Source organism: Kitasatospora sp. NPDC048296, from assembly GCF_043201815.1.
Lineage (GTDB): Bacteria > Actinomycetota > Actinomycetes > Streptomycetales > Streptomycetaceae > Kitasatospora.
On the sequence record NZ_JBICZB010000016.1, the window covers coordinates 57,672 to 114,455 of the forward strand.

51 protein-coding genes, 1 pseudogene and 1 riboswitch (2 of these 53 running past the window's edge) are annotated in these 56,784 nt (G+C 72.2%); of the genes and pseudogenes, 34 read left to right on the forward strand and 18 right to left on the reverse strand.

Annotated features, from left to right (window positions below):
• The 11 genes from ACGF12_RS12725 to ACGF12_RS12775 all read left to right on the forward strand — a co-directional run.
• A protein-coding gene (locus tag ACGF12_RS12725; protein WP_393028309.1) for an ABC transporter permease crosses the window boundary here: on the forward strand, positions 1-488 show its 3' portion. Its footprint begins 454 nt before the window's first position; only the last 488 of its 942 coding nucleotides appear in the window; its start codon lies beyond the left edge, outside the window; its stop codon occupies positions 486-488.
• Complete coding sequence (locus tag ACGF12_RS12730; RefSeq protein ID WP_393028310.1) at positions 481-1,290, forward strand: ABC transporter ATP-binding protein; 810 nt, start codon at positions 481-483, stop codon at positions 1,288-1,290. The genes ACGF12_RS12725 and ACGF12_RS12730 overlap by 8 nt, the downstream gene beginning before the upstream one ends.
• Before the next feature lie 303 nt (positions 1,291-1,593).
• On the forward strand, positions 1,594-2,541 hold the full coding sequence (hpnC, locus tag ACGF12_RS12735; protein WP_393028311.1) for a squalene synthase HpnC: 948 nt from the start codon (positions 1,594-1,596) through the stop codon (positions 2,539-2,541).
• Positions 2,542-2,582: 41 nt separating this feature from the next.
• On the forward strand, positions 2,583-3,440 hold the full coding sequence (gene hpnD, locus ACGF12_RS12740) for a presqualene diphosphate synthase HpnD (protein WP_393028359.1): 858 nt from the start codon (positions 2,583-2,585) through the stop codon (positions 3,438-3,440).
• A gap of 154 nt (positions 3,441-3,594) precedes the next feature.
• On the forward strand, positions 3,595-5,022 hold the full coding sequence (hpnE, locus tag ACGF12_RS12745; RefSeq protein WP_393028312.1) for a hydroxysqualene dehydroxylase HpnE: 1,428 nt from the start codon (positions 3,595-3,597) through the stop codon (positions 5,020-5,022).
• 173 nt (positions 5,023-5,195) lie between these two features.
• Positions 5,196-6,284 carry a polyprenyl synthetase family protein gene (locus ACGF12_RS12750; protein ID WP_393028360.1) on the forward strand — a complete coding sequence of 363 codons (1,089 nt, stop codon included), beginning with the start codon at positions 5,196-5,198 and terminating at the stop codon, positions 6,282-6,284.
• A gap of 64 nt (positions 6,285-6,348) precedes the next feature.
• The gene (shc, locus tag ACGF12_RS12755) at positions 6,349-8,373 is read left to right on the forward strand and encodes a squalene--hopene cyclase (RefSeq protein WP_393028361.1); all 2,025 of its coding nucleotides are present in this window, start codon (positions 6,349-6,351) and stop codon (positions 8,371-8,373) included.
• Entirely contained in the window at positions 8,370-9,050 is a 681-nt protein-coding gene (locus ACGF12_RS12760) for a 1-hydroxy-2-methyl-2-butenyl 4-diphosphate reductase (RefSeq protein WP_393028313.1), read from the forward strand. Before shc ends, ACGF12_RS12760 begins: the two co-directional genes overlap by 4 nt.
• 2 nt (positions 9,051-9,052) lie before the next feature.
• Positions 9,053-10,081 carry an adenosyl-hopene transferase HpnH gene (gene hpnH / locus ACGF12_RS12765; RefSeq protein ID WP_387615344.1) on the forward strand — a complete coding sequence of 343 codons (1,029 nt, stop codon included), beginning with the start codon at positions 9,053-9,055 and terminating at the stop codon, positions 10,079-10,081.
• 101 nt (positions 10,082-10,182) lie between these two features.
• The gene (gene dxs, locus ACGF12_RS12770) at positions 10,183-12,093 is read left to right on the forward strand and encodes a 1-deoxy-D-xylulose-5-phosphate synthase (RefSeq protein ID WP_393028314.1); all 1,911 of its coding nucleotides are present in this window, start codon (positions 10,183-10,185) and stop codon (positions 12,091-12,093) included.
• Positions 12,083-13,483: an aspartate aminotransferase family protein gene (locus ACGF12_RS12775; RefSeq protein ID WP_393028315.1), complete on the forward strand. Its 1,401-nt coding sequence runs from the start codon at positions 12,083-12,085 to the stop codon at positions 13,481-13,483. The genes dxs and ACGF12_RS12775 overlap by 11 nt, the downstream gene beginning before the upstream one ends.
• A 68-nt stretch (positions 13,484-13,551) precedes the next feature.
• On the opposite strand, the gene ACGF12_RS12780 is transcribed toward ACGF12_RS12775, so the two are convergent.
• The gene (locus tag ACGF12_RS12780; RefSeq protein WP_393028316.1) at positions 13,552-13,824 is read right to left on the reverse strand and encodes a DUF6343 family protein; all 273 of its coding nucleotides are present in this window, start codon (positions 13,822-13,824) and stop codon (positions 13,552-13,554) included.
• 77 nt (positions 13,825-13,901) lie between these two features.
• Here ACGF12_RS12780 and ACGF12_RS12785 point away from each other — a divergent pair, with 77 nt between their 5' ends.
• Complete coding sequence (locus tag ACGF12_RS12785; protein ID WP_393028317.1) at positions 13,902-14,120, forward strand: I78 family peptidase inhibitor; 219 nt, start codon at positions 13,902-13,904, stop codon at positions 14,118-14,120.
• Positions 14,121-14,196: 76 nt separating this feature from the next.
• On the opposite strand, the gene ACGF12_RS12790 is transcribed toward ACGF12_RS12785, so the two are convergent.
• Together ACGF12_RS12790 and fabG are read right to left on the reverse strand one after the other, a co-directional pair.
• Positions 14,197-14,982 carry a phosphatase PAP2 family protein gene (locus tag ACGF12_RS12790; RefSeq protein WP_393028318.1) on the reverse strand — a complete coding sequence of 262 codons (786 nt, stop codon included), beginning with the start codon at positions 14,980-14,982 and terminating at the stop codon, positions 14,197-14,199.
• Positions 14,983-15,214: 232 nt separating this feature from the next.
• Positions 15,215-15,982 carry a 3-oxoacyl-ACP reductase FabG gene (gene fabG / locus ACGF12_RS12795; RefSeq protein ID WP_380612841.1) on the reverse strand — a complete coding sequence of 256 codons (768 nt, stop codon included), beginning with the start codon at positions 15,980-15,982 and terminating at the stop codon, positions 15,215-15,217.
• Positions 15,983-16,384: 402 nt separating this feature from the next.
• Between fabG and ACGF12_RS12800 the strand changes: the two genes are divergently transcribed.
• Complete coding sequence (locus ACGF12_RS12800; protein WP_393028319.1) at positions 16,385-17,251, forward strand: MarR family winged helix-turn-helix transcriptional regulator; 867 nt, start codon at positions 16,385-16,387, stop codon at positions 17,249-17,251.
• 185 nt (positions 17,252-17,436) lie between these two features.
• Here the strand turns inward: ACGF12_RS12800 and ACGF12_RS12805 are convergent, their stop codons facing one another.
• Positions 17,437-18,300: an aldo/keto reductase gene (locus tag ACGF12_RS12805; RefSeq protein WP_393028320.1), complete on the reverse strand. Its 864-nt coding sequence runs from the start codon at positions 18,298-18,300 to the stop codon at positions 17,437-17,439.
• Positions 18,301-18,799: 499 nt separating this feature from the next.
• Between ACGF12_RS12805 and ACGF12_RS12810 the strand changes: the two genes are divergently transcribed.
• From ACGF12_RS12810 to ACGF12_RS12860, 11 genes are all read left to right on the forward strand, one after another.
• Positions 18,800-20,767, forward strand: coding sequence for an ABC transporter transmembrane domain-containing protein (locus tag ACGF12_RS12810; RefSeq protein ID WP_393028321.1), 1,968 nt, complete (start codon positions 18,800-18,802; stop codon positions 20,765-20,767).
• Complete coding sequence (locus tag ACGF12_RS12815; protein ID WP_393028322.1) at positions 20,764-22,536, forward strand: ABC transporter ATP-binding protein; 1,773 nt, start codon at positions 20,764-20,766, stop codon at positions 22,534-22,536. Before ACGF12_RS12810 ends, ACGF12_RS12815 begins: the two co-directional genes overlap by 4 nt.
• Before the next feature lie 140 nt (positions 22,537-22,676).
• Positions 22,677-22,922, forward strand: coding sequence for a lipopolysaccharide assembly protein LapA domain-containing protein (locus tag ACGF12_RS12820; protein ID WP_380612846.1), 246 nt, complete (start codon positions 22,677-22,679; stop codon positions 22,920-22,922).
• 47 nt (positions 22,923-22,969) lie between these two features.
• Positions 22,970-23,698: an amino acid ABC transporter ATP-binding protein gene (locus ACGF12_RS12825; protein WP_393028362.1), complete on the forward strand. Its 729-nt coding sequence runs from the start codon at positions 22,970-22,972 to the stop codon at positions 23,696-23,698.
• A gap of 30 nt (positions 23,699-23,728) precedes the next feature.
• Positions 23,729-24,631, forward strand: coding sequence for a glutamate ABC transporter substrate-binding protein (locus tag ACGF12_RS12830; protein ID WP_393028363.1), 903 nt, complete (start codon positions 23,729-23,731; stop codon positions 24,629-24,631).
• A gap of 12 nt (positions 24,632-24,643) precedes the next feature.
• A complete protein-coding gene (locus tag ACGF12_RS12835) occupies positions 24,644-25,288 on the forward strand; it encodes an amino acid ABC transporter permease (RefSeq protein ID WP_393028323.1) in 645 nt (214 codons plus the stop codon).
• Positions 25,285-26,151 (forward strand): amino acid ABC transporter permease, encoded by an 867-nt coding sequence (locus ACGF12_RS12840; protein WP_387615306.1) that lies wholly within the window; start codon positions 25,285-25,287, stop codon positions 26,149-26,151. The genes ACGF12_RS12835 and ACGF12_RS12840 overlap by 4 nt, the downstream gene beginning before the upstream one ends.
• A gap of 159 nt (positions 26,152-26,310) precedes the next feature.
• Positions 26,311-27,216, forward strand: coding sequence for a LysR family transcriptional regulator (locus ACGF12_RS12845; RefSeq protein ID WP_380612888.1), 906 nt, complete (start codon positions 26,311-26,313; stop codon positions 27,214-27,216).
• Positions 27,217-27,292: 76 nt separating this feature from the next.
• Positions 27,293-27,874, forward strand: a complete 582-nt coding sequence (locus ACGF12_RS12850; RefSeq protein ID WP_393028324.1) for a cysteine dioxygenase — start codon at positions 27,293-27,295, stop codon at positions 27,872-27,874.
• A gap of 8 nt (positions 27,875-27,882) precedes the next feature.
• Positions 27,883-28,938, forward strand: coding sequence for a YeiH family protein (locus ACGF12_RS12855; RefSeq protein ID WP_393028325.1), 1,056 nt, complete (start codon positions 27,883-27,885; stop codon positions 28,936-28,938).
• Positions 28,939-29,114: 176 nt separating this feature from the next.
• A complete protein-coding gene (locus tag ACGF12_RS12860) occupies positions 29,115-29,834 on the forward strand; it encodes a spermidine synthase (RefSeq protein WP_393028326.1) in 720 nt (239 codons plus the stop codon).
• Positions 29,835-29,933: 99 nt separating this feature from the next.
• On the opposite strand, the gene ACGF12_RS12865 is transcribed toward ACGF12_RS12860, so the two are convergent.
• Positions 29,934-30,125: a hypothetical protein gene (locus tag ACGF12_RS12865; RefSeq protein WP_393028366.1), complete on the reverse strand. Its 192-nt coding sequence runs from the start codon at positions 30,123-30,125 to the stop codon at positions 29,934-29,936.
• Between ACGF12_RS12865 and ACGF12_RS12870 the strand changes: the two genes are divergently transcribed.
• On the forward strand, positions 30,058-31,065 hold the full coding sequence (locus tag ACGF12_RS12870; protein ID WP_393028364.1) for a TetR/AcrR family transcriptional regulator C-terminal domain-containing protein: 1,008 nt from the start codon (positions 30,058-30,060) through the stop codon (positions 31,063-31,065). The genes ACGF12_RS12865 and ACGF12_RS12870 overlap by 68 nt on opposite strands.
• Before the next feature lie 111 nt (positions 31,066-31,176).
• Here ACGF12_RS12870 and ACGF12_RS12875 read toward each other — a convergent pair whose 3' ends face one another.
• The 3 genes from ACGF12_RS12875 to ACGF12_RS12885 form a co-directional block, all read right to left on the reverse strand.
• Complete coding sequence (locus ACGF12_RS12875) at positions 31,177-33,030, reverse strand: hypothetical protein (RefSeq protein WP_393028327.1); 1,854 nt, start codon at positions 33,028-33,030, stop codon at positions 31,177-31,179.
• A gap of 140 nt (positions 33,031-33,170) precedes the next feature.
• Positions 33,171-34,121, reverse strand: coding sequence for a TetR/AcrR family transcriptional regulator (locus ACGF12_RS12880; protein WP_393028328.1), 951 nt, complete (start codon positions 34,119-34,121; stop codon positions 33,171-33,173).
• 80 nt (positions 34,122-34,201) lie between these two features.
• Entirely contained in the window at positions 34,202-34,720 is a 519-nt protein-coding gene (locus ACGF12_RS12885; protein WP_393028329.1) for an NUDIX hydrolase, read from the reverse strand.
• Positions 34,721-34,820: 100 nt separating this feature from the next.
• On the opposite strand from ACGF12_RS12885, the gene ACGF12_RS12890 reads away from it, so the two are divergent.
• Positions 34,821-36,041, forward strand: coding sequence for a serine hydrolase domain-containing protein (locus ACGF12_RS12890; RefSeq protein WP_393028330.1), 1,221 nt, complete (start codon positions 34,821-34,823; stop codon positions 36,039-36,041).
• 9 nt (positions 36,042-36,050) lie between these two features.
• Here the strand turns inward: ACGF12_RS12890 and ACGF12_RS12895 are convergent, their stop codons facing one another.
• From ACGF12_RS12895 to ACGF12_RS12905, 3 genes are all read right to left on the reverse strand, one after another.
• On the reverse strand, positions 36,051-36,374 hold the full coding sequence (locus tag ACGF12_RS12895; RefSeq protein WP_387615284.1) for a nuclear transport factor 2 family protein: 324 nt from the start codon (positions 36,372-36,374) through the stop codon (positions 36,051-36,053).
• A 223-nt stretch (positions 36,375-36,597) separates the two neighbouring features.
• On the reverse strand, positions 36,598-38,121 hold the full coding sequence (locus ACGF12_RS12900) for an aldehyde dehydrogenase family protein (protein ID WP_393028331.1): 1,524 nt from the start codon (positions 38,119-38,121) through the stop codon (positions 36,598-36,600).
• A gap of 283 nt (positions 38,122-38,404) precedes the next feature.
• On the reverse strand, positions 38,405-39,352 hold the full coding sequence (locus ACGF12_RS12905; RefSeq protein ID WP_393028332.1) for a terpene cyclase: 948 nt from the start codon (positions 39,350-39,352) through the stop codon (positions 38,405-38,407).
• Positions 39,353-39,687: 335 nt separating this feature from the next.
• Between ACGF12_RS12905 and ACGF12_RS12910 the strand changes: the two genes are divergently transcribed.
• Positions 39,688-42,678: an ATP-binding protein gene (locus ACGF12_RS12910; RefSeq protein WP_393028333.1), complete on the forward strand. Its 2,991-nt coding sequence runs from the start codon at positions 39,688-39,690 to the stop codon at positions 42,676-42,678.
• Between the two features lie 187 nt (positions 42,679-42,865).
• A complete protein-coding gene (locus ACGF12_RS12915) occupies positions 42,866-43,942 on the forward strand; it encodes an aldose epimerase family protein (RefSeq protein ID WP_393028334.1) in 1,077 nt (358 codons plus the stop codon).
• Here the strand turns inward: ACGF12_RS12915 and ACGF12_RS12920 are convergent.
• The gene (locus ACGF12_RS12920; RefSeq protein WP_393028335.1) at positions 43,939-44,460 is read right to left on the reverse strand and encodes a GNAT family N-acetyltransferase; all 522 of its coding nucleotides are present in this window, start codon (positions 44,458-44,460) and stop codon (positions 43,939-43,941) included. The genes ACGF12_RS12915 and ACGF12_RS12920 overlap by 4 nt on opposite strands.
• A 310-nt stretch (positions 44,461-44,770) precedes the next feature.
• Here ACGF12_RS12920 and ACGF12_RS12925 point away from each other — a divergent pair, with 310 nt between their 5' ends.
• The 5 genes from ACGF12_RS12925 to ACGF12_RS12945 all read left to right on the forward strand — a co-directional run bounded on the left by ACGF12_RS12925 (position 44,771) and on the right by ACGF12_RS12945 (position 50,910).
• The gene (locus tag ACGF12_RS12925) at positions 44,771-46,051 is read left to right on the forward strand and encodes an extracellular solute-binding protein (RefSeq protein ID WP_393028336.1); all 1,281 of its coding nucleotides are present in this window, start codon (positions 44,771-44,773) and stop codon (positions 46,049-46,051) included.
• Positions 46,052-46,129: 78 nt separating this feature from the next.
• Complete coding sequence (locus tag ACGF12_RS12930; RefSeq protein ID WP_393028337.1) at positions 46,130-47,131, forward strand: carbohydrate ABC transporter permease; 1,002 nt, start codon at positions 46,130-46,132, stop codon at positions 47,129-47,131.
• A 39-nt stretch (positions 47,132-47,170) separates the two neighbouring features.
• On the forward strand, positions 47,171-48,076 hold the full coding sequence (locus ACGF12_RS12935; protein ID WP_393028338.1) for a sugar ABC transporter permease: 906 nt from the start codon (positions 47,171-47,173) through the stop codon (positions 48,074-48,076).
• A 91-nt stretch (positions 48,077-48,167) separates the two neighbouring features.
• Positions 48,168-49,865, forward strand: coding sequence for a glycoside hydrolase family 13 protein (locus ACGF12_RS12940; protein ID WP_393028339.1), 1,698 nt, complete (start codon positions 48,168-48,170; stop codon positions 49,863-49,865).
• 25 nt (positions 49,866-49,890) lie between these two features.
• Positions 49,891-50,910, forward strand: a complete 1,020-nt coding sequence (locus ACGF12_RS12945; protein WP_380612866.1) for a LacI family DNA-binding transcriptional regulator — start codon at positions 49,891-49,893, stop codon at positions 50,908-50,910.
• 96 nt (positions 50,911-51,006) lie between these two features.
• Here the strand turns inward: ACGF12_RS12945 and ACGF12_RS12950 are convergent, their stop codons facing one another.
• The 5 genes and pseudogenes from ACGF12_RS12950 to ACGF12_RS12970 all read right to left on the reverse strand — a co-directional run bounded on the left by ACGF12_RS12950 (position 51,007) and on the right by ACGF12_RS12970 (position 55,517).
• Complete coding sequence (locus tag ACGF12_RS12950; RefSeq protein WP_393028340.1) at positions 51,007-51,207, reverse strand: hypothetical protein; 201 nt, start codon at positions 51,205-51,207, stop codon at positions 51,007-51,009.
• 254 nt (positions 51,208-51,461) lie between these two features.
• A complete protein-coding gene (locus ACGF12_RS12955; RefSeq protein ID WP_393028341.1) occupies positions 51,462-52,697 on the reverse strand; it encodes a transglycosylase family protein in 1,236 nt (411 codons plus the stop codon).
• A riboswitch (cyclic di-AMP (ydaO/yuaA leader) is annotated at positions 52,684-52,846 on the reverse strand. It overlaps the preceding gene by 14 nt.
• Positions 52,847-53,386: 540 nt before the next feature.
• Positions 53,387-53,896: pseudogene (locus tag ACGF12_RS12960) on the reverse strand (transposase); the annotation flags it as partial.
• The gene (locus ACGF12_RS12965; protein WP_393028342.1) at positions 53,872-54,468 is read right to left on the reverse strand and encodes a winged helix-turn-helix domain-containing protein; all 597 of its coding nucleotides are present in this window, start codon (positions 54,466-54,468) and stop codon (positions 53,872-53,874) included. The gene ACGF12_RS12965 and the pseudogene ACGF12_RS12960, both read right to left, overlap by 25 nt.
• Before the next feature lie 98 nt (positions 54,469-54,566).
• Positions 54,567-55,517: a hypothetical protein gene (locus ACGF12_RS12970; RefSeq protein ID WP_393028343.1), complete on the reverse strand. Its 951-nt coding sequence runs from the start codon at positions 55,515-55,517 to the stop codon at positions 54,567-54,569.
• A 557-nt stretch (positions 55,518-56,074) separates the two neighbouring features.
• On the opposite strand from ACGF12_RS12970, the gene ACGF12_RS12975 reads away from it, so the two are divergent.
• Positions 56,075-56,338, forward strand: coding sequence for a DUF397 domain-containing protein (locus ACGF12_RS12975; protein WP_393028344.1), 264 nt, complete (start codon positions 56,075-56,077; stop codon positions 56,336-56,338).
• Between the two features lie 281 nt (positions 56,339-56,619).
• Here the strand turns inward: ACGF12_RS12975 and ACGF12_RS12980 are convergent, their stop codons facing one another.
• A protein-coding gene (locus ACGF12_RS12980; protein ID WP_393028345.1) for an ATP-binding protein crosses the window boundary here: on the reverse strand, positions 56,620-56,784 show its end. 375 nt of this gene lie beyond the right edge of the window; only the last 165 of its 540 coding nucleotides appear in the window; its start codon lies off the right edge, out of view; its stop codon occupies positions 56,620-56,622.

The window sequence follows — 56,784 nt, forward strand, 5'->3', positions numbered from 1 at the left end:
TCACCGTGATCCAGCTCCAGCAGCTGCTGATCTCGATGATCGTGCTGGTCATCACCGTGCTGGCGGCCGGCATCACGCCGGGCAAGACCTGGCTGCTGATCATCCCGGCGCTGTTCCTGCAGACCCTGTTCAACACCGGCGTCTCGCTGATCTTCGCCCGGATCGGTTCGAAGACCAGCGACATCTCGCAGCTGATCCCGTTCGTGATGCGCGCCTGGATGTTCCTGTCCGGTGTGATGTTCAGCATCCAGGACAAGATCTCGACCTGGCCGCACTACATCCAGACGATCATGGCCCTCAACCCGGCCTCGGTCTACATGGACCTGCTCCGGCACGCCTTCGCGCCGATCATCTACAACAAGCACCAGTCCGCGCACCAGACCATCCCGCCGCACCAGTGGACGTATGGTCTGGCCTGGGGCGTCGGCATGTTCGTCATCGGATACGTCTTCTTCTGGAAGGCCGAGGAGGAGTACGGTCGTGGCTGACACCGACCTGAGCAAGCGCGACGCCGTCCCGGCCACCAGCGTGGCCCGCGAGCCCACCGTCGTCGTCGACGACGTGCACATCGTCTACCGGGTGCACGGCGCCGGTTCCGGCAAGGGCAGCGCCACCTCGGCGATGAGCCGCATCCTCAGCCGCAAGCGCGGCGCCGGCGTGCGCGAGGTGCACGCGGTGAAGGGCATCAGCTTCACCGCGTACAAGGGCGAGGCCGTCGGCCTGATCGGCTCCAACGGCTCCGGCAAGTCGACCATGCTGGCCGCCATCGCGGGCCTGCTGCCGACCGAGAAGGGCGGCATCTACACCAACGGCCAGCCCTCGCTGCTAGGCGTCAACGCGGCCCTGATGAACGAGCTCTCCGGTGAGCGCAACGTCATCCTGGGCTGCCTGGCGATGGGCATGACCCCGTCCCAGGTGAAGGCGCGCTACCAGGACATCGTCGACTTCTCCGGGATCAACGACAAGGGCGACTTCATCTCCCTGCCGATGCGCACCTACTCCTCCGGCATGGGCGCGCGCCTGCGCTTCTCGATCGCCGCCGCCAAGGCCCACGACGTGCTGCTGATCGACGAGGCGCTGGCCACCGGTGACCAGGCCTTCCAGCAGCGCAGCAAGAAGCGCATCGACGAGCTGCGCGGGTCCGCCGGTACGGTATTCCTGGTCAGCCACGACAACAACTCGATCCGCGAGGTGTGCGAGCGGACCATCTGGATCGAGGCCGGCGAGCTGGTCATGGACGGCCCGACCGACGAGGTCGTCGGCCGCTACGAGCGCGGCGAGCGCCCGTAACCAGCGGTAGGGCAGAACTCCCGGCTGTGCAGGGCCGGCTCCGGAATGCTCCGGGGCCGGCCCTTCGGCATGCGGCCACCGGTACCCCGGGTGGCCCGCCGCCGCGGGGGTGAGCGCCCCTGTGCGCGGGCGGGGCGCTCTTCTCGGGCGCGGCCCGTGGTGTCAGGCTGTAGGTGCGGGGGTGGTGTGTCGTGCGTGACGCCCGCGCTCGGACGCGTGTCCGAGTCGGACCGGTGATACCCAGCGGTGTAGAACGGGGGAGTGACTGCAGTGTCGGCTTCGGCCCAGCCCAGAGATACGCCGGTGAACCCCTCCGTGGGACAGACCCTGGAGAAGGCGGGTGCGGAGAACTTCCCGGTCGCCCCGTTCTTCGTGCCCGCGGCCTGGCGGGACGACCTGATGAGGGTCTACGGCTTCGCCCGGCTGGTCGACGACGCCGGCGACGGGGACCTGGCCGACCCGGCGGCCACCGCCACCCTGCTCGGGATCGAGCAGCGGCCCCCCGCCACCCCTTCGGACCAGTCCGGCCCGCCGAGCCCGGCGGAGGTCGCCTTCCGGCTCGCCCTGCTCGACGGACTGGAGCACGACCTCGACCGGGTCTTCGAGACCGCCCTGCGCCCCGGCGGCGCCGACCGGCCCCGCCACCCGCTGATGCAGGCGCTGGTCCCGCTGGTCGACCGGCGCGCCCTGACCCCCGAGCCGTTCCGCCATCTGATCGAGGCCAACCGGGTGGACCAGACCACCGCCCGCTACGCCACCTACGACGACCTGATCGGCTACTGCACCCTCTCCGCCGACCCGGTGGGCCGCCTGGTGCTGGCCATCGCGGGCGCCGCCACCCCCGAGCGGCTCGCGCTGTCGGACGCCATCTGCAGTGGCCTCCAGGTGGTCGAGCACCTGCAGGACGTCGCCGAGGACCTCTCCCACGGCCGGATCTACCTCCCCACCGAGGACCTGGAGCGCTTCGGCGTCACCGAGGCCGACCTCGCCGCCCCCAGTGCGAACGGAGCGGTGCGGGAGCTGATCGCCTTCGAGGCCGAACGGGCCCGCACCCTGCTCGACCGCGGCGCACCATTGGTAGGTACGGTTCGGGGGAGGCTTCGACTGCTCCTGGCGGGATTCACCGCCGGCGGCTACGCGGCCCTGGCGGCCGTCGAGGACGCCGGGTACGACGTACTCGCCCAGCAGGCGAAGCCGGACAAGCGCCGCCTCGCAGCGAAGGCGGCGGCCATCTTCGCGAAGGGAAGGTGAACGCCCGAGTGGCGGCATCACCACTGGCGTCGGCCCAGGTCATGGCGGCGTACCGGTACTGCGAGGCAGTCACCGGGATGCAGGCGCGCAACTTCAGCTACGGCATCCGGCTGTTGCCCGAGCCCAAGCGGCTGGCCATGTCGGCCCTGTACGCCCTGGCCCGCCGGGTGGACGACATCGGCGACGGCGACCTCCCGGACGACCGCAAGGCCGAGGCGCTGCTGCGCACCCGGGAACTGGTGGACGAGGTCCGCACCGGGGTGGTCGCCGAGGACGACACCGACCCGATCAAGGTGGCCCTGGCCGACGCGGCCCGGCGCTTCCCGATCCCGCTCGGCGGCTTCGACGAGCTGATCGACGGCGTCGAGATGGACCTCAAGGGCGCCGAGTACCAGACCTACGAGGAGCTGAAGGTCTACTGCCGCTGCGTGGCCGGCGCGATCGGCCGGCTCTCGCTGGGCGTGTACGGCTGCGACGACCCCGAGCTCGGGGCGCGGTACGCGGACACTCTGGGGTTGGCCCTGCAGCTCACCAACATCCTGCGCGACCTGCGCGAGGACGCCCTGAACGGCCGCACCTACCTGCCAGGCGAGGACCTGGTCCGGTTCGGCTGCGAGCAGGGCTTCGCGCTGCCCAAGCCGCCGGTCGGCGCCGACTTCACCGGCCTGGTGGCCTTTGAGGCCGCCCGCGCCCAGGCCGCCTTCGAGGAGGGCCTGCGGCTGCTGCCGATGCTCGACCGCCGCAGTCGCGCCTGCACCGCCGCGATGGCGGGGATCTACCACCGGCTGCTCGGCCGGATCGCCGCCGACCCGGAGTCGGTGCTGCGCGGCCGGGTCTCGCTGCCGGGCTGGGAGAAGGCGTACGTGGCGCTTTCCGGGCTCGCCGGGGGGCGTTCTTGATTCTCGTCACAGTTCTGTCACGCTGTGTCAGCGGGGAATCACCGGGTAGATCCGTGCTGACCACGACCGTGTGGACCACGGCGGCGCCGACCGCCGGCGTGCCTGCCACAGCGACCGCCGCCGCGCGGTCCAGCGACTTCGAGGGGGAGGTCCGATGACCGGGCGAGCCGATGCCGCGCGCCCGGCCGCCGTCGTGGTCGGCGGTGGCCTGGCCGGGATCACCTCCGCACTGAGACTGGCCGAGGCCGGCCACGAGGTCACGCTCGCGGAGGGGCGGCCCCGGCTCGGCGGCCTGGCCTTCTCCTTCCAGCGCGGCGAGCTGACCGTCGACAACGGCCAGCACGTCTACCTGCGCTGCTGCACCGCCTACCGCGGCCTGCTGGAGCGCCTCGGCGCCACCCGGATGACCCATCTGCAGGACCGCCTGGACGTCCCGGTGCTCTCCGCCACCGGCCCCGACGCGGCCCCGGTACGCACCCTGGGCCGACTGCGCCGGGCCGGCCTGCCCGTCCCGCTGCACCTGGCCGGCAGCCTCGCCCGCTACCCGCACCTGTCGCCGGCCGACCGCGCCCGGGTGGTCCGCGGCGCGCTCGCCCTCAAGGGCCTGGACCTCGACGACCCGGCGCTGGACCGGCTCTCCTTCGGCGAGTGGCTGCGCCGCAACGGGCAGAACGCCGCCACCACGGCCGCGCTGTGGGACCTGGTCGGCGTCGCCACGCTGAACGCCCGGGCCGACCAGGTGTCGCTGGCGCTCGCCGCCAAGGTGTTCAAGACCGGTCTGCTCTCCGACCCGGGCGCCGCCGACATCGGCATCGCCGCCGTCCCGCTCGGCGCGATCCACCACGACCGGGCGCTCGCCGAACTGGAACGCGCCGGCGTGAAGGTGCTGCTGCGCGCCCGGGTCGCGGAACTCAAGCCGGCCGCGCCCCAGCACGCCGTCCGGCTGGAGGGCGGGGAACTGCTCGCCGCCGACACCGTCGTGCTGGCCGGGGCCCAGGGCAGCGCGGCCGCCCTGCTGCCGCCGGGCGCCGTGACCGAGCGACTTGCCGACTTCGGCACCGCGCCGATCCTCAACGTGCACGTGGTCTACGACCGCAAGGTGCTGCGCCGGCCCTTCTTCGCCGCGCTCGGCTCCCCGGTCCAGTGGGTCTTCGACCGCACCACCCACTCCGGCCTGGCCGGCACCTCGATCGGCCGAGCCCACCCGGGCGCCCAGTACCTGGCGCTCTCGCAGTCCGCCGTCCAGGACGAGATCGACCTGCCGGTGGCCGAACTGCGCCGCCGCTACCTGCCCGAGCTGGCCCGGCTGCTGCCGGCCGCCGCCGGGGCCGAGGTGCTGGACTTCTTCGTCACCCGGGAGCGCACCGCCACCTTCGACGGCGCCCCGGGCACCGCCGCGCTGCGCCCGTCGGCCGCGACGGCCGTCCCCGGCCTGCTGCTGGCCGGCTCGTGGACCGCCACCGGCTGGCCCGCGACCATGGAGGGCGCCGTGCGCAGCGGCCACGCCGCCGCCGACGCCGCGCTCGCCGCGGCCGGCGTCCGGGTGCCGGTGGACCGGGGCGACGGGAGGTGGCCCAGGTGACGGCGGGCCCCTCGGCCGGAGAGCCCGCCAGAGCCGACGGGCGTACTGTCGGCCGCATCGGCCCGATCGGCCGCACCGACACCGTTCGCTTCGGCACCACCATCGACACCAGCCGCACCGACAGCACCCGGCCGCCCCGTGCGGTCCGGCACCACGAGGGAGAGGGAACGCACGTGGAGTCACGCACCGGCTTCGCCGTCGGAGGCACGGCGCACGCCGAACCGGTCTCGGTGCCGGAGCTGCTCGCCCGCAGCCGTACGCTCTGCACCCCGCCGCTCCGGGCTGCCGTCGCCCGTTTGGCCGCACCGATGGACACCGTCGCGGCCTATCACTTCGGCTGGATCGACCGGGACGGCACCCCGGTGGAGGGGGACAGCGGCAAGGCGGTGCGTCCGGCGCTGGCGCTGCTCTCCGCCCAGGCCACCGGTGCGGCGCCCGAGGTGGGTGTGCCCGGTGGGGTCGCCGTTGAGCTGGTGCACAACTTCTCCCTCCTTCATGATGATCTGATGGACGGTGACGAGACCCGGCGGCACCGGGCCACCGCCTGGACGGTCTTCGGGCCGGCCCAGGCGATCCTGGTCGGCGACGCCCTGGCCACGCTCGGCACGGAGGTGCTGCTCGACGCCGCGGCGACCGGCGGCACGAGCCCCGCCGACGCCGCGCGTGCCGTCCGGCTGCTCACCACCGCGACCCGCCGGCTGATCGACGGCCAGGCCATGGACGTCGCCTTCGAGCAGCGCGACAGCGTCACCGTCGCCGAGTGCCTGGAGATGGAGGGCGGCAAGACGGCGGCGCTGCTGGCCGCCGCCTCGGCGATCGGCGCGGTGCTGGCCGGGGCCGACGACAAGGTGTCCGACGCGCTCCAGCGCTACGGCCACCACCTGGGCCTGGCCTTCCAGGCGGTGGACGACCTGCTCGGCATCTGGGGCGCCACCGAGGTCACCGGCAAGCCGCACTGGGGCGACCTGCGCCAGCGCAAGAAGTCCCTGCCGGTCGCCGCCGCACTGGCCGAGGGCGGCCAGGCCTCGCGCCGGCTGGCCGAGGAGCTGGCGGACCCGAAGGGCCGGGGCCTGGAGAGCGAGCCCGAGCTCGCCGCCCGGGCCGCGCTGATCGAGGAGGCCGGCGGCCGGGCCTGGACCCAGGAGGAGGCCCGCCGCCAGCACACGACTGCCCTCGCCGCCCTGGACGAGGTGCCCATGTCCGACGTGGTGCGCGAGCACTTCGTCGCACTCGCCGAATTCGTGGTGGTACGAGAGAGGTGACGTTACGTTGACAGCAACCGCGGACGGCCGGCTCGACCCTGAGTACGATTCCGAGCCGGTCGCGGTGGGCGACCGCCCCCCGACCCTGCTGGGTGCGGGGCGGTGGCAGCCCGAGGACACCGACCAGCTCCGGCCGGCCGGTGAGGCGGAACTCCGGCCCGCCGACGCGCGCGAGGCCCTGGCGCGCGCGACCACCCACCTGCTCTCGCTGCAGTCCTCCGAGGGCTGGTGGAAGGGCGACCTGGAGACCAACGTCACCATGGACGCCGAGGACTTACTGCTCCGCCAGTTCCTGGGCATCAGGACCGAGGAGCAGACCCGGGCCACCGCGGAGTGGATCCGCTCGCAGCAGCGGGAGGACGGCACCTGGGCCACCTTCCACGGCGGGCCGCCCGAGCTGTCCACCACGGTCGAGGCGTACGTCGCCCTCAAGCTCGCCGGTGACGACCCGAACGCCCCGCACATGCTGGCCGCCGCGCGCTACGTCCGCTCCGCCGGAGGCATCGCGGCCGCCCGGGTGTTCACCCGGATCTGGCTCGCGCTCTTCGGCTGGTGGCCCTGGGAACGGCTGCCCGAGATGCCGCCGGAGATCATCTTCCTGCCCAAGTGGCTGCCGCTGAACATCTACGCCTTCGGCTGCTGGGCCCGCCAGACCATCGTCCCGCTGACCGTCGTCTCGGCCCACCGCCCGGTCCGTCCGGCCCCCTTCCAGCTCACTGAGCTGCACACCGACCCGGACCACCCGTACCCCGACCGGCCGCTCGCCCCCGCCACCAGCTGGGACGGTCTGTTCGAGCGCCTCGACAAGGCGCTGCACGCCTACCACCGTCGGGCCTTCCGGCCGCTGCGCCGGCTCGCCGTCTCCCAGGCCTGCCGCTGGATCGTCGAGCGGCAGGAGGCCGACGGCTGCTGGGGCGGCATCCAGCCCCCGGCCGTCTACTCGCTGATCGCCCTGCACCTGGAGGGCTACGAGCTGGAGCACCCGGTGATGAAGGCCGGGCTCTCCTCGTTCGACCGCTTCACCGTGCACACCGAGGACGGCATGCGCTGGATGGAGGCCTGCCAGTCCCCGGTCTGGGACACCTGCCTGGCCACCATCGCGCTGGTCGACGCCGGGGTGCCGGCCGACCACCCGGCGCTGGTCTCCGCCGTCGACTGGATGCTCGGCGAGGAGATCCGCAAGCGCGGCGACTGGTCCGTCCAGCGGCCCGGGCTGCCGGCCGGCGGCTGGGCCTTCGAGTTCGAGAACGACACCTACCCCGACATCGACGACACCGCCGAGGTGGTGCTCGCGCTGCGCCGGGTCGCCCACCCCGACCAGGCCAAGGTCGACGCGGCGGTGGACCGGGGCGTGCTCTGGAACCTCGGTATGCAGTCCAAGAACGGCGCCTGGGGCGCCTTCGACGTCGACAACACCAGCCTGCTGCCCAACAAGCTGCCGTTCTGCGACTTCGGCGAGGTGGTCGACCCGCCGTCCGCCGACGTCACCGCCCACGTGGTGGAGATGCTCGCCGAGACCGGCCGGGCCCGGGACCCGCGGACCCGGCGCGGCATCGAGTGGCTGCTGCGCAACCAGGAGGCGGACGGCTCCTGGTTCGGCCGCTGGGGCACCAACTACATCTACGGCACCGGCTCGGTGCTGCCCGCCCTGGTCGCGGCCGGTGTCCCGGACGAGCACCCGGCGATCCGCCGGGCGGTGCGCTGGTTGGAGGACCGGCAGAACGCCGACGGCGGCTGGGGCGAGGACATGCGCTCCTACGACGACCCGGAGCGCTGGGCCGGGCGGGGCGACTCCACCGCCTCGCAGACCGCATGGGCGCTGATGGCGCTGCTCGCGGCCGGTGAGGGCCCGGACGGCCGGGCCAACCCGTCGGTGGAGCGCGGCGTGGACTGGCTGGTGCGCACCCAGCTGCCCGAGGGCACCTGGGACGAACCGCAGTTCACCGGCACCGGGTTTCCGTGGGACTTCTCCATCAACTACCACCTGTACCGGTTGGTCTTCCCGGTCACCGCGCTCGGCCGCTACCTCAACGGCGCTCCCGGCATGGCGAAGCCGAGCGGTACCCCGGCGATCGGGGCGGCGCGGTGACCACCGCCCCCCTGCTGGTGCTCTGCGCACTGGGCCCCGAGGTCTGGGCCCTGCGCGGCGGTGACTGGCGGGGCGCCGCCGGCGGCGCCCCGGTGCTGGTGCGCACCGGGGTCGGCCGGCGGCGTGCTGGGCTGGCCGTCCGACGGGTGCTCAGCTCCGCCCCGGGCGGCTACGGCGCCGTCGTGGTGGCCGGATTCGGCGCCGCCGTCGGCCCGGGCGTGGCGTCGGGCGACGTGGTGGCCGCCGACGGCGTGCGCGACGCCGAGGGCCACCTGTACCCGGTCGACTCCGGGCCGGAGCTGGCCCGGACGCTCAAGGAACACGGGCTGACCGCGCACACCGGGGTGCACCACACCGCCGACCACGTGGTGCGCGGCATCGAGCGGCGCGCGCTGCACCTGCAGGGCGCGCTCGCCGTCGACATGGAGGCCGCCGCAGTCCTGTCCGCGCTGCGGGAGGTGCGCCCGGCGCTGCCCGTCGCCGTCCTGCGGGTGGTGGTGGACACCCCCGAGCACGAGCTGCTGCGGCCCGGCACCCTGCCGGCCGGGGTGCGCGCCTGGCGGACCCTGAGGGCGACGGTACCCGCCCTGGTCGACTGGTACCGACAGGAGCCCGGGACCGGCTCCGCACACCTGAACCACCCCACATCCTCGACGCTCCCCCAGGAGGCGAGCTAGCCATGGCCATGCCGTTGCGCCAGACCGTGCGGGTCGGCACCTACCTGCTGCAGCAGAAGCTGCTCAAGCGCCGGGACAAGTTCCCGCTGATCGTCGAGCTGGAACCGCTGTTCGCGTGCAACCTCGCCTGCGAGGGCTGCGGCAAGATCCAGCACCCGGCGGGCGTCCTCAAGCAGCGGATGCCCGTCGCGCAGGCGGTCGGCGCGGTCCTGGAGTCGGGTGCCCCGATGGTCTCGATCGCCGGCGGCGAGCCGCTGATGCACCCGCAGATCGACGAGATCGTCCGACAACTGGTGGAGCGCCGCAAGTACGTCTTCCTCTGCACCAACGCGCTGCTGCTGCGCAAGAAGATCGACAAGTTCAAGCCCTCGCCGTACTTCACCTTCGCCGTGCACATCGACGGCCTGCGCGAGCGGCACGACGAGTCGGTGGCCAAGGAAGGCACCTTCGACGAGGCGGTGGCCGCGATCAAGGAGGCCAAGCGGCGCGGCTTCCGGGTCACCACCAACAGCACCTTCTTCAACACCGACACGGCGCAGACGGTCATCGACGTACTCGACTACCTCAACGACGAGTTGAAGGTGGACGAGATGATGATCTCCCCGGCCTACGCCTACGAGAAGGCCCCCGACCAGGAGCACTTCCTCGGCGTCGAGCAGACCCGCGAACTGTTCCGCAAGGCCTTCGCCGGCGGCAACCGCCAGCGCTGGCGGCTCAACCACAGCCCGCTCTTCCTGGACTTCCTGGAGGGCAAGGCCGACTTCGAGTGCACCCCCTGGGGCATCCCCAACTACTCGCTGTTCGGCTGGCAGCGGCCCTGCTACCTGATGGCCGACGGCTACGTGCCGACCTACCGCGAGCTGGTCGAGAAGACCGACTGGAGCAAGTACGGCCGCGGCAAGGATCCGCGCTGCGAGAACTGCATGGCCCACTGCGGCTACGAGCCGACCGCCGTCCTCGCGACCATGGGCTCGCTCCAGCAGTCGCTGCGCGCCATCACCGAGACCGTCAGCGCCAACCGCGGGCACTGAGCCCGGTCGTGCTCAGGCCGGCCCGGGCCGCGGTGCCCGGGCCGGCCCCGCCCCCTCGGGCGCAGTCACCGCCGCACCGCATCGAGTCGTGAGGTGTACCCATGTCACTGCTCTCCCGCGTCACATCCCCGGCCGAGCTGCGCAAGCTGCCCGCGTCCGAACTCCCGCTGCTCGCCGACGAGATCCGCGACTTCCTGATCGACGCCGTCACCCGCACCGGCGGCCACCTCGGGCCCAACCTCGGCGTGGTGGAGCTGACCATCGCGCTGCACCGGGTCTTCGACTCGCCGTACGACCGGATCGTCTTCGACACTGGGCACCAGAGCTACGTCCACAAGCTGCTCACCGGCCGGCAGGACTTCTCGAAACTGCGGACGAAGGGCGGGCTGTCCGGCTACCCCTCGCGGGCCGAGTCCGAACACGACCTGGTGGAGAACTCGCACGCCTCCACCGCGCTGTCCTACGCCGACGGGCTGGCCAAGGCTGCCCAGCTGCTCGGCCAGCGCGACCGGCACACCGTCGCGGTGATCGGCGACGGCGCGCTCACCGGCGGGCTCGCCTGGGAGGCGCTCAACAACATCGCCGAGGCGCGTGACCGGCCGGTGGTCATCGTCGTCAACGACAACGAGCGCTCCTACGCCAGGACCATCGGCGGCCTGGCCCACCACCTGGCCACCCTGCGCACCACCCAGGGCTACGAGCGCTTCCTCGCCCTCGGCAAGGAGGCGCTGCAGCGCACCCCGCTGGTCGGTCAGCCGATCTTCGACGCGCTGCACGGCGCCAAGAAGGGGTTCAAGGACGCCTTCGCGCCGCAGGGCATGTTCGAGGACCTCGGGCTCAAGTACCTCGGGCCCATCGACGGTCACGACCTGGGCGCGGTCGAACAGGCGCTGCGCCAGGCCCGCAACTTCGGCGGCCCGGTCATCGTGCACTGCCTGACCGTCAAGGGGCGCGGCTACCTGCCGGCCGAGCAGGACGAGGCCGACCGCTTCCATGCCGTCAACCCGATCGACCCGTACACCTGCCTGCCGATCTCGCCCAGCGCCGGGGTCTCCTGGACCTCCGTGTTCGGCGCGGAACTGGTCGAGCTCGGCGCCGAGCGGCCCGAGCTGGTGGCGATCACCGCCGCGATGCTCCAGCCGGTCGGGCTGGGACCGTTCGCCAAGGCCTACCCGCACCGGACCTTCGACGTCGGGATCGCCGAGCAGCACGCCGTCACCAGCGCGGCGGGCCTGGCCACCGGCGGGCTGCACCCGGTGGTCGCGGTGTACGCGACCTTCCTCAACCGGGCCTTCGACCAGGTGCTGATGGACGTCGCCCTGCACCGGCTGGGCGTCACCTTCGTACTCGACCGCTCCGGGGTGACCGGGCCGGACGGTGCCTCGCACAACGGCATGTGGGACCTGTCGATCCTCCAGGTCGTCCCCGGACTGCGGCTGGCCGCGCCGCGCGACGCCGACCAGCTGCGGGCCCAGCTGCGCGAGGCCGTCGCGGTCGAGGACGCCCCCACCGTGGTGCGCTTCCCCAAGGGGAACGTCGGGCCCGCCGTCGCGGCGATCGAACGGATCGGCGGGATGGACGTGCTGCTGCGCACCGGCGCGGTGCCGGAGATCCTGCTGGTCGCCGTCGGCACCACCGCCTCGGCCTGCCTGGACGCCGCCCGGCTGCTGCTCGCCGAGGGCTTCACCGCGACCGTGGTCGACCCGCGCTGGGTCAAGCCGGTGGACCCGGAGCTGCCCGACCTCGCCGCCGCCCACCGGCTGGTGGTCACCGTCGAGGACAACGGCCGGATCGGCGGCGTCGGTTCGGCCGTCTCGCAGGCGCTGCGCGACGCCGACGTGGACGTTCCGGTGCGGGTGCTGGGCCTGCCGCAGGAGTTCCTCGGCCACGCGGCGCGCGGGGAGATCCTGGAGGAGACCGGCCTGACCGGCACCGGGGTCGCGGCCCAGACCGCCGTCTTCGCCAAGAACCTGCTACCGACCCGAGGAGCGAATCCGCGCCATGCCGGTTGACCCAGACCGCCCCGCTTTCGACCTCGCCGCCCTCGTCGCCGAACGCGGCGGTGAGCGCTACGAGCTGCACAGCCGCTACCTCAACCCGCAGCTGCCGCGGATGCTCCACACCATCGGCTTCGACAAGTACTACGAGCGCGCCGAAGGCCAGTACTTCTACGACGCCGAGGGCAACGAGTACCTCGACATGCTGGCCGGCTTCGGCATCTTCGCGCTCGGCCGGCACCACCCGGTGGTGCGCTCGGCGATCCAGCAGGTGATGGACCTGGACCTGCCGGACCTGGTCCGCTTCGACTGCTCGCCGCTGCCCGGACTGCTGGCCGAGCGGCTGTTGTCGTACGCGCCGGGACTGGACCGGGTGTTCTTCGGCAACAGCGGCACCGAGGCGGTGGAGACCGCGCTCAAGTTCGCCCGCTACGTCACCGGACGCAAGCGGATCCTCTACGCCGACCACGCCTTCCACGGGCTGACCGCCGGCTCGCTCTCGGTCAACGGGGAGAGCGGCTTCCGCAAGGGCTTCGACCCGCTGCTGCCGGACACCGCCATCCCGCTCGGCGACATCGGCGCGCTGGCCAAGGAGCTGAAGCGCGGCGACGTCGCGGCGCTGATCGTCGAGCCGATCCAGGGCAAGGGCGTCCAGGCACCGCCGCCCGGCTGGCTGCGCGCCGCCCAGGCGCTGCTGCACGACCACAGGGCGCTGCTGATCTGCGACGAGGTGCAGACCGGGATCGGCCGCACCGGCGAGTTCTTCGCCTACCAGAGCGAGGAGGGCGTGCTACCCGACCTGGTGTGCGTCGCCAAGGCGCTCTCCGGCGGGTACGTGCCGGTCGGGGCGACGCTCGGCAAGGGCTGGATCTTCGAGAAGGTGTACTCCTCGATGGACCGGGTGCTGGTGCACTCGGCCAGCTTCGGGTCCAACGCCCAGGCGATGGCGGCGGGGCTGGCGACCCTGGAGGTGATGCGCGACGAGAAGGTGGTGGAGAACGCCCGGCAGGTCGGCGACCGGTTCCGCGAGCGGCTGGCCGCGCTGACCGACAGGTACGAGCTGCTCGCCGAGGTGCGCGGCCGCGGGCTGATGATCGGCATCGAGTTCGGCCGGCCCAAGTCGCTGAAGCTGCGCACCGGGTGGACCGCCCTGCAGGCTGCGCGCAAGGGGCTGTTCGCGCAGATGGTGGTCGTCCCGCTGCTGCAGCGGCACCGGATCCTGACCCAGGTGTCCGGAGACCACCTGGAAGTGATCAAGCTGATCCCGCCGCTGATCATCACCGATCGGGACGTGGACCGGTTCGTGGACGCCTTCACCGAGATCATGGACGAGGCGCACCGGGGGAACGGCCTGATGTGGGACTTCGGGCGGACGCTGGTGAAGCAGGCGGTCGGCAACCGCTGACGCCCCGTCCCCGTGCAGGGAATGGGCAGTCGGCCGGGTCGGCTGCCCACTCCGTGGGAGACACCGCGTCAGAGTTCGGTCCGGCGGCGCCGGATGACCACCACGAGATCGACGGCGGCGAACAGGGTGAGCAGGCCGAGGGCGACGGCGAATCCGGTGAGGGTGCCCCGGCTGGGAGCGCCGTTGACGGGGGAGAGGGCCGCCCAGACGGCGAAGCCCACGGTGCTCAGCGCGAACAGCGGGGTGAAGGTGAGCGAGAGCATGTACCGGAGCTTGAGGTCGCTGCGGGCGGTGGACGGCTCGGTTCCGCTGCGCCACCGTCGCGGGGTCGTGGTGCGCATGGCCGGTCACCTCCGGGCCGCGCGGGTGCGGGCTACGATTCCAGCGTACGTCCGAGGGGCGAGCCGGGGGAGGCGCGATGACGGGGTCGGACAACGCGGGGGCGGGCGCGATGGGGGAGGACGCCGAGGGGTACGCGGGGCTGCGGATCGAGCGCGCCCGGGAGTTGGCCCGGCGGCACGGCTGGGCCTCGGTCCGGGTGCTGGAGCCCGGGCAGATGATCACCATGGAGTACCGGGAGGGTCGGCTCAACCTCGCGGTGCGGGACGGCGTGGTCGAGCGCAGCTGGGAGGGGTAGCGCGTCCGGTGGGCGGGGCGTGCGCGGTTCGGTGTGCGCGGGGTTCGGTGTGCGCGGGCCGGGGTGGCCGTCGGGGTCAGCGGGTGAACCGGCGGTGGAGGCGTTGTTCGGCGGCGGCGACCAGCGGTTCCAGCAGCGGCAGTGAGAGCAGCACCAGCAGCCCGGCGGCCCAGCCGGCCAGCACGTCGCTGACCCAGTGGGTGCCCAGGTAGACCGTGGTCAGGCCGATCGAGCAGGCGGTGGCAGCGGCGATCAGCGCGCCGGTGCGCCGCCAGCGGACCGCGAGGTAGGCGAGCACGCCCCAGGTGACCACGGCGTTGGCGGTGTGCCCGGAGGGGAAGATGGTGCCGCCGGAGAAGAGCTCGGGCGAGCCGACGTACTGGGCGTAGTGCGGCCCGAGCCGTCCGGTGACGATCTTGACCGCGCCGACCGTGATGTTCAGCAGCAGCAGCGCGACGCCCATGACCAGCAGCGGGCGCAGCCGCCCGAGGCGGTGGGCGCGCCAGGTGAGCCAGACGAAAGCGGCGATGGCGCTGGGCCCGCGCTGCCCGGCGACCACCCAGGTGGCGAGCAGCGGCTCCAGGCTGGGCCACCGGTCGTAGGGCCGGAGCAGGCGGACCGACCAGTCGAGGTCGACCAGGTCGGTGTTGAGCAGGACTCCGGCCAGCACCAGCAGGTAGACGCCGCAGGTGGCGGCGAGCAGGGCGGCCCGGCGGCGGCTCATCGGGGGCCAGCCGAGCTCGCCGCTCCCGGGGGTCACCCCCTCGGGGGCGCGGTCGGGAGTCCGGAGCTCCCGGTGGTCGGCGATGCGGCGTTCCGACTCCTGTCGCGGAATGCGGGCGGCGGTACTTCTGGATTGCACGGGGCGACCTTACCCACCCGACCGGGGCTATTTCGGAGGGAATTGTCATCTTCCCGCGAAATCGACAATTAGGTCGTCCACGAGGTGGCCCGGGGAGTGATTTCCGGTATTCCTGGATCGAAAACCAGTGTGGTCTTCGAATGATTCTCCAAAAGCCCCGGTAAAGAAAGCGGAGCGGGCGGCCGGTCCGCCCGGCCTCCCGCTCCGTGGTAACCCTGTGTAGGTTCCGTGCTCAGTCGAGGGGGCCGCCCGCCACGTAGATCACCTGTCCGGAGACGAAGCCGGCGCCCTCGCTGGCGAGGAAGGAGATCGTGTGGGCGACATCCTCGGGTTCGCCGACCCGCTGGACCGGGATCTGAGAGGCCGCGGCCCGCTTGAAGTCTTCGAAGTCCATGCCGACCCGGGCCGCGGTGGCTGCTGTCATGTCCGTGGCGATGAAGCCGGGGGCGACCGCGTTGGCGGTGATGCCGAACTTGCCCAGCTCAATGGCCAAAGTCTTGGTGAAGCCCTGGAGTCCGGCCTTGGCGGCGGAGTAGTTGGCCTGGCCGCGGTTGCCCTGGGCCGACGAGGAGGACAGGTTGACGATGCGCCCGAAACCGGCGTCGACCATGTGCTTCTGCACCGCGCGGGTCATCAGGAAGGCGCCGCGCAGGTGGACGTTCATGACCGTGTCCCAGTCGGACTCGGACATCTTGAAGAGGAGGTTGTCACGGAGCACGCCCGCGTTGTTGACGAGCACGACCGGGGTGCCGAGCTCGGCGACCACGCGGTCGACGGCTGCCTGGACCTGCTCGGCGTCCGAGACGTCGGCGCCGACGGCCAGTGCCCGGCCGCCGGCGGCGGTGATCCGGTCGACGGTGTCCTTGCCGGCGGTCTCGTCCAGGTCCAGGACGGCGACCGCGTAGCCGTCGGCGGCCAGCCGGACGGCGGTGGCGGCGCCCAGGCCGCGGGCGGCGCCGGTGACGACGGCGACCCGGGTGGCGGTGCTCTGCTCGGTCATGCGCGCTCTCGTCTCTCTCGGGGTGCCTCCGGGGGAGTGCCCCCGGAGAGGGTGCCCACACCCTACCGGCGGGTAGGGGGTACGGCCAGGGTGGAGAGGCGCAGGTGACGGTCGGTAAGGACCGACCGGTCGGCTTTCTGCTGAGAACGGGTTACCGCAAGGGCTTGGCGGCGCGTAAATATGCCAATGTTGCCGAACCTGCGTCTACTATCCGCCCCTGCCTGCCAGCAAGGGCCCGCCGTTTGTATAGTGTCCGCCAGCAGCCACCGGCTGCACGGCTGGAGCGCCCTCCCTCATAGCTGGACGCCCACTCGCCGTTACTGCCCCGCCCGGGTGTCCCACACACACCGGGTGTGACATCGGGACGGATACATGGTGCTGGGGGAGATCCCGACAACCCGTGTGTCGGCGCGACTGCAGCAGTCGCCCGGACACCTCATTCGCGTTGCACAGCAGGTTCACACCCGGCTGTGGTCCGAGCACGTCGGAGCCGATCTCACGGCTCCGCAGTTCGCGGTCCTGCTGGTGCTCGCCCTCGAACCGGGCGCGGACCAGCGCACGGTCGGCGAGCGTGCCTCGCTCGACAAGGCCACGATGGCGGAGATGGTCGCGCGGCTGGTCCGCCGCGGCCTCGTGCTGCGAAGGCGCGACCCGGCCGACGGCCGGCGCAAGCTGCTCGCGCTCTCGCAGAGCGGCGCCCAGGCGGTTCGTGAGGCCACCGGCGGTGTGGTCCGCGTGCAGCGGGTGCTGTTCGAGCCGCTCACCCCTGACGAGCAGGTCGAGGTCGTCCGGGTGATGGCCAAGATAGCCAGGCTGGAGCCCGCCGCGGTCGCCGTGTTCTCGGACGCGCGGCCGATACTGGACGCCCAGCGGGCGATCGGCTACCTGATCAGGGTCGGCCAGCAGGTGCACACCAAGCTCTGGTCGGAGCACGTCGGCGCGGAGCTGACGGCCCCGCAGTACGCCGTGCTGGACGCGCTGGAGCTGGAGCCGGGCGCGGACCAGCGCACGGTCGGCGAGCTGGCCTCGCTGGACAAGGCCACGATGGCCGAGATGGTCAGCCGGCTGGTGCGCCGCGGTCTGGTGCAGCGTCGGCGCGACCCCTCGGACGGTCGCCGCAACCTGCTCTCGCTCTCGCCGGCGGGCCAGGACCTGCTGCACCGCTCGGCCGCCGGGGTGGCCGAGGTTCAGCGGCTGCTGCTCTCGCCGCTGGCGGAGGAGGAGCACGAGGCCGCGCTCGCGCTCATCGCCAAGGCCGCCAGGCTCTAGGCAAAGCCTGTGTAAGCCCAGCCAAAACGATTCGCCAAGGCGTCTGAGATCTGCGGCCGTCGGCGAATCCGAGCACGCCGAAGTACCGCCCTCCCTGATCGGGATGGGCGGTACTTCGATATGACTGGCCGTTGGCCAGTGTTCTCCCCAGCGGGGGCGCCGCGCCGGCGCCCCCGCGTCGGGCGTCAGTTCCAGTCGAACCCCTGCGGGTCCGGGCCGATCCGCTTGCCGGTGGCGACGGAGGCGATCGCCGTGAGGTCCTCGGCGTCCAGCTCGAAGCCGGTGACGTCCAGGTTCTCCCGGATGCGGGACGGGGTGACCGACTTCGGGATGGCGATCACGCCGTTCTGCAGGTGCCAGCGGAGCACCACCTGCGCGACCGTACGGCCGTGCTTCTCGGCGATCTTCACCAGCGCCGGCTCGGCCAGCAGCTCGCCGCCCTGGCCCAGCGGGCTCCACGCCTCGGTGGCGATGCCGTGCTGGGCGTGGAAGGCGCGCAGCTCCTCCTGCGGGAAGTACGGGTGCAGCTCGACCTGGTTCAGCACCGGGACGACCGAGGCCTCGTCCAGCACCCGGGTCAGCTGCTCGGTGCCGAAGTTGGAGACGCCGATCGACTTGACCCGGCCGTCCGCCTTCAGCTGCTCCAGGGCCTTCCAGACGTTCAGGTAGCTGCCGTGCATCGGGCGCGGCCAGTGGATCAGGTACAGGTCGATGTAGTCGAGGCCGAGCTTGGCCAGCGAGGCGTCGAACTCGCGCAGCACCGCGTCCCGGCCCTGCTCGCCGGACCAGTCCCGGGTGCCCGAGTTCCACAGCTTGGTGGTGATGTAGAGGTCCTCGCGGGCGACGCCGCCCGCCAGGGCCTCGGCGATCGCGGCGCCCGTGCCGGCCTCGTTCTCGTAGATCGCCGCGGTGTCGATGGAGCGGTAGCCCGCCTCGATCGCGGTGCGGACGGCGGCGGTGGCCTCGCCGTCCGGGACCTGCCACACGCCGAAGCCGAGCTGGGGGATGGAAGCGCCGTCGTTCAGGGTGACGCTGGGGATGTTGCTCACGGGAAGGGGGGACCTCTCCTGGTGGTTGCTGGTTCCAGTGGGGCCAACTGGCGCCCCGAGGCGATTGTTCCCGCCGGTCGGGCGAATCTTTGGCGAAGCTTTACGACGGCGTGGCGTGCGCCCGGGTCGTCCGCGGCGGGCGGCGGCGCGCCGGTGCCGGGCCGTCAGTGGGGCGCCAGCGGGCCGTCAGTGGGCCCGTCAGCGGGGGCTCGACGGGGTCGGGGGGCGGGGCGCCGGGATCGGGGGCGGCGAAAAACCTGTTGCGTGGATCACATCGGGCTTGGCAGGCTCGCTGACATGACCTCCTGAGATCCGGGCCCTTCGTGCCCAACCCTTGTCCGTCCGGCCTCTCCCCCCGGACGTGTCGACGTCGCCGCGCCGCTGCGCCGTGCGTCCTTCGCCCGTTCCGTCGGGTCCGTGCCTGTGCGCCCTCTCGGCCCTCCGCACGCGCCCGCACCCTCGCGCCCCCGTACCTCCGCACCTTCCGCATCGGAGTGTCATGCTGCTCACCCCCTTGCCGCTGGCCGACCCCGGCAGTCCCGACCTCTCCTCACCCCTGGCCTTCCTGCGCTGGTTGCAGCGCGCCCAGCGGCGCGGGCAGGTGCTCGCCACCTGCTGGGCGCTGCTGGAGATGGGCGCCCAGGCCGCGATGCCGATAGCGCTCGGGCGAGGCGTGCAGGCCGCCGTGGACGGCGACGCCGCCGGGATCTGGCGGGCCGGCGCGCTCGGACTGCTGCTGTCCGCGGCCGCCGCGCTCGGCGCCGTGCTGCTGCACCGGCAGGCGGTCTGGAACTGGATCCACGCCGCCTGCCACGTAAGGCAGTTGGTCGCCGGGCAGGCTTCCCGGCTGGGGGCCGGGCTGTCCCGGCGGATCGCCACCGGCGAGGTGGTCGCGGTCGGCAGCGGGGACGTCGAGCGGATCGGCTGGTACGTCGAGCTGGTCGCCCGGGTCCGGGCCGCGGTGATCGTCTGGCTGGCCGTCAGCTCGGTGGTGCTGGTGGTCGAACCGGTGCTCGGGATCGGGGTGCTGCTCGGCGTCCCGGTGCTGGCCGCCTCGGTCTGGCCGCTGATCGGGCCGTTCGAGCGGCGCTACGAGAAGCAGCGCGAGCTCGGTGGCAAGGCCACCGAGCTGGCCGCCGACACGGTGGCCGGGCTGCGGGTGCTGCGCGGCATCGGCGGCGAGGAGCTGTTCCTGGAGCGGTACCGGGCGGCCTCCCAGAAGGTCCGGTCGGCCGCGGTGCGCTCGGCCCGGGTCTGGTCGCTGATGCAGGCCCAACAGGTTCTGCTGCCGGGCCTGTTCGTGGTCGGGGTGACATGGTACGGCGCCCGGCTGGCGGCCTCCGGCGAGCTAGCCGTCGGCACCCTGATCGCGGTGTACGGCGCGACCGCCTTCCTGGCCGCGCCGCTGCGGATCCTCGGTGAGGCGGCGCACGCCTGGAGCGTGGCCCGGGTCTCCGCCGGGCGGGCCGTGCGGGTGCTCTCGCTCAATCGGACCAGTGGAGCGGCCGGGGCCGCGCTGACCCGGCCTGGCAAGGCCGACCTGCACGACCCGGAGACCGGGCTGACCGCCCGGGCCGGTGAGCTGACCGCGGTGGTCTGCGGGGACCCGGACTTCGCAGGGGCGCTCGCCGAGCGGCTCGGCGGGCACGTCCCGTCGGCCGAGGGGGAGGGGCCGTCGGCCGAGGGCGAGGAGCCGCCGCCCTCCGTCCGGCTCGGCGGCACGGAGCTGGACGCGGTGCCGCTGGCCGAGGCCCGGGCGGCGGTGCTGGTCCACGACAAGGAGCCGGTGCTGCTCTCCGGCACCCTCGCCGAGCTGTTGGACATCCCCTCCTCGGGCCGGGTCCCGGTGGCCGAGGCGCTGGCCGCGGCCCGCTGCGAGGACGTGCTGGAGGCACTGGCGGACGGCTCGCCGGACTGCGCGGGAGACCCGATGCTCGCCCGCGTCACCGAGCGGGGGCGCTCGCTCTCCGGCGGGCAGCGCCAGCGGCTGGCCCTGGCCCGCGCGCTGCTGGCGGACCCGCCGGTCCTGGTGCTGGACGAGCCCACCAGCGCGGTGGACGCCCACACCGAGTCCCGGATCGCCACCGGGCTGCGGGACACCCGGGCGGGGCGCACCACCGTGGTGTTCGCGACCAGCCCGCTGCTGCTCGACCAGGCCGATCGGGTGGTACTGCTGCAGGGCGGCCGGGCGGTCGCGGCCGGGCGGCACCGCGAGCTGATGTGCACCGAGCCGGCGTACCGGGCCGTGGTCACCCGGGACGAGGAGAGCGCCCCGGTCCCGCCCCGAGTCGAAGGGATCGCCGGTGCCGAGAGCGAGGAGCGACCGGCGACCGACGGCGGAGGGAGCGCCGGAGCGGAGAGCGTCGGCACCGGACCGGAACCGCCCGGAGACGAGCGGGCGAGTCACGGAGCCGGTGTGACCACCCGCGTCAACTGTCCGGTACCGCACGTGAGGAGTACGTCATGAAGCCCCCCGTCCATCAGGAGCAGGGGCCGGTCACCACCCTGCCGGTCGGCTCCCCGGCTGCCGTGCGCGGGTACCTGCGGCAGCTCGCGGCGCGGCACCGGGGCGGGTTCGCCGGGGTGGTGGCGCTGCACTCGATGGCCACCCTGGCCGGGCTGGTCGGGCCCTGGGTGCTCGGCAGCCTGGTCGAGTCGCTGGCCACCGGCACGGCCGGGGCCACCATCGCGGTGGCGGTCGGCTGGTACCTGCTGGCGCTGGCGGTGCAGTCCGCGTTCACCGGCTGGTCGCGGATGCGCGGCGCAGTCCTCGGTGAACGGGTGCTGGCCGACCTGCGGGAGGACTTCCTGGTCCGCTCGGTCGCGCTGCCCACCGGTGTGCTGGAGCGGGCCGGCACCGGGGACCTGGTCTCCCGGGGCACCACCGACATCGACCGGCTGGACAAGTCGGTGCGCGAGGCCGTGCCCGAACTCGCCGTCGCCGTCGTGTCGTTGCTGCTGGTGCTCGGCGCCCTGCTGGTCACCTCGCCGCTGCTCGCGCTGACCTCGTTGGTCGGTTTGCCGCTGCTGCTGCTCAGCTCCCGCTGGTACTTCCGGCGCGCGCCGCAGTCCTACCGCAACGAGTCGGCCGGGTACGCCGCGGTGAGCAACGTGCTGGCCGAGACGGTGGACGCCGGGCGGACGGTGGAGGCGCTGCGGCTGGGCGAGCAGCGGGTCCGGCTGACCGACCGCAAGCTGGGAGAGTGGCTGGCCTGGGAGCGGTACACCCTGTGGCTGCGCTCGGTCTGGTTCCCGACCATTGACGCGGTCTACACCTCGGCGGTGCTCACCACCCTGATGGTCGGCGGGCTGTTCACCCTCAAGGGCTGGCTGACCGTCGGCCAGTTGACCACCGGCGTGCTGTACACGCAGATGCTCATCGGCCCGGTGGACCTGATCCTGCGCTGGTACGACGAACTGCAGATCGGGCAGGCTTCGCTGGCCCGGCTGGTCGGTGTGCACGAGGTGCCGGAGCACGAGGAGGACGAGTCCGTCCAGCCGGACGGCCGCCGGGTCGAGGCCCGGGACGTCCGCTTCGGCTACCGCGAGGGCGCCGACGTCCTGCACGGGATCAGCCTGGACGTCGTCCCGGGCAGTCGGGTCGCGCTGGTCGGCCCGTCCGGGGCGGGCAAGTCCACCCTCGGGCGGCTGCTGGCCGGCATCTACGCGCCCGGCCGCGGCAGCGTCACCCTCGGCGGGGCCGCGCTGTCCAGGATGCCGGCCGAGCGGGTCCGCGCGGAGGTCGCATTGGTGAACCAGGAGCACCACGTGTTCGTCGGCACCCTGCGGGACAACCTGCGGCTGGCCGCGCCCGAGGCGGACGACACCGAACTGCGGGCCGCGCTGGACGCGGTGGACGCCGGGGCCTGGGTGGACGCCCTGCCGGACGGGCTGGACACCGAGGTCGGCTCCGGCGGCACCTCCCTGACCCCGCCGCAGGCCCAGCAACTGGCCCTGGCCCGGCTGGTGCTGGCCGACCCGCACACCCTGGTGCTGGACGAGGCCACCTCGCTGCTGGATCCGCGTGCCGCCCGGCACCTGGAGCGTTTGCTCTCCCGGGTGCTGGAGGGCCGGACGGTCATCGCCATCGCCCACCGGCTGCACACCGCGCACGACGCGGACGTGATCGCCGTGGTCGAGGGCGGGCGGATCAGCGAGTACGGCAGCCACCCGGAACTGGTCGCGGTCGGCGGCCCGTACGCCGCGCTGTGGCGCTCCTGGCGGGACGAGCGGTAGCGGTCGGGGGAGGTCAACGCGCTCCAGAAGACGTAGATCGGTAAACCCGCACGGGGTCGGATTGCCCCGTGCGGGTTACTCCCTTGCCCGTAAGGGCGCGTAACCGGGCAAGTCGCCGCCCCGGCCAGCAGACTGCTCCGGTGACCAAGATTTCAGACGGCTCGTCCCGCCCCCAGCGCAGCGAGATCGGCGGGATCCCCACGCGGTACATCGGGATCGGCGCCATCGTGATCCTGGCGGTGTGGTTCCTGTTCGCCAACCTCGACAAGGTCAAGATCCAGTTCTGGGTGTTCACCGTCACCGCGCCGCTCTGGATCACGCTGCTGGCCACGCTGGTCGCCGGCGCCGTGCTGGGCTGGCTGATGAAGGGACGGCGCGGCCGGTGACCACCGCTCCCGGGCCGGCCCCGACCGGCTCCTCGGCCTTCACCCCGCTGATCGAGCTGCACGGGGTCAACAAGCACTTCGGGGACCTGCACGTGCTGCAGGACATCGAGCTGACGGTCGGCCGCGGCGAGGTCGTCGTGGTGATCGGCCCCTCCGGATCCGGCAAGTCCACGCTCTGCCGGGCGATCAACCGGCTGGAGTCGATCGAGCGCGGCACCATCGTGATCGACGGCCAGCCGCTGCCCGAGGAGGGCAAGGGCCTGGCCAAGCTGCGTGCCGAGGTCGGCATGGTGTTCCAGTCCTTCAACCTGTTCGCGCACAAGACCGTGCTGCAGAACGTCTCGCTCGCTCAGATCAAGGTCCGTGGCCGTCCCAAGGCCGAGGCGGACGCCAAATCCCGCTCGCTGCTGGAGCGGGTCGGCCTCGTGGCGCATGCCGACAAGTACCCGGCCCAGCTCTCCGGCGGCCAGCAGCAGCGGGTGGCGATCGCCCGGGCGCTGGCGATGGACCCCAAGGCGCTGCTGTTCGACGAGCCGACCTCGGCACTCGACCCCGAGATGATCAACGAGGTGCTGGACGTCATGCGCCAACTCGCCAGCGAGGGCATGACGATGGTCGTGGTCACCCACGAGATGGGCTTCGCCCGGGCCTCGGCGAACCGGGTGGTGTTCATGGCCGACGGACGGATCGTCGAGGACCGCGCCCCGGAGGAGTTCTTCAGCGCCCCCGAGAGCGAGCGCGCCCGGGACTTCCTGTCCAAGATCCTGAAGCACTGAGGCGGCGCCGTGACCCGTAAGACGACGCCCATCGCGCGGGCGCGCCGCCGCCTGCTCGCCGCCGCCCTGCTGCTCACCGCTCTGGCGGCCGGCTGCGGCAAGGCCGGCACCCCGCCGCCCAGGGGCCCCCAGCCCAGTGCGCTGCCCAGCTACCAGGTGCAGGACGCCTCCTCGATCACCGGCTCGCCGACCCTGGACGCCGCCCGCGCCCGGGGTCACCTGGTGGTCGGGGTCAAGGAGGACCAGCCCTACCTGGGCCAGAAGAACCCGGCCACCGGCGTGTACTCCGGCTTCGACATCGAGATCGCCAAGATGGTCGGCGCCTCGCTGGGCTTCGGGCCGGAGAACATCCAGTTCAAGACCATCGCCTCGGCCAACCGCGAGACCGCGCTGCAGAACGGCCAGGTGGACTACTACGTCGGCACGTACACCATCAACGACAACCGGAAGAAGCTGGTCGGCTTCGCCGGACCGTACTTCCTCGCCGGGCAGTCGCTGCTGGTGCGCAAGAACGACAACAGCATCCACGGGCCGCAGGACCTCGACGGCAAGAAGGTCTGCTCGGCGGCCGGCTCGACGCCGTACCAGCGAATCCAGTCGCAGTACCCCAAGGCGCACCTGATCGGCTACGACACCTACTCGGCCTGCGTCGACAACCTGATCACCGGCCAGGTCGACGCCGTCACCACCGACAACGCGATCCTGCTGGGCTACGCGGCCAAGGTGCCCGACGAGCTCAAGGTGGTCGGCCCGCTGTTCTCGACCGAGCCGTACGGGATCGGGACGCCGAAGAACGACACCGTGCTGCGCGACGCGCTGGACGACGCGCTGGCGCACCACGAGCAGAACGGCGACTGGACGAAGGCCTTCCACGCGACCCTCGGCCTGTCCGGGGAGCCCGCGCCCACCCCGCCGCCGATCGACCGGTACTGAGAGGGCCGCGCCGTGAAAACGCTGACCGACAACTGGTCGACCTACTGGGACGGCTTCCTCGGCACGCTCTCGCTGTTCGCGGTGAGCGCCGTGCTGTCGCTGGTGCTGGGCGTGCTGATCGCGGGCTTCCGGGTCTCGCCGGTGCGGCCGCTGCGGGTGTTCGGGACGGTGTGGGTGACGCTGCTGCGCAACACGCCGCTGACCCTGCTGTTCTTCATCGTGGTGCTGGGCCTGCCCCGGTTCAACATCACCCTGCCCTTCTACACCTTCGCGGTGCTGGCACTCGGCTGCTACACCTCGGCCTTCGTCTGCGAGGCGATGCGCTCGGGCATCAACACCGTGCCGTCCGGGCAGGGCGAGGCGGCCCGCAGCCTGGGCCTGAGCTTCGGGCAGACGATGGGCCTGGTGGTGCTGCCGCAGGCGTACCGTTCGGTGGTGGGGCCGATCGGCAGTGTGATGATCGCGCTGGTCAAGAACTCGGCGATCGCCGGCTCCTTCAGCGTCACCGAACTGCTGGGCACCTACCGGACCATCAACGAGCTGGGCTACAGCATTGTCTGGACCTTCGTCTGGATCGCCGTCGGCTACCTGATCATCACCTTCGCCGTCAGCGCCGTTTTTAACCTGCTGGAACGACGAGTGGCGGTGTCCCGATGACCGTTGAATCCTCGGCGCTGTACGACATCCCCGGCCCGAAGGCGCTGGCCCGGCACCGGCTGTACGGCGGGATCGCGCTGCTGCTGATCGCGGCGCTGATCGGCTGGGTCGTCTACATGCTGTTCCACACCCAGCAGTTCACCTACGCCAAGTGGGAGCCTTTCGAGTACCGGGGCGTGCAGGATCTGCTGCTGCGCGGGCTGGGCAACACCCTGCGGGCCTTCGGCTGGACGGCACTGTTCGCGCTGCCCTTCGGCGCGCTGTTCGCGGCCGGGCGGCTGTCCGACCACCGGGTGGTGCGCTGGTTCGCCACGCTGGTGGTGGAGTTCTTCCGGGCCATGCCGCTGCTGGTGATGATCTTCTTCGTCTTCGTCGCCCTCAAGGTGCAGCCGCTGTGGGCGCTGGTGACCGGGCTGGTGCTCTACAACGGCTCGGTACTGGCCGAGGTGTTCCGGGCCGGCGTGCTCGCGGTGCCCAAGGGGCAGCGGGAGGCGGCGTACGCGCTGGGCATGCGCAAGACCCAGGTGATGGTGTACGTGCTGGTGCCGCAGGCCAACCGGGCGATGCTGCCGGTCATCATCAGCCAGCTGGTGGTCGCGCTCAAGGACACCTCGCTGGGGTTCCTGATCACCTACGAGGAGTTCCTGCACGCGGGCAAGCTGATCGCCACCAACCTGGACTACGACCTGCCGTTCATCCCGGTGGTGATCGTGATCGCGCCGATCTACATCGGCATGTGTCTGCTGCTGTCCTGGCTCGCCCGCTTCGTCGAGCGGCGCAGCCGGCGCAGCCCGAGCGTGCGCGGCGGGGCTCCGGTGGCGAAGGCCGGGGTCGCGATGGGGTTGCCGCCCTCGGCGCAGTGAGTTCGGCGCAGTGAGTTCGGGGCAGTGGGGCTGCGGCAGTGGGAAGCTTGGTTCGGGACTGAACCATAGGTGCGGGTGGGGGCAGGGTCGCTACCTCCAAATTCCTCTTATGATTGCAGGGAAGGGCGGAGACGACCGGGCGGAGGGGCCATGGAGCCGGTGTTCGACTCGCGGCACATCAGGACGTTCCACGAGGTGGTCCGGGCCGGTTCCTACTCGGCCGCGGCCCGGGAACTCGGCTACACCCAGCCCGCCATCACCCAGCAGATGAAGGCCCTCGAACGCAGCGTCGGCGTACCGCTGTTCACCCGCGCCGGGCGCGGCCTGCGGCTCACCGAGGCCGGCGAGGCGCTCTCCCGGCACGCCGAACTGATCCTCGGCAGCCTCTCCGCCGCCCAGCAGCAGCTCGCCGCGCTCGCCCGGCTGCGCGCCGGACGGGTCCGGGTCTGCGCCTTCCCCAGCGCCAACGCCACCCTGATACCCGAGGCGATGGCCCGACTGCTCGCCGAACACCCCGGCGTGCGGGTCGAGCTGCTGGAGGCCGAGCCGCCGGACTCCGTCCAGCGGCTGCTGCGCGGCGAGTGCGACATCGCGCTGGCCTTCCGCTACCCGGGCGCGGCGACCGACGTGCCGGACGGCCTGGACGAGATCCCGCTGATGGAGGACCTGCTCACCGTGCTGCTGCCGGTCGGGCACCCGCTCGGCCGCCGGCACGCCGTACGGCTCGCCGACCTGGACGGCGAGCGCTGGATCGCCGGCTGTCCGCGTTGTCGGGCCAACCTGCTGCACGTCTGCGCCGAGGAGGGCTTCGCGCCCGACATCGTGTTCTCCACCGACGACAACCTCGCAGTGCAGAGCCTGGTCGCCGCCGGGGTCGGGATCGCGCTGATGCCCGCCCTGGTGCTCTCCTTCATGTGCCACCGCAAGGTCACCGGGCGGGCCGTCGAACCCCACCTGCGCCGGCAGGTGAGCGCGTACGTGCTGAGCGAGCACCGGCGGATCCCGGCCACCGGACTGGTGCTGGACCACCTCCGGCAGGCGGCGGCGAGCCGGGTCGGATGCTGATCCATAAGCACTAGTGGGGGTATGGCTTAAGAACCCTCGTTGGACGTGATAGGTCAGTAGGCCCGAACCTGCTGCCATGACACCCCCCACCACGGTCGGCACCGACCGGCGCACCGAGCGGATGACCGCGCTGATCAGTGAGATCCGCGCCGTCGTGGACCGCGGACTGCCCCCGGAACTCACCGCCTACCTGGTCGGTGAGCGCCTCGCCCCGCACCTGCTCGCCGACCCCGACGGCCCGGACGCGCTGCTCACCCCCGCCCAGCGCGAGGGCGACCCGCAGCGCTACCGCCAGCACGTCGTGCACGCCGAGGAGGACGGCGGCTTCTCCGTCGTCGCCCTGGTCTGGCTGCCCGGGCAGCAGACCCCGATCCACGACCACGTCTCATGGTGCGTGGCCGGTGTCCACCAGGGCCAGGAGAGCGAGATCCGCTACCGGCTGGTCTCCGACGGGCGCAGTGCCCGGCTGGTCGAGACCGAGCACGTGGCGGGCCCGGCCGGGACCGTCGCCGCCTTCGCCCCGCCCGGCGACATCCACCTGGTGCGCAACTCCTGTAGCAGCACGGCGATCTCCATCCACGTGTACGGCGCGGACATCTCGCGGCTCGGCACCAGCATCCGGCGGGTCTACCGGCTCCCCGCCGATCAGGAGCGGTGAGCGGCGGCGTGGCACTCACCCTCCGGGAGCGGGCTACCCGCACCCGTTCACTCCCCCCGCTCGGCGGCGACGCCCCCGGCCTGCTGCTCGCCGCCGCCGGTGTGGCCGCCGCCGTGGGCGTCCACGCGGTCGTCCCGGCGGTGCCCAAGCTCACCGCCGCCGTCGTGCTCGGCATGGCGGCGGCCCACCTGCCCGGGCTGCGCCCAGTGGTGCGCGGAGTCGCCCGGCCGGGGCTGTCCATGGCCGGGAAGCGGCTGATGCGGCTCGGGATCGTGCTGCTCGGGCTCAAGCTCAGCCTGGACGACGTGCTCGGCCTCGGCTGGGCCACCGTCGCCATGGTGCTCACGGTGGTCGCGGCCACCTTCGCCGGCACGATGTGGCTCGGCCGCAAACTCGGGCTGCCCGGGGACCAGCCGCTGCTGGTCGCCACCGGGTACTCGATCTGCGGGGCCTCGGCGATCGGCGCGGTCAGCCAGGCGGCCGGCAGCGAGGAGGAGGACGTCGCCTCCTCGGTCGCGCTGGTCACCCTGTGCGGGACGCTGGCGATCGCCGTGCTGCCGCTGCTCCAGCACCCGCTGGGGCTCGGCGAGGTGGAGTTCGGCCGCTGGGTCGGCGCGAGCGTGCACGACGTCGGGCAGGTGGTCGCCACCGCGCAGACCGGCGGGACGGCGGCGCTGCGCGAGGCCGTGCTGGTCAAGCTGATGCGGGTGGTGCTGCTGGCGCCGCTGGTCGCGGGCGTGGCCGTGGTGGTGCGGCGGAACGCGCGCGGAGCCGCCGCTACGGGCGGGGAGAAGAGCGGCAGCCGGCCGCCGATCATGCCGCTGTTCGTCGCCGGGTTCCTCGCGATGATCGTGCTGCGCACCACTGGGGTGCTGCCCGAGCGGGCGCTCGACCTGGCCGGGGACGCGCAGGAACTGCTGCTGGCCGCCGCGTTGTTCGGCCTCGGCAGTGCGGTGCACCTGCCGACCATGGCACGCACGGGCGGGCGGATCGCGCTGCTCGGGCTCGGGTCCTGGGTGGTCGTCGCGGGCGTGTCGTACGCGGGGGTGCTGCTCACGACCTGACGGGCGCGGCTGTGCGGGGTCGGCTGCTTGGTGAGGCCGGTGGGGCCGGTGGGCTGGGGGCGGCGGGCGGCGGACCCGTTTGCCGGGCCCGCTCGTCGGACGGGCTCGGTTAATTGTCGGGCGGGTGATCGTCCGCACCGGTACGGTCCTGCTGACGAGTACGTCGAGGAGGACGCATGACCACCGCACTGCCCGAACGGGACGGCCACGAGGCCGTCGTCACGCTCGACCGGCGGGAGGGGCCGTTCGGTGAGGTGGTGCTGCGGCAGCGCGGACGGCACTACGAGATCATCGCCAACGGCTGCTTCCTGATGGACACCGTCGACGGGCGCTCCGAGCGGCTGCTGATCCAGGCGGCGCTGGACGAGCTGGACCGTGCGGGCGGGGCGGGGGAGCGTGCGGGCGGGCCGTCGGTGCTGATCGGCGGGCTCGGGGTCGGGTTCTCGCTCGCGTACGCGGTGGCCGAGCCGCGCTGGGCGCGGATCGCGATCGTCGAACGGGAGGACGCGATCATCGACTGGCACCGCAACGGCCCGCTCGGCGCCTTCTCCGGCGGTGCACTGGAGGACGATCGGGTCGCGGTGCTCCACACCGACCTGCTGGAGTACCTCGCGGCGGCCGACGGCGAGCGCTACGACGCACTGTGCCTGGACATCGACAACGGTCCGGACTGGACCGTCACCGACTCCAACAACGGGTTGTACGGTGCGGACGGCCTCGCGGTGCTGTGGCACCGGCTGCAGCCCGGCGGGGTGCTGGCGGTGTGGAGTGCGCAGCCCTCCGTGGCCTTCGAGGAGGCGCTGCGGGCGGCGGGCTTCTCGGACGTCGCCACGCATGAGATCCCGGTCAGCCGGGGCGTGCCGGATGTGGTGCACCTGGCGCGGCGGGGCGGCTGAGACGAACCGGGCATCCGGGGGCGGCCGTTGTCCGCGGTGACCGTCAACTGGCAAGAGGCCCGTGTCGATTGGGCTCCGTAGGGAGCCGTTGGTCGGCTGCTAGCGTGTGCGACTGCGGTGCACTAGTGCGGTGGTCGAGCGGGCGGTGGTGGTTGTGGTGGAGAGCGGGACGCCCTCGGAGCGGATCACGGCCGAGCTACGGCGGAGGATCGCGGCGGGGGAGTTGAAGCCCGGGGCCCGGGTGCCGTCCACTCGGCGGATCACCCAGGAGTGGGGGGTGGCGATGGCCACCGCGACCAAGGTGCTCAACCGGCTGCGGGAGGAGGGGCTGGTCCGGGCCGTTCCGGGGGTGGGGACGGTGGTGACGGCTCCTGTGGCTGCCGCACCTGCGGTTCCTGCGGAGGTTCGGGAGGCCGGGCGGGCTTCGGGTGGGCCGGCAGGTGTGGCGCCAGGCGGCGCGGGTGGGTCGGGGGCGTCGGGTGCGTCGGTGGCTCGGCGGGCTCGGGGTGGGGAGCGGGACCTGACCCGGGAGCGGGTCGTCGCGATGGCGGTCCGAGTGGCCGACACGGAGGGGCTCACGGCGCTGTCGATGCGCCGGGTCGCCACCGAACTGGGCGTCGCGACCATGTCGCTCTACCGCCATGTGCCCGGCAAGGACGAGCTGTTGCGGCTGATGTTGGACACCGTCTTCGGGGAGCAGCCGCTGCCCGACTCATCGGCGCCGGGTTGGCGGGCGGGGCTGGAGGAGGTCGCGCGGCTGCAGTGGCGGATCTATCGGCGGCACCCGTGGCTGGCGTCCACGATGTCCTTCACCCGGCCGGTGCTCGCACCGGACGCGGCGCTGCACACCGAGCGGTCGATGGCCGCACTGGCCGGGCTGGGGTTGAGCGGGGAGGAGATGGCCCAGGCCTCCGTCTCGCTGGCGGCCTTCACCTGCGGGCTGGCCGTCCACTTCGAGCGGGAGGCGCAGGCCGAGCAGGACAGCGGGATGTCCGCGGACGAGTGGATGGACCGGCTGGCCGGCGAGGACCACGACCGGCTGATGTCCGATCCGGAGCGCTTCCCGATGTTCGACGCGCTGAACCGGGGGCCGGAGATCGACATGAGCCTGGACGCGCTGTTCGCGTTCGGACTGGCGCGGATGCTGGACGGAGTGGCGGCGCTGATCGAGGCGCGGCGGGCCGGGAGCGATGGCGGGAACGAAACCGGGGGCGGGAGCGGAAACAAGTAGCGGCTGACCACTGACAGCTGACAGCTAACAGATTTCAGATTTCGTTCGCTGAAATCTGAAATCTGTCAGCCGTTGTCTGTCGCCGACCGCGGCCTGTTGGCTGCCCGCCCGTCAGCCGAACGGCCGGTGCTCCGGCGCCGCGTCGGCCTTCGCTTCCGCCTCGGGCTCGGCCGTGGGTTCGTTGGTGAAGCCCATCATGCCGAAGGGATCGAAGTCCGGCGGCGGGATCATCACCGGGGTGCCCTTGCGTGGACCCGACGCCTCGTCCGCCGTCGGGGTGCCCGTCGCAGGCTCGGCCTGGGCCGGGATGGTCGGCGGGGCCGCGGGCGGCGGCGGGACGGCCGGGCCCTGCGCGGCGACGGTGGTGCCGAACGGGTCGGCCTTCTGCTCGGAGGCGATCGTCGTGCCGAACGGGTCGGGAGCCGCGGTACCCCCACCCGGCTGCGCGGCCGGCTCGGCCGTGGGTTCGTTGGTGAAGCCCATCATGCCGAAGGGATCGAAGTCCGGCGGCGGGATCATCACCGGCGTGCCCTTCGGCCGTTCGTCGTCCGCCGCAGCGGCCGTGGCCGTGGCCGTCGCAGAGACCTCGGCCGGCGGCTCCTCCGCCACCGGGGCGAAGGGGTTGAAGTCCGCGGGCGGAATGCGCACCGGAGTGCCGCGCAGGTGCACCGGCTTCTCCACCGACTCCACCGACTCCGCGGCCTCCTCCGCCGACTGTTCCAGCGTGGGAGCGGCAGTCGGCGGGGCCACCGGAACGGCGGGCGGGGACGCCGACACGGCCGGAGCGGGCGCGGCAGCCGCCCCGACCTGCGTGCCGTCCCAGCCGAACTGGATGCTCTTCAGCAGCTCCGCGAACGCCTCCGTGTACAGCTCCCAGTCCTCCGGCCGCGCCGTGGACAACTGGGCGCACAACACCGTCCCGCCGTCCGGCAGCGGGACGAAGGCCTGGACGACCGAGGTGACCACCCAGCGCCGTTGCCCGTCGGCGGCCAGCGGTCCGGGCACCGGCACGGTCCGCCCCTCGACCAGGACGGCGGCCGGTCCGGCCGGCAGCAGCACCGTCCACACCTCGGCGTGCCGCCGTACGGTGGCCAGTTCGGTGGCGAGCGCGGTGATCGGCAGCGGGTGCCGGGCGAGCGAGACGACCAGGGCGGCGTCCGAAGCGCGTCCGTCCAGTTCCAGCGCGCACAGGCCCGCGTAGCAGACGCCCGCGTCCTGGATCAGGTCGGCCAGGGTCGCGGAGATCACCGCGAAGTCGCGGCGCGGCTCCGGTCCGGTGGCGCTGAACAGTTCCTCGGCCACCTCGGCCAGATGCCCGGTCAGCTCGGCGGCCGCCGCCGCGGCGACCCGGTCGGTACCGTCGCCGCCGTCCGGCGGCGCGGGCACCGTACGGGCCGAGACCCCGGCGGGCCCGCCGGGGGAGGTCAGCGGGTGGAAGCCCGGCGGGACGACCAGGCGGACCTCGGCGCCCGCGCCCGTGGCCAGTTCGACCGGCTGCCGGGTCTGCTGCCCGGCCGCCAGCGCGGCCAGCGCCCGGGCGAACGGCGGGCGCAGCTTGGCATCGGCGAACTCACCGGTGACCGGCAGCTGGAACAGCGCGGCCGAGGTGGTACCCCGGTCGGCGATGGCGCCGCGGACCACCCCGCCGCCGTAGCGGTTGTGCAGCGCGGTCGTCACCCGGTCGGCGACCGGGGCGCCGGTGCCCGGGCGGGCCGTCCCGACGGTGATCACCGTGCCGAGCCCGTCGAGCGCCGCGTGCACCGGCCCGTTGGGCGCCAGCGGAAGACCGAACAGTGCCTCTGCGGCGGGGTGCCCGGCCGATCGCAGGGCGCTCAGCGAGGCCACTGGGTGGCGCGAGGTGTGCTCGTCGAAGAGGGCGTCGGTGAGCGTGCCGAGGGTCGAGAGAACCTGCTCGGCTGCCGCGAAGGGGTTGGCCTCCGCGCTGAACTGGACGTCCTGGGTCAACTGGTGAGCCCCCCGCTCTGCTCCGTCTGCCGTCGGTGGTTTCGGGTGGGATCGGGCCCGCTCGGGCGGCGTGCCGTCAGATCCCTGCCCATTCCTATCAGAGCCCACCGTCGTCACCGAACCGCAGGATCACCGGATGATCATTCGTCGGCGGTGTCGGCGGAGCCCGCCGTGGCCTGCGCGGACTGTTCGTCCACCGGCGCGGAGGCCGGAGCCGCAGAGGCCTGACCTGCGGAGGCCTGACCTGCGGGGGCCGGGCCTGCGGAGGCTGGACCCGCCGGGGCCGGCGCTCCGGTGGCCAGTGCGGTGACCGCGTCGAGGATGCCGGGGACGGTGAACAGCGCGGCGAGGTCCTGGACCAGGCGGCCGCTCGGCCCGTCGGGGCGCTCGTCGGCGAAGAAGGAGGCCAGTTCGGTGGCGAGGGCCGGCTCCCGGGCCGCGGTGAGGGTCAGTGAGGCGACGAACTCCTGCACCAGGTGCAGTTGCAGCTCCTCCAGCGGCACCGAGCGGTCGGCCAGCCACTCCAGCGAGGTGATCTCGGCGTTGGCGATCCAGGCCCGGACGGTCAACCGCAGCCCGGGGCTCGGCGCGGGGATCGCCAGGTGGGCCAGGATCTGGTCGTGCGCGGCCCGGCGGACGTCGTCGATCACCGCGGAGGTGCCCGCGCTGGCCGCCACCGAGCCGCCCCGCAGCAGCGCGGCGAAGCCGGGCCCGTGGCTCTGCACGAAGTCGAGGTAGCGACCCATCACCCGGTACAGCCGATCCGACAGCGGCCCCTCCATGGGCTCCTCGAAGCGCGCCGACAGCTCCCGTCCGGCCCGGCGCAGCGAGGCCTCGTACAGCGCCTGCTTGCCGGGGAAGTAGTGGTACACCAGCGGCCGGGAGGCACCCGCGGCGGCGGCGATGTCGTCGATCGACACCTCCTCCGGCGGACGCCGGCTGAACAGCTCCAGCGCCACCGCGATCAGCTGCTCCCGCCGCTCGTCCACGCTCAGCCGGCGGCGCGGCCGCTCACCCGCCGCCCCCCGGCCGGGTGCGGCGGCGGTCCGTGCTGCGCGGTCGGCCGTCGGTGACGGCGTACGGGAGGCCATGCGCGTCACCCTATCCGGCGGTCGCAAGACGCCCCCTTGGGCCTGTCTCCTGGGCCCGGCGAGGACTCAAGGGACAGGCCCTAGGCGGCACGGAGCTCCAGGTAGCGGCGGTAGGCCTCGCGGCCGTCGGTGACGAAGGTGTCGCGGGTCAGGCGCTCGGCCAGCTCGTCGGGGGTGAGCCAGGCGTGCCAGGCGACCTCGGACTCCTGCGGGGAGACCGGACCGTCCCACTCGGCCTCGTACATGTCGCACCACCAGGAGAGCTTGCCGCCGTCGGGCTCCCGGAAGAGGAACTTGAACAGCGGGCGCGGCGTGATGCCGTGGACGCCGAGCTCCTCCTCGGCCTCGCGGACGGCGGCCTCGGCGTAGGTCTCGCCGGAGCCGACCACGCCGCCGACGAACATGTCGTACGCGCCGGGGGCGAAGAGCTTGGTGTCGGTGCGGCGGTGGACGAAGATCCGGCCGGCCGGGTCGCGGACCAGGATGAAGACGCAGCGGTGGATGAGCCCCTGCCGGTACACCTCCCCGCGCAGTGCGGTCCCGATGATCCGGTCGTGCTCGTCGACGACGTCCAGCAGCTCTTCGGCAGGGTTGGTCATGTCCGACAGGTTAGGGTTTCGGGGCCCGCTTCGAACGCGGGATCGATCGAATAGGCGGATCCGGACAGGCCGGATCCGGACAGACCGAGGGCGGCGCGCGGTGGTGGAGATCTGGGGCGAGACGGCCGAAGGGTTCGAGCCCGTACGGGCGGTCTTCGCGCGGAACTTCGCCGAGTACGGCGAGCTCGGCGCGGCCTTCGCGCTGTACCTGCGCGGCCGCAAGGTGGTCGATCTGTGGGGCGGTGACGCCCGGCCCGAGGTCGGCGGGCGGCCCGCGCCCGCGGTGCCGTGGACGGCGGACACCGCCCAGGTGCTGCGTTCGGTCACCAAGGGTCTGACCGCGACCACCGCGCTGCTGCTGGCCGAGCGGGGCCTGCTCGACCTGGACGCGCCGACGGCCTCGTACTGGCCGGAGTTCGCGGCGGCCGGCAAGGGCGAGGCGCCGGTGCGCTGGCTGCTGTCGCACCAGGTCGGGGTGCCCGCGCTGGACGTGCCGCTGCGCCTGGAGGACGTGCTGACCTGGGAGCGCGCGGTCGCCGCCGTCGCGGCGCAGGCGCCCGCCTGGGAGCCGGGCACCGCGCACGGCTACCACCCGTACACCTTCGGCTGGCTGGTCGGCGAGGTGGTGCGGCGGGTGAGCGGTCGGACGATCGGACAGTACTTCGCCGAGGAGATCGCCCGGCCGCTCGGACTGGACCTGTGGATCGGGCTGCCGGCCGGCGCCGCGCCCCGGGTCGGCAAGCTGGTCGACCTGCCCGCCCCGGAGGCGGCCCGGACCGGCCCGAGCGGGCTGCGGCTGCGGCCCAAGCAGTCCGTCCGGGACGCCTACCAGGACCCGACCTCGCTGACCGCCCGCTCCTTCGCCTCGGTGCTGCCCGGGGTGAACATGAACGACCCGGCGGTGCAGGCCGCCGAGATCCCCGGCGCGGGCGGCATCGGCACCGCCCGTTCGCTGGCCCGGTTCTACGCGGCGCTGATCGGTGCGGCGGACCGCCCGGACGGCTCCGGCGAACTGCTGCCGCCGCTGCTCGGCCCGGAGGTGCTGGCCCGCGCGGTCGGGCCGGTGGTGAACGGCCCGGACCGGGTGCTGATCGTCAACTCCACCTTCGGCCTCGGCTTCTGGCGGCACGGCCCGACCGCGCCGATGGCCTCCCCGGCGAGCTTCGGCCACCCGGGCCGGGGCGGCTCGCTGGGTTTCGCCGACCCGGACCTCGGGCTGGGCTTCGGGTACGTCACCAACGGCATGCAGCCGGGCGTCACCGGGGACGTCCGTTCGCGCAACCTGATCCGCGCGGTGCGGGGGTGCCTGGGGCTGTCCTGAGGCGGTCGGCTACGCCTGGCCGGTGTCGAAGCGGCTGATCTTCCCGCCCTCGACCGTGAAGCGCCAGGTGGTGCGCATCACGCCCCAGGTGTCGTTGGTGAACTCGGCGATCAGCGCGTGGCCGCCGGTGGACTCGCTCTGGACGTCCATCCGGCCGTTCGGGCCGAAGATCTCCCGGTCGGCCCAGTCCGCCAGACTGCGCTCGGAGCCGTCGTCGGACATGGTCGCGTCCGGGGTGAGCAGGGCGAAGAAGGCGTCGCGGTCGCCCGCGTTGACCGCGGTGACGAAGGCGCGGACGGCGGGGTCGGTGAGCTTGGCGGGGGCGATGGTCATCTGCCGGGACTCCCAACGGGAACGAGCGGACTGGGGAGTCCTGTCTACGGCGTTCGCGCGGGGCGTCCGGGCATGTCGGCGGCGCGTCGGCAAAATCAGCGGATTCATGTGCTTAGATCCTGAAACAGGGCGATTTGCCCCGACAGGCCCGCCACGGGGAGTGGCGGTGGAGCGGGAGTCCCGGACCGGGACTCCCGCTCCACTCTTGTCCGACGGGCCCGGCCTAGAAGAAGCCGACCGCGTCGGGGGAGTAGCTGACCAGCAGGTTCTTGGTCTGCTGGTAGTGCTCCAGCAGCGCCTTGTGGTTCTCCCGGCCGATGCCGGAGTTCTTGTATCCGCCGAAGGCCGCGTGCGCGGGGTAGGCGTGGTAGCAGTTCGTCCAGACCCGGCCCGCCTGGATGGCGCGTCCGGCCCGGTGGGCGGTGTTGATGTTGCGCGTCCACACGCCCGCGCCGAGGCCGTACTGGGTGTCGTTGGCGAGCGCCACGGCCTCGTCGAAGCCGTCGAAGCGGGTGACCGAGACGACCGGGCCGAAGATCTCCTCCTGGAAGACCCGCATGCTGTTGACGCCCTCGAAGACGGTCGGCGTCACGTAGTACCCGCCGGCCAGCGAGCCGCCGAGGTCGGCGCGCTCGCCGCCGACCAGGACCTTGGCGCCCTCGGCCAGGCCGATCTCGAAGTACGACAGGATCTTCTTCAGCTGCTCGACGCTGGCCTGCGCACCGATCTGGGTGTCGGTGTCCAGCGGGTTGCCCTGGCGCATCGCGCGCACCCGCGCCAGGCCGTCGCCGAGCAGCCGCTCGTAGACCGGGGCTTCGATCAGCGCGCGGCTGGGGCAGGTGCAGACCTCGCCCTGGTTGAGGGCGAACATCGCGAAGCCCTCGACGGCCTTGTCGTAGAAGGCGTCGTCGGCGGCGGCGACGTCCGCGAAGAACAGGTTGGGGCTCTTGCCGCCGAGCTCCAGGGTGACCGGGATCAGGTTGTCGGCGGCGGAGCGGGAGATCAGCCGGCCGGTGCTGGTCTCGCCGGTGAAGGCGAGCTTGCGCACCCGCTTGCTGGCGGCGAGCGGGGCGCCGGCCTCCTCGCCGAAGCCGGTGACGATGTTGACCACGCCGGGCGGCAGCAGGTCGGCGGTCAGCTCGGCCAGCAGCAGCACCGAGGCCGGGGTCTGCTCGGCGGGCTTGAGCACCACCGCGTTACCGGCCGCCAGGGCCGGGGCCAGCTTCCAGATCGCCATCAGGATCGGGAAGTTCCACGGGATGATCTGGCCGACCACGCCCAGCGGCTCGTGGAAGTGGTACGCCACGGTGTCCTCGTCCAGCTGGGAGAGGCTGCCCTCCTGAGCCCGCAGTGCACCGGCGAAGTAGCGCAGGTGGTCGACGGCGAGCGGGAGGTCGGCGGCCAGCGTCTCGCGCACCGGCTTGCCGTTCTCCCAGCTCTCCGCGACGGCCAGCTTTTCGAGGTTGGCCTCCATCCGGTCGGCGATCCGCAGCAGCACCTGCGCCCGCTCGGCGGCGGAGGTGCGGCCCCAGGCCGGGGCGGCGGCGTGGGCCGCGTCGAGGGCGGCCTCGATGTCCTCGGCGGTGCCTCGGGCCACCTCGGTGAACACCTCGCCGGTGACCGGGGTCGGGTCGCCGAAGTACTCGCCGCGCGCCGGGGGCGTCCATCCGCCGTTGATCCAGTGCTCGTACCGGGAGCGGAAGGCGACGATGCTGCCGGGCGTGCCGGGGGGCTGGTAGACCGTCATGATCTCTGTCTCCTCGCGACGTTGGGCGGGCGCCGCCCGGCGCCGATCGGGCCGTGGGCGGCGCGCCGGACCACCCGGTCAGCGGGCGGTCCGGCGGGAGGGTGTGGACGCGCAGTTGGGCCGGCGCCCCGCCGGGGGCGCCCGCCGTCGAGCACGATAGCCGCCGAGCGCACGGTGCGGCTACGGTCCGTACGGAGGATCGTACGGACGGTGCGCGATCCGGATGTTCCCGACCCGGGCGCGCGGAGGGCGCGTTCGGTGACGCGCACGCCCCCGACGTGCCTCAGACCGCGTGGTACCGGCCGGTGCGGGCCTCCCAGCTCAGATAGCCGGCCAGCCAGGTGACCAGCCCGTCCGCGTACCGCTGGGCGATCGCGCACTCGATCCGGGACAGGCCCAACTCCCGGTAGACGTCCGCCAGCCGCTCGTGCAGCTCGGCGCAGCGATCGACCATCAGCTGCGCCTCCGCCATGACCGCCGAGCAGGCCTCCTCGGCCGAGCAGTGGCGCTCGCGCTGGACGATCATGACCAGGTTGTTGACGTCCCCGCGCGGCGCCTCCAGCGGGAAGGAGCGCACGTCGTTGCTGAGCGAGGGTATGTCGGCTGCCAGCTGGCGGAGTTGACGCAGCACCGGGTGATGCAGGACGGCGGCGGGGACCTCGAACTGGCCGAGCCGCTCGACCATGTCGAAGATGGTCTCCATCGCCGCGGTGCCGCGTCTGAGTTCGAGGTAGCCGTCCCGGTCCGGCGGCCGGGCGGAGATCCGGCCCGCCGCCTCGGCCGGGTGACTGGCGAAGTAGTACTCCCAGTTGTAGGCCGCGCGGGCCTGCCAGCGGGCGGGCATGCCGCACACGCTGCGGCTCCACAGGTCGGCGAAGGCGGTCTCGACCGCGGAGTCCGGATCGGGGCGGGCGCCGTGCAGGACGGCGATCAGGCGTTCGCAGATCGGGGCGACCTCGGTGGGGCGGCGGCCGAGCGGGCCGTCGAACTGGTCGTCGAAGAGGAAGTAGAAGCCCATCAGGTCAGCCGCCAGGGCGAGTTCGTCCGGGCCGGCGTCCGGGTAGCCGAGCGCGGCGAGGTCGACCACCTCCCAGTGCGCGTAGCCGGGGTGGTCGGCCTCGGGTAGCAGTGGGTGGCGGATCAGCCAGTCGCTGTGCAGCTTGGTGGCGTACGAGCCGTGCGGACTGCGGCGGTACGGGAACGGAATCTGAAGTGAGGTGTCGTCAGACATCGGACTCCCGGTGCAACGGAGGGTGGGGGCGCTTGTGGTTCGATCATTGTCCGTGGGGGGAGTTGGCGAGGCGGGGCGCGAGCAGTGAGGGTCGCTGTGCAAGATCATCTGCGCCTCGCGGGCCGTAGGGTATCTGATGTAATGATCGGACGTTAGAGATATAGGGCAATTGCCCTTGGCAAGTCTCCCAAACCCTCACCGTCCGCCCCAGCCTGCGCGAATGACGCACGGCGAGCCGCACACGGCGCTAACCTCGGCTGCACGAACAGTGATGGAGCGGCTCCCCCGGACAGTGGTCGAGCCGCGCCGTTGGCGGGTGAGGCGGAGGCGCGACGGTGACCGAGCAGAGCAACGAACTTCGGACGGGAACCGGTTCCGACGGGGACGGCGACAGCGCCGCACCCCGGGTCAGGCTGCGCGACCGCGACGCCGAAGTGCGCTCGGTGGAGACGGCCATCGACCGGCTCTGCCGCGAGTTCGCCGCGGGCGGCACCGAGATCGGCGACCTGCTCACCTTCTCCGGCCGCCCCGGCATCGGCAAGACCAGTCTGCTGCACGAGGTCCGACGGATCGCCAAGCTCCGCGAGGGCACCTCCGTGCTGTTCGCCCGAGGCGGCGAACGGCAGTTCAAGGAGCCGTACCACGTGCTGCGCCAGCTGCTCCAGCCCGTGCTCAGCGATCTGAGCGCGGACGAGTTCCGTCAGGTCATGGGCACTTGGGAGGAGGTCGTCGGACCGGCCATGGGCCTCAGGCAGCCCAAGGCGGGAGCCCGCCGCCTCGACCCGCAGGGCGTGCGCGACGGCCTCGACTACGTGCTGACCCAGCTCGCACCGCGCCGTGCGCCGATGGTGATGATCGTCGACGACCTGCACTGGTCCGACGCCGAATCCCTCTCCTGGCTCGCCAAGTTCGCCGTCCGCTCCGGCGAACTGCCCGTACTGCTCGTCTTCGCCTTCCGCGAGGACGAGAACGACTGGCCCAACGAGACCCAGGACCTCCGCCGGGACACCCTCGGACTCAAGGCCCGCAAGCACGAGCTCAACCGACTCACCCTGAGCTCCGTCACCGACATGATCCGCGCCGAACTCGGGGACAAGGCCGAGGACGCCTTCTGCTACGAGTTCTGGAACGTCGTCAACGGCAACCCCTTCGAGGCCGGCCGCCTGCTCGACCAGGTCCGTGAGCAGGAACTCGAACCGGTCGAGGAAAACTCCCGGCAGCTGCGCGAACTCGCCGTCGACGCCACCGGGATGACCCTCAAGAGCTGGCTGGACCGGCTCGGCGCCAGCACCCTGCGCTTCGCCTGGGCCTGCGCCATGCTGGGCACCGACATCCGGATCGACCTCGCCACCCGGATCTCCACCCAGAGCACCGAGGGCGCCCGCGACTCCATCAAGCAGCTGCGCAAGCAGCGCGTGCTCACCCAGGCCCCCAACGGGAACCTGGAGTTCGTCCACCCGCTGATCGCCAGCTCCATCTACAACACCATGCCGGAGGCCACCCGCCTCGGCATGCACGGCATCGCCGCCGCCGAGATCGAGAACGCCGGACTCGGCCTGCTCGCCGCCTCCCGCCACCTGGTCGAGACCCACTCCGGCGAGGGCGACGACCGGATCGTCAAGAAGCTGCGCCGCGCGGCCGTCGAACACCAGCTGATCGGTGCCCCCGAGGCCGCCCAGCGCTGCCTGCACCGCGCGCTCAACGAGCCGCCCGCCGACGACATCAAGGCCGAGGTGCTGTACGAACTCGGCTGCTCCGCACTGCTCACCGACCCGGGCGCCACCGTCAACCAGCTCAAGCTCGCCCTCGACCCCGACGAAGGGCCGCTGCGCCCGGACCTGCGGGTGGACGCCACCTTCCGGCTCTCCGAGGTGCTCGCCCACAGCGGCGAGCTGGGCCAGGCCGCGCTGGTCTGCCAGGAGGCGGCCGAGCAGACCGTCGAGCCGGCCGGGCGGCAGCGGCTCCAGGCCGCCTCGTTCATGTGGCACGCGTTCCGCAAGTCCGAGGAGGACGGCCCCGGCCGCTCCGCCCGGCTGGGTGAGATGTGCCGGAGCCTGCCCGGCCGCGAGGCCGCCGACCGGGCGGTGCTCGCCATGCGCGCCTGGGACCTGACCCTGCGCGGCGAGTCCTCCGCCGAGGCGCTCGCGCTCGCCGACGAGGTCCTCGACGGCGGCCGGCTGCCCAAGGGCCTGGGCTGGACCGACACCACCTGGGGCTTCGAACTGCCCTCGATGCTCGGCCTCACCTACATCTACAACGACCGCATCGCCCAGGCCGAGCGGCTTTTCGCGGACGCCATCATCCAGTTCGAGGTGGCCGGTTGGAGCGGCGCCCACCGGGGCTTCGCGTACTTCCTGATGGGGCTGGCCCGCTTCCGTCGCGGCCTGCTCGCCGAGGCCGAGGACTTCCTGCGCCGGGCGTACCGCATCTCCGAGCGGGTCGGCCAGAAGCTGCCGCTGGCCTGGGACGCGGTGGGCGTGCTGGTGGACACCCTGATCGCCCGCGGCCGGGTCGACGAGGCCTGGACGCTGGCCAACGAGTTCGGCTTCCACCCGCCGTACCACGCCACCGCCATGGTGCTGCCGGACGCGGCCTCGTTGTACGGCAAGCTGCTGATCGCGATGAAGCGCCACGCGGGCGCGGCCGCCGCGCTCACCGAGGCCGGCGCCCAGCTGGAGATCCGCGGCTGGCACAACACCGTCTGGGCGCCCTGGGCCGGGCACCTGGCCATCGCGATCGCGGACGACGAGCCCGAGCGCGCCCGCGGCTACGCCCAGAAGGCCGTCCGGGACGCGCGCGCCTTCGGTACCGCCTCGGCGATCGGCAGCGCGCTGCGGCTGCAGGCGCAGGTCGAGAACGGCGAGCAGGCGGTCGAACTGCTGGAGCAGGCCGTCGAGCACCTCGGGCAGTCCCCGGCGGGGTACGAGCACGCCGTCGCGTTGGTCGACCTGGGTGCGGCGCTGCGCCGGGTCGGTCGGCTGGAGGACGCCCAGGAGTACCTGTACCAGGGCATCGAGCTGGCCCAGCACTGCTCGGCGGAGAAGCTGGTCGACCAGGCCCGGCGGGAGCTGGCCAACTACGGCCTGCGGCCCAACCGGCTGGAGAAGCGTGACTTCCGGGAGACGCTCAGCGGACCCGAGTGGGACGTCGCCAAGCGCGCCGCGCGGGGCGTGCCGCCGCAGCGGATCGCCGATGAGCTGGGGGTGCAGCTGAGCCTGGTCAACCGGCGGCTGGCCGCGGTCTACCGCAAGGCGGGCAGCGGGCCGGACGGCCTCGCCTCGGCGCTCGGGTTGCCGGCCGAGCCGCGCGAGGAACAGGGGGAGTAACGGCGGTCCGGGCGAGGGCGGCGGCCGGGTGGCGCCCGGGCGGCGCGCGGAGGCGTGGGAGTGCCCCCGCCGCCGTCGTCCTCGCTAGGCTGACTGACACCACGGGGGCTGCGGCAGCGCCTCCTGACGGATGGACGGACCCGGAACCGGGCGGAGGCGGCGGCGCCGTCGCCAGTGAGGAGCAGGCATGGCGAGCGAGGCCACCGGTGTGCGACGCGTTCCCCTCGACCCCTCGGGTGCGGGCGCCGCGATCCAGCGCTGGACGCTCACCGCCGGCCCGTACGAGGCCAGCGTGCTCACCCTCGGCGCCACCCTGCACACCCTGAGCGCGCCGGACCGCACCGGCCGCAGCGCCCAACTACTGCTGTCCACTGATCAGTTGGCGCAGATCCTGGGCCCGGCCCGGCACTACGGCACGGTGGTGGGCCGGTACGCCAACCGGATCGACCGCTCCGAGGTCACCATCGACGGCGAGGAGTACCCGCTCGCCTCGACCGGCGGCGGGCTCACCCTCCACGGCGGGCCGGACGGCTTCGCCCAGCGGATGTGGGCGGCCGAGCCGATCGAGGGCGGGGTGCGGCTGCGGCTGCACAGCCCGGACGGCGACCAGGGCTTCCCGGGCGCGCTGGACGTCACCGTCTCCTACACCCTGTCCAGCACCCCGGAGGCGGGCGGCGAGCTGATGATCGCGTACCACGCGGTGACCAGCAAGCCGACGGTCGTCAACCTGACCAACCACGCCTATGTCAACCTCGCGGGTGAGGGCAACGGCGACGTCCTGGGCCACCTGCTCACCCTGGACGCCGACGAGTACACCCCGGCCGACGAGCGGCAGATCCCGTACGGGCGGACCGAGCCGGTGGCCGGCACGCCCTTCGACTTCACCGTGGCCACGCCGATCGGCAAGTCGGTGCACGACGAGCACCCGCAGCTGGCCGGGCCCGGCGGCTACGACCACAACTGGGTGCTGCGGGCCCGGCCGGCGGACGGCAGCCCGGCGCGCGCCGCGCTGCTGGAGGACCCGGTCAGCGGCCGTACCCTGGAGGTGCTGACCACCGAGCCGGGCATCCAGGTCTACACGGCGAACAAGTTCCAGGGCGCGGTCACCGGCGCGAGCGGGGTCCCGTACGGACCGTTCGCCGGGATCGCGCTGGAGACCCAGCACTTCCCGGACTCCCCGCACCACCCGGCCTTCCCGAGCACCGTGCTGCGGCCGGGGGAGGAGTTCCGCTCGACCACGGTGCTGCGGCTGGGGACCAACTAGGCGTTCCGGCCGCGGCTCAGGTCCCGGCGCATGCAGAGCCGGGGCCAGCGGTCCAAGCCGTGCTCGGCCTCCTTGCGGCGGATCTCGCGCAGGCCCGGAGTCAGCTCCGCGTCGGCCAGTGGGCGGAAGCCACAGCGGGCGTAGTAGGGGGCGTTCCAGGGGACGTCCGCGAAGGTGGTCAGGGTGAGCGCGGGGGCGTCGGCGCCCTCGTGCCCGGCGAGGTGGTCGATCAGGGCCCGGCCGATGCCCCGGCGGGCGTGGTCGGGGTGGACCGACACCTGCTCGATGTGCAGGGCGCCGTCCACTGGCTCGGCCAGCAGGTAGCCGGCGATCGTCCCGTCGGGGGCCTGCGCGACCAGGGCGACGCCGTGTTCCAGGTAGTACGCCAGCTCCTCCGGGGCCGGGGGCTCGTCCTCGGCGACCTCCGGCATCCCGATCGCGGCGAAGGGGGCTCCGGCGGCGCGCTCCAGCTCGCTCAGCAGTGGCAGTTCGTCCTCGGTGACGGCTCTGATGCGCATGCGTCCAGTCTGCTGCAAGCGCCCTTCGGCCACGCACGGTGGTTCCGTCGGCCAGGCCGTAGCGGGGTGAAACGGACGAACTCTGACATTGCTTCGCACTGTCGACTACCGTGCGGCCACGTCCAGGACACGTGGATGTAACGATCGGCGTTTCTTGCAGAAACTTGCTGCAAGGACTTTCCGTCCCTCTTGCGCCGCTGTTAACTTCCTTCCCGAGCCCGTCGGCAGCAAAGGTGCGGTCGGCACGAGGCAGCCATTATGCGCCTGTCTCCGAACATCTCGGGCACCCCCACCCTCCCAAGGAGTTCTCATGCGGCGTGGCATCGCGGCCTCTGCCCTCGTTGTGGCCCTCGCGGTCTCGATGGCTGCCTGTGGCAGCAGTGGCGGCTCCGGTTCGGACGGCAAGGCCGACGGCCCCGTCACCATCACGTACTGGGACACCTCCAACGCCACCAACGAGGCTCCGAACTACCAGGAGCTGGCCAAGAAGTTCGAGGCCGCCAACCCGAACATCAAGGTCAACTTCGTCAACGTGCCGTTCGACCAGGCGCAGAACAAGCTGCAGACCGCCATGGGGGCCAAGGGCGCGCCGGACGTGTTCCGCTCCGAGGTCGGCTGGACCGCCGCCTTCGCCAAGGCCGGCTTCCTGGAGCCGCTGGACGGCACCCCGGCCGCCGGCGACACCTCCACCTTCCAGCCCAGCCTGATCCAGCAGGCCAAGTACGACGGCAAGCTGTACGGCGTGCCGCTGGTGACCGACACCCTGGGCCTGCTCTACAACAAGGAGCTGTTCACCAAGGCCGGCATCACCGGGGCGCCGAAGACCTGGGACGAGCTCAAGGCCGACGCCGCCGCCGTCAAGGACAAGGCCGGCGTGGACGGCTTCTGGCTGAAGGCCGCGGACGGCTACTACGCGATGCCGTTCCTGTTCGGCGAGGGCACCGACACCGTCGACGCCGCCGGCAAGAAGATCACCGTCACCTCGCCGGAGGCCGTCAAGGCCGTCGAGACCTACAAGTCGATGTTCACCGCGCCCGGCATGGCCAAGGCCGACGTCACCACCGACGCCTACGCGCACATGATGGACGCCTTCAACAGCGGCAAGGTCGCGGCGATCATCCAGGGCCCCTGGGAGATCACCAACATCTACAAGGGCTCCGCCTTCGCCGACAAGAACAACCTCGGCATCGCCGCCGTCCCGGCCGGCTCCAGCGGCAAGGCCGGCGCCCCCACCGGCGGCCACAACATCTCCGTCTACGCCGGTGCGGACAAGGCCCACAAGGCCGCCGCCGAGAAGTTCGCCGCCTTCATGACCTCGGCCGAGAGCCAGGCCTTCATCGCGCAGAAGAACTCCACCCTGCCGACCCGCTCCGACGCCTTCACCGCCGACGTCAAGGCCGACCCGGGCATCGCCGGCTTCCAGGGCATCCTGAGCAGCGCCAAGCCGCGCCCCGAACTGCCCGAGTACAGCTCGCTGTTCGCCTCGCTCGGCGAGAACCTGGGCAAGTCCCTTCAGGGCACCAGCACCCAGGACGCGCTGAACACCGTCGCCACCGACTACGCCAAGCTCCTGCCGGGCTTCGCCAAGTAGTCCCCGCGCCCGGCCTGCCGACCGTACGGCAGGCCGGGCCGTCGGCTCCCCCGAGAATCCCCCGAGAAGGTGCAAACGATGTCAGTCGCCGTGCAGGGCGCCACCGGCAAGGGAAGCCGGGAGCGCGATCAGCGTCCGGGCCTGCTGGAACGCCTCAAGCGCTCCTACGCCAAGCACTGGTACGCCTACGCGATGATCGCCCCGGTCGTACTGGTGCTCGGCGTGCTGGTGCTCTACCCGCTCGTCCAAGGCATCTGGCTCACCCTCACCGACGCCAACAGCCTCAACGTCGCCCGCAAGATCGGCGTCAACGAGATCCCGGCCAGCTACAACTTCGTCGGCTTCCACAACTACGCCGACATCCTGTGGGGCCCCGGCTCGTACGACCGCTTCTGGTCGCACTTCGTCTGGACCATCGCCTGGACGGCCGTCTGCGTCTTCCTGCACTACACCCTCGGCCTCGGCCTCGCCCTGCTGCTCAACAAGAAGCTGCGCGGGCGCGCCGTCTACCGGATGCTGCTCATCCTGCCCTGGGCGGTGCCGACCTTCGTCACCGTCTTCTCCTGGCGCCTGATGCTCTCCGACGGCGGCGTCGTCAACACCGCGCTCTCCGCCCTCCACCTGCCCGAGCCCGGCTGGCTCACCGACCCGTGGGCGCAGAAGGCGGCCGCGATCCTGGTGAACACCTGGGCCGGCGTGCCGTTCATGATGATCTCGCTGCTCGGCGGCCTGCAGTCGATCCCGGCCGAGCTGTACGAGGCCGCCGAGATGGACGGCGCCACCCGCTGGCAGCAGTTCCGTTACGTCACCATGCCCGGGCTGCGGACCGTCTCCTCCACCGTCGTGCTGCTCGGCGTGATCTGGACCTTCAACCAGTTCAACGTCATCTTCCTGCTCTTCGGCTCCGGCGCCCCGGACGCCCAGCTGCTGGTCACCTGGGCCTACCGCCTCGGCTTCGGCCAGATCCCCCGGGACTACGCCGGGTCCGCCGCGTACGGCGTGATCCTGCTGTCCATCCTGATCGTCTTCACCGCCTTCTACCGGCGCTGGCTCGCCCGCAACGAGCAGGCCAACGGCTGAGGCCCCGGACCCAGTTGACCCACGAAGGCAGGTAACCCGATGAGCACCACCACCGAACGCCCCGCCGCCGCGGCGACCGCGGCCCCGACCGCCCGGCCGGCGAAGTTCCGGCCGCGCGGCGAGAGCAGCCCGCTGGCCAAGGCGCTGTCCCACGGCGTCCTGATCCTGGCCGGACTGATCGCGCTGTTCCCGGTCGCGTGGATCCTGTTCGTCTCGCTCGGGCCGGACAAGAACGACTACCTCCACCCCGGCGACATCTTCGGCAAGCTCACGCTGTCGAACTACCAGCAGGTGCTGGGCGACACCGACTTCTTCACCTGGTTCGGCAACTCCCTGCTGGTCGCCGGTATCACCACCGTGTTCGGCGTCATGCTCGCCGCCACCGCCGGGTACGCCGTGTCCCGGATGAAGTTCCCCGGGCACAAGCCGCTGATGTGGTCGCTGCTGGTCACCCAGATGTTCCCGATCGCGGTGCTGATCGTCCCGATGTACACCATGCTCTCCGCGCTCGGCCTGCTGGACAGCTACGCCGGCCTGATCCTGGTCTACTCGACCACCACCGTGCCGTACTGCGCCTGGCTGCTGAAGGGCTACTTCGACACCATCCCGGTGGAGATCGACGAGGCCGGCCGGGTCGACGGGCTCAGCCCCTTCGGCACCTTCTGGCGGCTGGTGCTGCCGCTCGCCCGCCCGGGCTTGGCGGTCGCGGCCTTCTACTCCTTCCTCACCTACTGGGCCGAGGTGCCGTTCGCCTCCACCTTCATGCTCAGCTCCGACAAGTACACGCTGGCCGTCGGCCTGCAGAGCTTCGTCAGCGAGCACGACGCCCAGTGGAACCTGATGGCCGCCACCGCGGTGCTGATCGCGATCCCGTCCGCGGCCTTCTTCTACCTGGTGCAGCGTCACCTGGTCACCGGCCTGACCGCCGGTGCCTCCAAGTCGTAACGCTCCACGAAGTCCCCGCACTTCGCGAGGCCTTTGCGCTCCTCGAAGACACAGCGCTCCCCGCTCCTCTAGTCCCCAAGGGATACCGTCCATGACCCAGAACCTGGCCGACACCTCCCGGCCTGCCGCCGACACCGCTCACGAGGCGAACGTCAGCGCGTCCAGAGGCTGGTGGCGGGACGCGGTCATCTACCAGGTGTACCCGCGCAGCTTCGCCGACTCCAACGGCGACGGCATGGGCGACCTGCCGGGCATCCGCAGCCGCCTGCCGTACCTGCGCGACCTCGGCGTGGACGCCGTCTGGCTCTCCCCGTTCTACGCCTCGCCGCAGGCGGACGCGGGCTACGACGTCGCCGACTACCGCGCGGTGGACCCCATGTTCGGCACCCTGCTGGACGCCGACGCCCTGATCCGGGACGCCCACGGGCTGGGCCTGCGGATCATCGTCGACCTCGTGCCCAACCACTCCTCGGACCAGCACGAGTGGTTCCAGCGCGCCCTGCGCGAGGGCCCCGCGTCCCCGCTGCGCGACCGCTACCACTTCCGCCCCGGCAAGGGCGAGAACGGCGAACTGCCGCCCAACGACTGGGAGTCCATCTTCGGCGGCCCGGCCTGGACCCGCACCGAGAACCCGGACGGCACCCCCGGCGACTGGTACCTGCACCTGTTCGCCCCCGAGCAGCCCGACTTCAACTGGGAGAACCCGGCCGTCGCCGACGAGTTCCGCTCGATCCTGCGGTTCTGGCTCGACATGGGCGTGGACGGCTTCCGCATCGATGTCGCCCACGGCCTGGTCAAGGCCCCCGGCCTGCCCGACCTCGGCGGCGCCGACCAGCTCAAGCTGCTCGGCAACGACGTCATGCCGTTCTTCGACCAGGACGGCGTGCACGAGATCTACCGCAGCTGGCGCAAGATCCTCGACGAGTACCCGGGCCAGCGGATCGGCGTCGCCGAGGCCTGGACCCCGACCGTCCAGCGCACCGCCAACTACGTCCGCCCCGACGAGCTGCACCAGGCCTTCAACTTCCAGTACCTGGGCACCGATTGGGACGCCACCGCGCTGCGCGAGGTGATCGACCTGTCGCTCGACTCGATGCGCCCGGTCGACGCCCCCACCACCTGGGTGCTGTCCAACCACGACGTCACCCGGCACGCCACCCGCTTCGCCAACGAGCCGGGCCTCGGCACCCAGATCCGCACCCCCGGTGACCGTTCGCTGGGTCTGCGCAGGGCCCGTGCCGCCACCCTGCTGATGCTCGCGCTGCCCGGCTCCGCCTACGTCTACCAGGGCGAGGAGCTCGGCCTGCCGGACGTCACCGACCTGCCGGACGAGGTCCGCCAGGACCCGTCCTTCTTCCGCCAGGCCGGCCAGGACGGCTACCGCGACGGCTGCCGCGTCCCGATCCCGTGGTCCGCCGCCGAGGCCCCGTACGGCTTCGGTCCGGTGGCGGGCGGGCCGTCCTGGCTGCCGCAGCCGGCCGAGTGGGCCGCACTCAGCGTCGAGGCGCAGACCGGCGACCCGACCTCCACCCTGGAGCTGTACCGCAGCGCGCTGGCCGTCCGCCGTGCGCAGCTCGACCTGGGAGCCGGTACCGAGGTCGAGTGGCTGGACGCCCCCGAGGGCGCCCTGGCCTTCCGCCGCGGCTCCTTCGTCTGCACCGTGAACACCACCGGCGAGCCCGTGCGGATAGCGGCGCCCGGTCGACTGCTGCTCGCCTCGACCGAACTCGTGGTGGACGGCGGCGAGACGGTGCTCGCTCCGGACAGCACCGGCTGGTGGGCGGTCTGACGTGGGTGCAATAGGCTCTGGGCCCGTGACTACGGCGCGACTCTCAGACATCGCGGCGCAGGCGGGGGTCAGCGAAGCCACCGTCTCCCGCGTGCTCAACGGCAAGGCGAACGTCTCCGCCGCGACCCGGCAGACCGTGCTGGCGGCGCTCGACGTGCTCGGCTACGAGCGGCCGACCCGGCTGCGCCAGCGCAGCGCCGGGCTGATCGGGCTGATCACGCCGGAGCTGAGCAACCCGATCTTCCCCGCGCTGGCGCAGGTGATCGAGCAGGTGCTCAGCCGGCACGGCTACACGCCGGTGCTGTGCACCCAGACGCCGGGCGGGTCCACCGAGGACGAACTGGTCGAGATGCTCGTCGACCGGGGTGTGGCGGGCATCGTCTTCGTCTCCGGGCTGCACGCCGACAGCACCGCCGACCACGACCGCTACGCCCGGCTGGCCGGGCGCGGGGTGCCGTTCGTGCTGATCAACGGCTACAGCGAGCGGATCGACGCGCCGTTCATCTCGCCGGACGACCGGGCCGCGATGTGGATGGCCGTCCAGCACCTGGCCGAACTCGGGCACGAGCGGATCGGGCTCGCGGTCGGGCAGCGGCGGTACGTGCCGGTGCTGCGCAAGATCGAGGGCTTCACGGCCGCGATGCGCGAGGTGCTCGGGCGCAGCCAGGAGGAGGCGGAGGAACTCGTCCACCACACGCTGTTCAGCGTGGAGGGCGGGCACGCGGCGGCCGGTGCGCTGCTCGACAAGGGCTGCACGGCGATCGTCTGCGGGAGCGACATGATGGCGCTCGGGGCGATCCGGGCGGTGCGGCAGCGCGGGCTGTCGGTGCCGCAGGACGTGTCGGTGGTCGGCTTCGACGACTCGCCGCTGATTGCCTTCACCGAGCCGCCGTTGACCACGATCCGCCAGCCGGTCGAGGCGATGGCCACGGCGGCGGTGGACGCGCTGCTGGAGGAGGTCGGCGGGAACGCCGCCCAGCGCGGGGAGTTCATGTTCCAGCCGGAGCTGGTGATGCGCGGGTCCACCGGGGCCTGCGCGCGCTGACCCCGGTACCGGATGGTGGTGCTCGACCGACGGGCCCCGGAGGGCGGTTGCTCTCCGGGGCCCGTCGGCGTGCGTCTGCTCGACCGTGCTGTCCGGTCAGCCCTCCTGGGTGGCCGGGCGGTCGGCGGTGAGCCGGTGGCCGTCGGCCGCGTCGCCGGTCCGGGTCTCGGTGCGGCGGCCGCGGGCCAGGTAGTCGCGCAGGATCAGTTCGACCGCGTCCTGCGGGCTCTTGGTGCCGGAGAGCAGCATCGCGTCTATCGCGAGGTTCGCGTCGAGGGTGACGGTGACCTGGGCCATGGTGATTCCTCCTCGGGTGCAGAGCAGCAGCATGCCCGTCGGGCCGGGGTTTCACCATGCGAATACGCCGGAACCCCCGGGGAGGAGCGACCAGGCTCTCCCCGGGGGTGGCGGGTGGTCAGCGTTCGGACGACGGCTGACAGATGTTGAAATCTGTTATCTGAAATCTGTTACCTGTCAGCTGTTCTCTGTTGTCCGTCAGCTGTGGGCCCGTGGGTTGTGGGCCTGTGGCCCGTGCGCCCGTGGGCCGTTGCTCAGACCCGGCCGGCGAAGTCCGGGGCCCAGTTGGCGATGGCCTGCTCGCGCACGCCCGAGCTCGGGTTGGCGGCCTCGACGTACTTGCCGCCGCCGATGTAGATCGCGACGTGGTACACGCCGGAGTTCTGGCCGTTGTTCGACCAGAACAGCAGGTCGCCCGGCTGCAGGCTGTCCAGCGAGACGTGGGTGCTGGCGGCGGCCTGGTCGGCGGCGACGCGCGGGATGTTGATGCCCGCGGCGCGCAGCGCGGCCTGGGTCAGGCCGGAGCAGTCCCAGCCGCCGTTGCCGGTGCCGCCGTAGACATAGGCCTGGCCGACCTTGGACTCGGCGAAGGACACCGCGGCGGCCATGCTGCCGGTGGCGGCCTGGGCGGCCGGCTTGGCAGCCGGCTTCGAGGCCGGCTTCGAGGCCTGGGTCAGGGCGGTCGGCTTGGCGTTCACGGCACCGCCGTTCGCGGCCTGGCCGGCCTTCTGGGAGCGGTTGAACCAGCCGAAGTCCGAGCCGGAGGTGGACGAGGAGGACTTGTCGGCCTGGGCCTTGACGCCGTCACCGAAGGTCAGGTGCTGGCCCGGGTAGATGGTGTTCGGGCCCTCGGTCAGGGTGGCGCGGTTGAGGTCGTACAGGTGCTGCCAGCCGCCCTGGACGTTGTTCTTCGCGGCGATCGAGGACAGCCAGTCGCCCTCGACGACGGTGTAGTCGGTGGACGACTGCGCCTGCTGCTGGGCGGGCGCGGCCGGCGCGGCGGGCTTCGCGGCCGGGGCCGGGGCCTGGTTCTGCGCGGGCTTGGCGGCAGGCTTGGCGGCCGTGCCGGCGGAGGTGTCGACGGCGGCCGGAGCGCCGCCCTTGGTCAGGCCGGCCTGGACCGAGCAGACGGGCCAGGCGCCGGGGCCCTGCGAGGCGAGGACCTTCTCGGCGATGGCGATCTGCTGGTCCTTGGTGGCCTGGTTGGCCTGCGGGGCGAACGCGGTACCGCCGAAGGCGGCCCAGGTGCTGGAGGTGAACTGCAGGCCGCCGTAGAAGCCGTTGCCGGTGTTGATGCTCCAGTTGCCGCTGCTCTCGCACTGGGCGACCTTGTCCCAGGTGGCGACGGGGGCGGCGTTGGCGGTGCCGGTGGTGAGGCACGGGACGGTGAGACCGACGCCCGCGACGCCGAGGGCGGCGATCACGCGACGGGTACGGCCGGACAGGCGGGTGCCGTTGGTGGGCAGCATGAAGACGCGGTCCTCTCCCACGCCTGCGAGGTGAGCTGTCGGATTCGGGCTGGAGTTGCCCGGCCGCGCTGTGGGCGCGGCTTCACCCCTAGCCCTGGACCGTTCCGAGGAGCGGCCCGGGGCGACTTACCTGTGGTTCCCCCGCTCCTGCCGTGATGCGTTTTCGCGCTGCCAGGACATCCGACGGCAGGACTCGGCGTCGCGGATGAACTGGGTTCGTGTGGTCACGAACGAGGAGCACGTTAAGCGGACTTAAGTTCAAACTGCAAATATCTGTGATGCGCATCACGGTTTAGCGGAAACTGCCAAATTGGACACGAATCATGATCGTAAATGATCGTTTTTTGGCAATGCCGCTGTGGATTCCCGCAATTGTCTCCGCTTCAGAAGTGAAGTGACGGAGCGTGGAAGCGCGCGGTGGTGCGCCGATCGCAACAGGGGAGTGGCCGTGAATCGAGCGCCGGAATGCACGCTCGGCATTTCCGCCCAAAAGCGACAAAACGGACATTATGCTCTATCTTCCGATATCGTCCATAACTCCCGCAATTCCCCCGCTCGGACAAGCTGCGGGCGAGCCGAAGACGGGGGGCGGGCGGAGGAGTGGCGGAAAAGGGCGAGCCGCGGGGCAGGCCGACGGCAAGCCGAAGGGCCCGGAACGCGGTCGTTCCGGGCCCTTCGGTACGCGGGAGGGTGCTACTGACTTCGGCGCTTCAAGGTGATGGCGGTGGGAGGTCGAGGGAGAGCCCGGTCCCGGCGAGGAAGCCATCGAGGACCTCGGGGCGGTACTGGAGCCGTTTGAGCCGGTTGCGGACGAGCGCGGCGAGTCGGTCCAGAGCGACGCTGGCGAGGTTCGCCAGGCTGCGCTTGACGTGGGCCCACAGGTACTCGACCGCGTTCAGCTCGGGCGCGTATGCGGGCAGGATGAACACCGTCAGCCAGTCCCGCGCGTTGATCAGGTCGCGCATGGCATGCGAGACGTGGGTGTTGAGCCGGTCCCACACCAGCATGATCGGCGCCTTGACCAGCTGGTGGATTCCGTCGATCAGACCGATGTAGTCGCGCTCGGACAAGCTGCGGCGCTCGCCCTTGCGTCCGGTATGGCGCCGCAGTCGGTGACACAGCCGGGTCCGCGAGCCCGGGCGCATCGCGATCAGCCCGGCGACCGAGACCCGTCCGGAGCCCCGGCCGCCCACCCTCACGACCGGGGTGATGCCACGGCGTCCCCACGTGCGTCCCTTGGGCGGCCTGCGGGTGAACCCGGCTTCGTCCTCGAAGCAGAGCCATCCGTCGCAGGCCGCCCGGGCGCTTTTACCTCCGCCCAGGTCACCTCCCTCCACGCGGACACCGCCTGCTCGTCGCGTTCCGCGGCCCGCCGCGCGGGGACCTGCGGGGTGAAGCCGAGTCGGTGCATCAGGCGGGTGGCCCCCGAGACGCTGTAAGTGACGTGGAACTTCCGCCCGATCAGCGTCGCCACCCGCGCGCCTGTCCACACCTGGTCCTCGTCCCAGCCGTGCACGGCCGGCCCCTGCTCGAGGTACTCGGCCAGCTTCGCCCGGCACCGCGCCGACAGCTTGCATCGCTGCCCGCCCGGTCCTCGTGAGGCCAGCGCCCCGGCCCCGCCCTCACGCCAGGCCTGGTGCCACTGATAGGCCGATTTCGCGGTCACCCGCAACCTGCGGGCAACCTCCTTCGGTGGGACGCCTTCGTCGAACAACGCAGCGGCCTCCAGCCGCACCGTCTCGCGGCGCTGACGTGCCCTCGCCGTCAGCCCGCCCCCATCCGCATAGCGCATACCAACGGCATAGCGCGCCAATGACTGCCAGTCAGCTACACAAACAGGCCAATCACCTTGAAGCGCCAAGGTCAGTAAAGGCGGTCGCGGGCGTCCGGCTAGGCCTCTACGGGCCCCTGGGCGGCCGCGTGGGCGCCGCGGGAGCCCTCCTCGGCCCCGGCGGCGGCTGCGGCCTCCGCCTCGGCCTGGGCCAGCTCCTCCGGCGTCGGCGTCGGCAGCGCGGCCAGGTAGGTGGAGGCGATCAGCTGGCCGACGGTCGGGTAGGCGCCCAGTGGCGCGGCCGACGGGCAGCCGGTCTCCTCGGCGGCCGTGGCGAGCAGCTCCGAGTCCGCCTCGGGCCCGATCACCAGCGGGGCCAGCGCCGGGCGCTGGGAGCCGGTCTCCTTGAGGTGGTTGACGGCGTCGGCCACCGAGCCGGGGACGTCGAGCGCCGCGGCGACGACCGGAACGGCCAGTCGGGCGGCCAGCAGCACGCCGGTGATGCCGGCCGCGGCGGCCGCGTCCTCGCCGCCGACGGTGGTCAGGACCACGCCGTCCGCGGCGGTCGCGATGGCGAACAGCCGGGCCCGGTCGGCCCGGGCCAGCCCGGCCTCGGACAGCCGCACGTGCACGGCCTCGGCCAACAGTGGGTGCGGGCCCAGTGTGTCGGTGACGGTCGCGCCGTACTCGGCGGCGAGGGCGTGAAGCCCGGTCAGGAAGTCGTGCGGCCCGGGCGCCAGCGGCACCACGACGGGCGCCGCCAGGCCTGCCTCGGCGGCCTCGGCCAGCAGCTCGGCGACGGTGCGGTCGTCCTCGCTCTCGCTCACGGCGCCGTCGGTCGGGAGGTAGCCGACCGCGGCCCGGACGCCGGCGTGCTCGCTGCGGACGATCGAGAGCAGTTCCTCGACGACCGAGCGGGACTCGGGCCCGGCGGTCGCGGGTACGGCGAGCACCAGGGCCGGCGAGCCGGTGCGGATCTCGGGGCGCTCGGGACGGCGGTGGCGCCCCCGCGCACGGGAGCCTGGAGTGCGGACGGGCAGTGGCGCGCCCGGGATGGCTGCGGTGCTCATGTCGGAGATCGTAGGACATCGGCCCGTCAGGCCTGCAGTCGGCTGCCGTACGGGTTTCGGGTGGTCGCGGTGCGAAGGTCGTGTCTCCGCCGTCGCGGTCCGGGCGGTTTGCCTACAATCCGGACATTCCTCGCCCAACCCCCGGGTGGACGCCCGTGGTTGCCCTGACGTGTCCCGTGGGGCGTCGCGTTGCACCCGTGGCACGTGAGATGTCTCACAGTCGAAGGGTGACCTGACGGAGGGTCACGGCGGTGCGACTCCCGGCATTCGAAGATCAACATTCAGCGGGGGGCCGCTCACGGCCGGTTATCGAATGCTCGTCGATTCAGTCGGCTATGTCCGTTTACGTACCGTCAGGAGAAGGGTCCGTGAAGAGTTCGAGGCCGCTGATAAAAGGCCTCGTGCACCTGCAATGTCCCGTGCTGATGCACGTGCACTGCGGCTATCATCGCGTCAAGTGAGGCGTTGTGCCGGACCGGTACGGGGCCGGTCCGTTCGTTCGACGGTGCCGGGGCGCCGCGCTGGACGACAACTCCGGAGCTCTTCGGGAGACTTCTATGCACGACTCGCAGGACACGCACAGCTCGAACCACACCTACAACGGGATGGCCGCCGCCGACCTCAAGGGGGTGGTCTGGCAGAAGAGCCGGCACAGCAACTCCCAGGGCAACTGCGTCGAGTTCGCGGCCCTGCCCGGCGGCGACGTGGCGATGCGCAACTCGCGCTTCCCGGACGGTCCGGCGCTCATCTACACCCGGGCCGAGATCGCCGCCCTGCTGCTGGGGGCCAAGGACGGGGAGTTCGACCACCTGGCGGTCTGACCGGTCGCCGCTTCACCATCGGGGGGCCGTCGTGGGTGCTGACACCACGACGGCCTTTGTCTTTTCCCCGCGGGCGCTCCCGCGGGTGGGGTCGGGTCGGGGCGTACCGGGTCGAGTCGTGCCCGGCCGGGGCCTGTAACGCGCGGGCCTGGATCTCCGGCGGGAGGTGCCGGTGCCGGTGCCGGAGGCGGTCCGGCGTCGAAGGGTCCGAGGGACTGGCGGAAGGGCCCGGGGTGTGGTCCTCCCGGGTCGTTCCCAAGCCGGCCGCGCGCCGCACGGCGCTAGGCCGAGCGCCGGTGCCGTCCACCGATTTCGACACGTCGGTCGAGTCCGCCGCCCTGGGCCGGCTCCGCCTCGAACATGGCCCAGACCACCTTGCCGCTGCCCAGCGGGTGCCAGCCCCAGGAGCGGCTGAACGACTCCACCAGGTGCAGCCCGCGGCCGGA

Coding starts and splice junctions, on each gene's coding strand:
- ACGF12_RS12965 (WP_393028342.1), bottom strand. CDS start 54,468: ATGCGCTATGCGGATGGGGGCGGGCTGACGGCGAGGGCACGTCAGCGC.
- ACGF12_RS12815 (WP_393028322.1), top strand. CDS start 20,764: ATGAAGCCCCCCGTCCATCAGGAGCAGGGGCCGGTCACCACCCTGCCG.
- ACGF12_RS12940 (WP_393028339.1), top strand. CDS start 48,168: ATGACCCAGAACCTGGCCGACACCTCCCGGCCTGCCGCCGACACCGCT.
- ACGF12_RS12810 (WP_393028321.1), top strand. CDS start 18,800: ATGCTGCTCACCCCCTTGCCGCTGGCCGACCCCGGCAGTCCCGACCTC.
- ACGF12_RS12885 (WP_393028329.1), bottom strand. CDS start 34,720: ATGACCAACCCTGCCGAAGAGCTGCTGGACGTCGTCGACGAGCACGAC.
- ACGF12_RS12935 (WP_393028338.1), top strand. CDS start 47,171: ATGAGCACCACCACCGAACGCCCCGCCGCCGCGGCGACCGCGGCCCCG.
- ACGF12_RS12975 (WP_393028344.1), top strand. CDS start 56,075: ATGCACGACTCGCAGGACACGCACAGCTCGAACCACACCTACAACGGG.
- ACGF12_RS12905 (WP_393028332.1), bottom strand. CDS start 39,352: ATGTCTGACGACACCTCACTTCAGATTCCGTTCCCGTACCGCCGCAGT.
- ACGF12_RS12780 (WP_393028316.1), bottom strand. CDS start 13,824: ATGCGCACCACGACCCCGCGACGGTGGCGCAGCGGAACCGAGCCGTCC.
- ACGF12_RS12930 (WP_393028337.1), top strand. CDS start 46,130: ATGTCAGTCGCCGTGCAGGGCGCCACCGGCAAGGGAAGCCGGGAGCGC.
- hpnD (WP_393028359.1), top strand. CDS start 2,583: ATGGCGGCGTACCGGTACTGCGAGGCAGTCACCGGGATGCAGGCGCGC.
- ACGF12_RS12970 (WP_393028343.1), bottom strand. CDS start 55,517: ATGAGCACCGCAGCCATCCCGGGCGCGCCACTGCCCGTCCGCACTCCA.
- hpnH (WP_387615344.1), top strand. CDS start 9,053: ATGGCCATGCCGTTGCGCCAGACCGTGCGGGTCGGCACCTACCTGCTG.
- ACGF12_RS12840 (WP_387615306.1), top strand. CDS start 25,285: ATGACCGTTGAATCCTCGGCGCTGTACGACATCCCCGGCCCGAAGGCG.
- ACGF12_RS12775 (WP_393028315.1), top strand. CDS start 12,083: ATGCCGGTTGACCCAGACCGCCCCGCTTTCGACCTCGCCGCCCTCGTC.
- ACGF12_RS12785 (WP_393028317.1), top strand. CDS start 13,902: ATGACGGGGTCGGACAACGCGGGGGCGGGCGCGATGGGGGAGGACGCC.
- ACGF12_RS12850 (WP_393028324.1), top strand. CDS start 27,293: ATGACACCCCCCACCACGGTCGGCACCGACCGGCGCACCGAGCGGATG.
- ACGF12_RS12860 (WP_393028326.1), top strand. CDS start 29,115: ATGACCACCGCACTGCCCGAACGGGACGGCCACGAGGCCGTCGTCACG.
- hpnE (WP_393028312.1), top strand. CDS start 3,595: ATGACCGGGCGAGCCGATGCCGCGCGCCCGGCCGCCGTCGTGGTCGGC.
- ACGF12_RS12895 (WP_387615284.1), bottom strand. CDS start 36,374: ATGACCATCGCCCCCGCCAAGCTCACCGACCCCGCCGTCCGCGCCTTC.
- ACGF12_RS12915 (WP_393028334.1), top strand. CDS start 42,866: ATGGCGAGCGAGGCCACCGGTGTGCGACGCGTTCCCCTCGACCCCTCG.
- ACGF12_RS12925 (WP_393028336.1), top strand. CDS start 44,771: ATGCGGCGTGGCATCGCGGCCTCTGCCCTCGTTGTGGCCCTCGCGGTC.
- ACGF12_RS12900 (WP_393028331.1), bottom strand. CDS start 38,121: ATGACGGTCTACCAGCCCCCCGGCACGCCCGGCAGCATCGTCGCCTTC.
- fabG (WP_380612841.1), bottom strand. CDS start 15,982: ATGACCGAGCAGAGCACCGCCACCCGGGTCGCCGTCGTCACCGGCGCC.
- ACGF12_RS12950 (WP_393028340.1), bottom strand. CDS start 51,207: ATGGCCCAGGTCACCGTCACCCTCGACGCGAACCTCGCGATAGACGCG.
- ACGF12_RS12920 (WP_393028335.1), bottom strand. CDS start 44,460: ATGCGCATCAGAGCCGTCACCGAGGACGAACTGCCACTGCTGAGCGAG.
- dxs (WP_393028314.1), top strand. CDS start 10,183: ATGTCACTGCTCTCCCGCGTCACATCCCCGGCCGAGCTGCGCAAGCTG.
- ACGF12_RS12880 (WP_393028328.1), bottom strand. CDS start 34,121: ATGGCCTCCCGTACGCCGTCACCGACGGCCGACCGCGCAGCACGGACC.